This is a genomic window from Mycolicibacter heraklionensis (genome assembly GCF_001021505.1).
GTDB classification, from domain to species: Bacteria; Actinomycetota; Actinomycetes; order Mycobacteriales; family Mycobacteriaceae; genus Mycobacterium; species Mycobacterium heraklionense.
In genome coordinates, this window is record NZ_LDPO01000026.1 from 1 (window position 1) to 57,166 (window position 57,166).

Annotated in this window: 51 protein-coding genes (1 of these 51 cut by a window edge); 29 read left to right on the forward strand and 22 right to left on the reverse strand. The window is 68.4% G+C overall.

The annotated features are described in order from the left end of the window. Positions 1 to 204: 204 nt before the first annotated feature. Genes alr through tsaD form a run of 5 tightly spaced genes read left to right on the forward strand, consistent with a single transcriptional unit; the run spans position 205 to position 5,013 of the window. The gene (gene alr / locus ABW16_RS21085) at positions 205 to 1,359 is read left to right on the forward strand and encodes an alanine racemase (RefSeq protein ID WP_082134261.1); all 1,155 of its coding nucleotides are present in this window, start codon (positions 205 to 207) and stop codon (positions 1,357 to 1,359) included. After that, positions 1,349 to 2,455 (forward strand): alpha/beta fold hydrolase, encoded by a 1,107-nt coding sequence (locus ABW16_RS21090; RefSeq protein ID WP_047321154.1) that lies wholly within the window; start codon positions 1,349 to 1,351, stop codon positions 2,453 to 2,455. Before alr ends, ABW16_RS21090 begins: the two co-directional genes overlap by 11 nt. Then, positions 2,448 to 2,909 (forward strand): tRNA (adenosine(37)-N6)-threonylcarbamoyltransferase complex ATPase subunit type 1 TsaE, encoded by a 462-nt coding sequence (tsaE, locus tag ABW16_RS21095; RefSeq protein WP_047321155.1) that lies wholly within the window; start codon positions 2,448 to 2,450, stop codon positions 2,907 to 2,909. The genes ABW16_RS21090 and tsaE overlap by 8 nt, the downstream gene beginning before the upstream one ends. After that, positions 2,906 to 3,982, forward strand: a complete 1,077-nt coding sequence (locus ABW16_RS28050) for a bifunctional tRNA (adenosine(37)-N6)-threonylcarbamoyltransferase complex dimerization subunit type 1 TsaB/ribosomal protein alanine acetyltransferase RimI (RefSeq protein ID WP_047321198.1) — start codon at positions 2,906 to 2,908, stop codon at positions 3,980 to 3,982. Before tsaE ends, ABW16_RS28050 begins: the two co-directional genes overlap by 4 nt. Continuing rightward, positions 3,979 to 5,013, forward strand: coding sequence for a tRNA (adenosine(37)-N6)-threonylcarbamoyltransferase complex transferase subunit TsaD (gene tsaD, locus ABW16_RS21105; protein WP_047321156.1), 1,035 nt, complete (start codon positions 3,979 to 3,981; stop codon positions 5,011 to 5,013). The genes ABW16_RS28050 and tsaD overlap by 4 nt, the downstream gene beginning before the upstream one ends. Positions 5,014 to 5,026: 13 nt before the next feature. On the opposite strand, the gene ABW16_RS21110 is transcribed toward tsaD, so the two are convergent. Then, complete coding sequence (locus ABW16_RS21110; protein WP_233424835.1) at positions 5,027 to 5,686, reverse strand: C39 family peptidase; 660 nt, start codon at positions 5,684 to 5,686, stop codon at positions 5,027 to 5,029. 239 nt (positions 5,687 to 5,925) lie between these two features. Here ABW16_RS21110 and groES point away from each other — a divergent pair, with 239 nt between their 5' ends. From groES to ABW16_RS27900, 3 genes are all read left to right on the forward strand, one after another. Next, positions 5,926 to 6,228: a co-chaperone GroES gene (gene groES / locus ABW16_RS21115; protein ID WP_047321158.1), complete on the forward strand. Its 303-nt coding sequence runs from the start codon at positions 5,926 to 5,928 to the stop codon at positions 6,226 to 6,228. Between the two features lie 90 nt (positions 6,229 to 6,318). Further along, positions 6,319 to 7,941, forward strand: a complete 1,623-nt coding sequence (gene groL / locus ABW16_RS21120; protein ID WP_047321159.1) for a chaperonin GroEL — start codon at positions 6,319 to 6,321, stop codon at positions 7,939 to 7,941. Between the two features lie 501 nt (positions 7,942 to 8,442). After that, entirely contained in the window at positions 8,443 to 11,007 is a 2,565-nt protein-coding gene (locus tag ABW16_RS27900) for a hypothetical protein (protein ID WP_157864269.1), read from the forward strand. A gap of 200 nt (positions 11,008 to 11,207) precedes the next feature. Here the strand turns inward: ABW16_RS27900 and ABW16_RS21135 are convergent, their stop codons facing one another. Continuing rightward, complete coding sequence (locus tag ABW16_RS21135; protein WP_047321162.1) at positions 11,208 to 11,609, reverse strand: hypothetical protein; 402 nt, start codon at positions 11,607 to 11,609, stop codon at positions 11,208 to 11,210. 22 nt (positions 11,610 to 11,631) lie between these two features. Beyond that, on the reverse strand, positions 11,632 to 12,162 hold the full coding sequence (locus ABW16_RS21140) for an HXXEE domain-containing protein (RefSeq protein WP_157864270.1): 531 nt from the start codon (positions 12,160 to 12,162) through the stop codon (positions 11,632 to 11,634). A 153-nt stretch (positions 12,163 to 12,315) separates the two neighbouring features. Between ABW16_RS21140 and ABW16_RS21145 the strand changes: the two genes are divergently transcribed. The 3 genes from ABW16_RS21145 (at position 12,316) to ABW16_RS21155 (ending at position 14,167) form a co-directional block, all read left to right on the forward strand. Beyond that, positions 12,316 to 13,416: a ferritin-like domain-containing protein gene (locus ABW16_RS21145; protein WP_047321164.1), complete on the forward strand. Its 1,101-nt coding sequence runs from the start codon at positions 12,316 to 12,318 to the stop codon at positions 13,414 to 13,416. A 160-nt stretch (positions 13,417 to 13,576) separates the two neighbouring features. Beyond that, entirely contained in the window at positions 13,577 to 13,876 is a 300-nt protein-coding gene (locus ABW16_RS21150; RefSeq protein ID WP_047321165.1) for a GlsB/YeaQ/YmgE family stress response membrane protein, read from the forward strand. Between the two features lie 9 nt (positions 13,877 to 13,885). Beyond that, positions 13,886 to 14,167, forward strand: coding sequence for a hypothetical protein (locus ABW16_RS21155; RefSeq protein ID WP_047321199.1), 282 nt, complete (start codon positions 13,886 to 13,888; stop codon positions 14,165 to 14,167). 39 nt (positions 14,168 to 14,206) lie between these two features. Here the strand turns inward: ABW16_RS21155 and ABW16_RS21160 are convergent, their stop codons facing one another. The 4 genes from ABW16_RS21160 to ABW16_RS21175 form a co-directional block, all read right to left on the reverse strand. After that, positions 14,207 to 15,148: a PE-PPE domain-containing protein gene (locus ABW16_RS21160; RefSeq protein WP_047321166.1), complete on the reverse strand. Its 942-nt coding sequence runs from the start codon at positions 15,146 to 15,148 to the stop codon at positions 14,207 to 14,209. Positions 15,149 to 15,362: 214 nt separating this feature from the next. Then, entirely contained in the window at positions 15,363 to 16,358 is a 996-nt protein-coding gene (locus ABW16_RS21165; RefSeq protein ID WP_233424838.1) for a PE-PPE domain-containing protein, read from the reverse strand. A 69-nt stretch (positions 16,359 to 16,427) separates the two neighbouring features. After that, the gene (locus ABW16_RS21170; RefSeq protein WP_047321168.1) at positions 16,428 to 16,739 is read right to left on the reverse strand and encodes a DUF732 domain-containing protein; all 312 of its coding nucleotides are present in this window, start codon (positions 16,737 to 16,739) and stop codon (positions 16,428 to 16,430) included. Between the two features lie 251 nt (positions 16,740 to 16,990). Continuing rightward, a complete protein-coding gene (locus ABW16_RS21175) occupies positions 16,991 to 17,281 on the reverse strand; it encodes a WhiB family transcriptional regulator (protein ID WP_047321169.1) in 291 nt (96 codons plus the stop codon). A 255-nt stretch (positions 17,282 to 17,536) separates the two neighbouring features. Here ABW16_RS21175 and ABW16_RS21180 point away from each other — a divergent pair, with 255 nt between their 5' ends. Continuing rightward, positions 17,537 to 18,325, forward strand: a complete 789-nt coding sequence (locus tag ABW16_RS21180; RefSeq protein WP_047321170.1) for a hypothetical protein — start codon at positions 17,537 to 17,539, stop codon at positions 18,323 to 18,325. Here ABW16_RS21180 and ABW16_RS21185 read toward each other — a convergent pair whose 3' ends face one another. Continuing rightward, positions 18,326 to 18,730, reverse strand: a complete 405-nt coding sequence (locus ABW16_RS21185) for a DUF5319 domain-containing protein (RefSeq protein WP_024440345.1) — start codon at positions 18,728 to 18,730, stop codon at positions 18,326 to 18,328. It lies immediately after the preceding gene. A 189-nt stretch (positions 18,731 to 18,919) separates the two neighbouring features. Between ABW16_RS21185 and guaB the strand changes: the two genes are divergently transcribed. Genes guaB through ABW16_RS21200 form a run of 3 tightly spaced genes read left to right on the forward strand, consistent with a single transcriptional unit; the run spans position 18,920 to position 23,460 of the window. Further along, the gene (gene guaB / locus ABW16_RS21190) at positions 18,920 to 20,452 is read left to right on the forward strand and encodes an IMP dehydrogenase (protein WP_047321171.1); all 1,533 of its coding nucleotides are present in this window, start codon (positions 18,920 to 18,922) and stop codon (positions 20,450 to 20,452) included. A gap of 56 nt (positions 20,453 to 20,508) precedes the next feature. Next, entirely contained in the window at positions 20,509 to 21,657 is a 1,149-nt protein-coding gene (locus tag ABW16_RS21195; protein WP_047321172.1) for a GuaB3 family IMP dehydrogenase-related protein, read from the forward strand. Positions 21,658 to 21,717: 60 nt separating this feature from the next. Further along, complete coding sequence (locus tag ABW16_RS21200; RefSeq protein ID WP_047321173.1) at positions 21,718 to 23,460, forward strand: GMC oxidoreductase; 1,743 nt, start codon at positions 21,718 to 21,720, stop codon at positions 23,458 to 23,460. Positions 23,461 to 23,474: 14 nt separating this feature from the next. Here the strand turns inward: ABW16_RS21200 and ABW16_RS21205 are convergent, their stop codons facing one another. Further along, entirely contained in the window at positions 23,475 to 24,368 is an 894-nt protein-coding gene (locus ABW16_RS21205) for a TauD/TfdA dioxygenase family protein (protein ID WP_047321174.1), read from the reverse strand. 64 nt (positions 24,369 to 24,432) lie between these two features. On the opposite strand from ABW16_RS21205, the gene ABW16_RS21210 reads away from it, so the two are divergent. Next, positions 24,433 to 25,002, forward strand: a complete 570-nt coding sequence (locus ABW16_RS21210; RefSeq protein ID WP_047321175.1) for a TetR/AcrR family transcriptional regulator — start codon at positions 24,433 to 24,435, stop codon at positions 25,000 to 25,002. Between the two features lie 39 nt (positions 25,003 to 25,041). Here ABW16_RS21210 and ABW16_RS21215 read toward each other — a convergent pair whose 3' ends face one another. Further along, positions 25,042 to 27,402 carry a glycoside hydrolase family 65 protein gene (locus ABW16_RS21215; RefSeq protein WP_047321176.1) on the reverse strand — a complete coding sequence of 787 codons (2,361 nt, stop codon included), beginning with the start codon at positions 27,400 to 27,402 and terminating at the stop codon, positions 25,042 to 25,044. Between the two features lie 10 nt (positions 27,403 to 27,412). Continuing rightward, the gene (locus ABW16_RS21220) at positions 27,413 to 28,147 is read right to left on the reverse strand and encodes a beta-phosphoglucomutase family hydrolase (protein WP_047321177.1); all 735 of its coding nucleotides are present in this window, start codon (positions 28,145 to 28,147) and stop codon (positions 27,413 to 27,415) included. An 89-nt stretch (positions 28,148 to 28,236) separates the two neighbouring features. On the opposite strand from ABW16_RS21220, the gene guaA reads away from it, so the two are divergent. Together guaA and ABW16_RS21230 are read left to right on the forward strand one after the other, a co-directional pair. Beyond that, on the forward strand, positions 28,237 to 29,790 hold the full coding sequence (guaA, locus tag ABW16_RS21225) for a glutamine-hydrolyzing GMP synthase (protein WP_047321178.1): 1,554 nt from the start codon (positions 28,237 to 28,239) through the stop codon (positions 29,788 to 29,790). A 5-nt stretch (positions 29,791 to 29,795) separates the two neighbouring features. Further along, positions 29,796 to 30,710, forward strand: coding sequence for a phytanoyl-CoA dioxygenase family protein (locus ABW16_RS21230; RefSeq protein WP_047321179.1), 915 nt, complete (start codon positions 29,796 to 29,798; stop codon positions 30,708 to 30,710). 14 nt (positions 30,711 to 30,724) lie between these two features. Here ABW16_RS21230 and ABW16_RS21235 read toward each other — a convergent pair whose 3' ends face one another. Further along, positions 30,725 to 31,327: a TetR/AcrR family transcriptional regulator gene (locus ABW16_RS21235; protein ID WP_047321180.1), complete on the reverse strand. Its 603-nt coding sequence runs from the start codon at positions 31,325 to 31,327 to the stop codon at positions 30,725 to 30,727. Next, complete coding sequence (locus tag ABW16_RS21240; protein WP_047321181.1) at positions 31,305 to 32,159, reverse strand: oxygenase MpaB family protein; 855 nt, start codon at positions 32,157 to 32,159, stop codon at positions 31,305 to 31,307. The genes ABW16_RS21235 and ABW16_RS21240 overlap by 23 nt, the downstream gene beginning before the upstream one ends. Positions 32,160 to 32,354: 195 nt before the next feature. On the opposite strand from ABW16_RS21240, the gene ABW16_RS21245 reads away from it, so the two are divergent. Continuing rightward, positions 32,355 to 33,059: a hypothetical protein gene (locus tag ABW16_RS21245; protein ID WP_047321200.1), complete on the forward strand. Its 705-nt coding sequence runs from the start codon at positions 32,355 to 32,357 to the stop codon at positions 33,057 to 33,059. Between the two features lie 11 nt (positions 33,060 to 33,070). Beyond that, entirely contained in the window at positions 33,071 to 34,666 is a 1,596-nt protein-coding gene (locus ABW16_RS21250) for a DNA polymerase Y family protein (protein WP_082134263.1), read from the forward strand. Between the two features lie 9 nt (positions 34,667 to 34,675). Here the strand turns inward: ABW16_RS21250 and ABW16_RS21255 are convergent, their stop codons facing one another. From ABW16_RS21255 to ABW16_RS21270, 4 genes are read right to left on the reverse strand one after another with little or no spacing between them, the layout of a single operon-like run. Next, positions 34,676 to 35,686, reverse strand: coding sequence for a nucleoside hydrolase (locus ABW16_RS21255; protein WP_047321183.1), 1,011 nt, complete (start codon positions 35,684 to 35,686; stop codon positions 34,676 to 34,678). A 10-nt stretch (positions 35,687 to 35,696) separates the two neighbouring features. Beyond that, positions 35,697 to 37,736 carry an SDR family oxidoreductase gene (locus ABW16_RS21260; RefSeq protein ID WP_047321184.1) on the reverse strand — a complete coding sequence of 680 codons (2,040 nt, stop codon included), beginning with the start codon at positions 37,734 to 37,736 and terminating at the stop codon, positions 35,697 to 35,699. 31 nt (positions 37,737 to 37,767) lie between these two features. Beyond that, a complete protein-coding gene (locus ABW16_RS21265; protein WP_047321185.1) occupies positions 37,768 to 38,433 on the reverse strand; it encodes a TMEM175 family protein in 666 nt (221 codons plus the stop codon). A 12-nt stretch (positions 38,434 to 38,445) separates the two neighbouring features. Beyond that, positions 38,446 to 39,153, reverse strand: a complete 708-nt coding sequence (locus ABW16_RS21270) for a histidine phosphatase family protein (protein ID WP_047321186.1) — start codon at positions 39,151 to 39,153, stop codon at positions 38,446 to 38,448. An 89-nt stretch (positions 39,154 to 39,242) separates the two neighbouring features. On the opposite strand from ABW16_RS21270, the gene ABW16_RS21275 reads away from it, so the two are divergent. After that, positions 39,243 to 40,112, forward strand: coding sequence for a MaoC/PaaZ C-terminal domain-containing protein (locus tag ABW16_RS21275; protein ID WP_047321187.1), 870 nt, complete (start codon positions 39,243 to 39,245; stop codon positions 40,110 to 40,112). A 174-nt stretch (positions 40,113 to 40,286) separates the two neighbouring features. On the opposite strand, the gene otsB is transcribed toward ABW16_RS21275, so the two are convergent. After that, a complete protein-coding gene (otsB, locus tag ABW16_RS21280; protein ID WP_047321201.1) occupies positions 40,287 to 41,420 on the reverse strand; it encodes a trehalose-phosphatase in 1,134 nt (377 codons plus the stop codon). A 98-nt stretch (positions 41,421 to 41,518) separates the two neighbouring features. On the opposite strand from otsB, the gene ABW16_RS21285 reads away from it, so the two are divergent. Further along, a complete protein-coding gene (locus ABW16_RS21285; protein ID WP_047321188.1) occupies positions 41,519 to 42,382 on the forward strand; it encodes a universal stress protein in 864 nt (287 codons plus the stop codon). A gap of 9 nt (positions 42,383 to 42,391) precedes the next feature. Here the strand turns inward: ABW16_RS21285 and ABW16_RS21290 are convergent, their stop codons facing one another. Both ABW16_RS21290 and ABW16_RS21295 read right to left on the reverse strand, forming a co-directional pair. Then, complete coding sequence (locus ABW16_RS21290; protein ID WP_047321189.1) at positions 42,392 to 45,304, reverse strand: MMPL/RND family transporter; 2,913 nt, start codon at positions 45,302 to 45,304, stop codon at positions 42,392 to 42,394. Next, entirely contained in the window at positions 45,301 to 45,732 is a 432-nt protein-coding gene (locus tag ABW16_RS21295; protein ID WP_047321190.1) for an MmpS family transport accessory protein, read from the reverse strand. Before ABW16_RS21295 ends, ABW16_RS21290 begins: the two co-directional genes overlap by 4 nt. 113 nt (positions 45,733 to 45,845) lie before the next feature. Here ABW16_RS21295 and ABW16_RS21300 point away from each other — a divergent pair, with 113 nt between their 5' ends. Both ABW16_RS21300 and ABW16_RS21305 read left to right on the forward strand, forming a co-directional pair. After that, on the forward strand, positions 45,846 to 49,169 hold the full coding sequence (locus ABW16_RS21300; RefSeq protein WP_047321191.1) for an error-prone DNA polymerase: 3,324 nt from the start codon (positions 45,846 to 45,848) through the stop codon (positions 49,167 to 49,169). Positions 49,170 to 49,190: 21 nt separating this feature from the next. Further along, positions 49,191 to 49,838 (forward strand): nitroreductase family protein, encoded by a 648-nt coding sequence (locus ABW16_RS21305; RefSeq protein WP_047321192.1) that lies wholly within the window; start codon positions 49,191 to 49,193, stop codon positions 49,836 to 49,838. Positions 49,839 to 49,993: 155 nt separating this feature from the next. Here ABW16_RS21305 and ABW16_RS21310 read toward each other — a convergent pair whose 3' ends face one another. Continuing rightward, positions 49,994 to 50,467 carry a tRNA (cytidine(34)-2'-O)-methyltransferase gene (locus ABW16_RS21310; RefSeq protein ID WP_047321193.1) on the reverse strand — a complete coding sequence of 158 codons (474 nt, stop codon included), beginning with the start codon at positions 50,465 to 50,467 and terminating at the stop codon, positions 49,994 to 49,996. A 418-nt stretch (positions 50,468 to 50,885) separates the two neighbouring features. Between ABW16_RS21310 and ABW16_RS21315 the strand changes: the two genes are divergently transcribed. The 5 genes from ABW16_RS21315 to ABW16_RS21335 are packed head-to-tail and all read left to right on the forward strand — an operon-like array spanning position 50,886 to position 55,785. Beyond that, entirely contained in the window at positions 50,886 to 53,765 is a 2,880-nt protein-coding gene (locus ABW16_RS21315) for an ATP-binding protein (protein ID WP_052957032.1), read from the forward strand. Beyond that, a complete protein-coding gene (locus tag ABW16_RS21320) occupies positions 53,762 to 54,205 on the forward strand; it encodes a roadblock/LC7 domain-containing protein (RefSeq protein WP_047321195.1) in 444 nt (147 codons plus the stop codon). The genes ABW16_RS21315 and ABW16_RS21320 overlap by 4 nt, the downstream gene beginning before the upstream one ends. 17 nt (positions 54,206 to 54,222) lie before the next feature. Then, positions 54,223 to 54,639, forward strand: coding sequence for a DUF742 domain-containing protein (locus ABW16_RS21325; protein ID WP_082134266.1), 417 nt, complete (start codon positions 54,223 to 54,225; stop codon positions 54,637 to 54,639). Continuing rightward, complete coding sequence (locus ABW16_RS21330) at positions 54,617 to 55,219, forward strand: GTP-binding protein (RefSeq protein ID WP_047321196.1); 603 nt, start codon at positions 54,617 to 54,619, stop codon at positions 55,217 to 55,219. Before ABW16_RS21325 ends, ABW16_RS21330 begins: the two co-directional genes overlap by 23 nt. Then, positions 55,216 to 55,785, forward strand: a complete 570-nt coding sequence (locus tag ABW16_RS21335) for a pentapeptide repeat-containing protein (RefSeq protein WP_047321197.1) — start codon at positions 55,216 to 55,218, stop codon at positions 55,783 to 55,785. Before ABW16_RS21330 ends, ABW16_RS21335 begins: the two co-directional genes overlap by 4 nt. Positions 55,786 to 55,795: 10 nt before the next feature. On the opposite strand, the gene ABW16_RS21340 is transcribed toward ABW16_RS21335, so the two are convergent. Next, positions 55,796 to 57,166, reverse strand: part of the annotated coding region (locus ABW16_RS21340) for an ATP-binding cassette domain-containing protein (protein WP_047321203.1) (this coding region is incomplete at its 5' end). Its footprint extends 746 nt past the window's final position; 1,371 of its 2,117 annotated nt are in view.

Here is a 57,166-nt window from a genome sequence, read left to right on the forward strand (position 1 = left end):
CGTCGCCCGAACAGCCCCAGCCGACTCAACGTCTAGATGAACACCCGAACCCCGAAACCCCGTTTCGTGACCCATGCAGCACCGACCCCTTCCTGGTCAGGTGTTGCAGCGATCACTTGAGTCTGAGGCGTTACGGCCGATCAGACCGCACACTCGGCGCTCCGGCGGGCCGGTTTGGAGGGTTCTGGGACAATCGAGGCTGACATGACTGCCGTATCCCGAACGTCCGGTCTGCTCGCGCAAGCGCTGGTGGACCTGGACGCCATTGCCCACAACGTGCGGGTGCTGGCCGATCACGCCGGCGCCGCCGGGGTGATGGCTGTGGTCAAGGCCGACGGCTACGGCCACGGCGCAGTTCAGGTGGCCCGCGCCGCGCTGGCCGCCGGCGCGGCCGAACTCGGGGTCGCCACCGTCGACGAGGCGCTGACGTTGCGCGCGGCCGGCATCACCGCGCCGGTGCTGGCGTGGCTGCACGGGCCGCACACCGACTTCGCTCCGGCCCTGGCTGCCGACGTACAGATCGCCGTCTCCTCGGTGCCGCAGCTGGGCGAGCTGCTCGAGGCGGTGGCGCGTACCGGGCGGACCGCCACCGTCACGGTCAAGGCCGACACCGGTATGAACCGCAACGGGGTGGGCGCCGCCGACTTCCCGGCACTGGTGACCGCGCTGCGGCGAGCCGTCGCCGACGACGCGATCCGGGTGCGCGGCCTGATGTCGCATCTGGCTTGCGCCGATGAGACTGCTAGCCCGGTCAACGACATTCAGGCCCAACGCTTTTCCGGACTGCTGAGCGTGGCCCGCGAGCAGGGCCTGGAGTTCCCGGTCGCCCACCTGGCCAACTCGGCTGCCGCGATGACCCGCCCCGATCTGGCCTACGACATGGTTCGGCCCGGAATAGCCATGTACGGCCTGAGCCCCATCCCGGAGCGCGGCGATATGGGCCTGATTCCGGCGATGACGCTGAAATCGCTTGTGGTGCTGGTTCGTCCGATCAAAGCCGGGGAGGCGGTCTCCTACGGGCACACCTGGGTCGCCCCGGTCGACACCACCGTGGCGCTGGTGCCGATGGGCTACGCCGACGGGGTGTTCCGACCGCTGAGCGGACGGTTCGAGGTGTTGATCAACGGGCGGCGTCGGCCCAGCGTCGGGCGGGTGTGTATGGACCAGTTCGTCGTCGACCTGGGACCTGGCCCGGTCGACGTCACCGAGGGTGACGAGGTCATCCTGTTCGGGTCCGGAGCAGACGGCGAACCGCTGGCCCAGGACTGGGCCGACGCGCTGGGGACCATTCACTACGAGGTGGTCAACAGCCCGCGCGGGCGGGTCGCCAGGACGTATCGGGGCGCCGATGGCCGGTAATCGGCGCGGGTCCCGGCGGGCCGGTGGCTGGCTGGCGGGGATGGCCGGTCTGGCCGCCGTCGGCACCATCGCCGGAAGCACCATCGCCCGGTCGGTGACACGACGCACTACCGCCGAAGACGCTTACGCCGACGAGGATTTCGAGATCCTCGCAAACGACCACAGCTCGGTCGTGGTCACCGACGACGGGGTCGAACTGGCGGTGCGCGACACCGGTCCGCGCAACGCACCGTTGACGGTGGTGTTCGCGCACGGATTCTGTCTGCGGATGGGGTCCTTCCACTTTCAGCGGGCGCGGCTGGCAGCCGAGTGGGGCGATCAGGTCCGCATGGTCTTCTACGACCAGCGCGGCCACGGCGATTCCAGTGTCGCCCCACCGGGCACCTACACCGTGCCGCGACTCGGCCAGGATCTGGAGGCGGTGCTGCGGGCCACCGTCCCGCGCGGCCCGGTGGTGCTGGTCGGGCATTCGATGGGCGGCATGACGGTGCTGGCACACGCGCGACAGTTTCCCCAGCGCTACGGCAGCCGGATCGTCGGCGCAGCGTTGATAGCGTCTGCCGCCAAAGGGGTTTCCCGGTCCCCGCTGGGCCAGATCCTGCGTAACCCGGCGCTGGAAGCCGTGCAGTTCAGTGTGCGCTACGCACCGAAACTGGTGCACCGCGGCCGCGGGGCGGCCCGCGGGGTGATCGCACCGATCCTGCGCGCCGCTTCCTACGGCACCGACAAGATCAGTCCGAGCGTGGTGGCGTACTCCGAGGAGATGATGCACGCCACCCCGGTCGCGACCATGGTGGGCTTCCTGCACGCCCTGGAGGTGCACGACGAGAGTGCCGCGCTGGCGACGCTGGCCAAGATCCCGACCCTGGTCGCCTGCGGCGACCAGGACCTGCTCACCCCGCCGGGGTACTCGCGGGCGATGGCGGCCACGCTGTGGGATTGTGAGCTGGTGATCGTGCCCGGGGCCGGGCATCTGGTGCAGCTGGAGGAACCCGATGTCATCGACGAGGCACTGGTGCGACTGGTGGAGCGTGCCGCGCCGCGCCGTGCCATGCTGACTCACCGGTTACGCCGAAGGGCCGGGCGCAGTGGCTGATCCGCAGGAGGCGACCCTGGCCACCGCCGAGGACACTGTCGCGCTGGGAACTCGGCTGGGCGAGCAGCTGCGGGCCGGCGACGTGGTGGTGCTGTCCGGCCCGCTGGGTGCCGGAAAAACCGTGCTGGCCAAGGGGATCGCCGCCGCCCTCGACGTCGACGGCCCGGTCACCTCGCCAACGTTCGTGCTGGCCCGCGAGCACCGGGCCCGCCGGCCGAACAGCCCGGCGATGATTCACGTCGACCTTTACCGGCTGCTCGACGAGACGGGCCTGGACCTGCCGGCCGAGCTGGACTCACTCGACCTCGACACCGAACTCGACGACGCCGTCGTCGTGGTGGAGTGGGGTGAAGGACTGGCCGAGCGGCTCTCCGAACGGCACTTGGACATCCGGCTGGACCGCGCAGCGGACTCCGAGACGCGCACCGCGACCTGGCGGTGGCACACGCCGTGACCGGAGCGATTCTGACCATCGACACCGCCACCCCCGCCGTCACCGCGGGCGTGGTGGCCGCCGATCGGCACACCGTGTTGGCCGAGCGGGTCACCCCTGACGCTCGCGCGCACGCCGAACGGCTGACCCCCAATGTGCTGGGCGCACTGGCCGACGCCGGCCTGACCATGGCCGACCTGTCAGCGGTCGTAGTGGGTTGCGGCCCGGGACCGTTCACCGGCCTGCGGGTCGGGATGGCCAGCGCCGCCGCCTACGGCCACGCCCTGGGCATACCGGTGTACGGGGTGTGCAGCCTGGATGCGATCGGGGTGCGCACCACGGGGCCGGTCCTGGTGGTCACCGATGCGCGCCGTCGGGAGGTCTACTGGGCGCGCTATCGCGACGGCGCTCGGGTAGCCGGCCCGGCGGTGTGTGCCCCGGCCGGTGTCGATCCCGCCGATGCCGTCGCGGTGGCCGGCTCGCCGGCACACGCCGGGCTGTTCGACCTGCCGGTTCTCGACGCCACCTACCCGACCCCTGCGGGACTGGTTGCCGCGGTGCGGGATTGGAACGAAGCGCCGGAATCGCTGGTGCCGCTGTATCTGCGCCGCCCCGACGCCAAACCCCCGGCGACGGCCGCTGCACCGGCGACGCTGGGTGCGCTGGTGGACAGCGACGCGGAGCGCTGCGCCGAATTGGAAGCCCAACTGTTCGGCGGCGACGACCCGTGGCCGGCCGAGGCGTTCAGCCGGGCGATCGGAGCCCGCGACCACCACTACGTCGCCGCCCGGATCGGCGACGCCGTGGTGGGCTACGGCGGAATCGCGCGGCTTGGACGCACCCCGCCGTTCGAGTACGAGGTGCACACCATCGGGGTGGACAAGGCGCATCAGGGGCGTGGCATTGGGCGGCAGCTGCTCACCGACCTGCTGGAGTACGCCGACGGCGGCGTGGTGCACCTGGAGGTCCGCACGGACAACGCTGCGGCGATCGCGCTCTACCGCGACGTCGGCTTTGTCGAGACCGGACTTCGCAAGCGCTACTACCGCAACGGCGCCGACGCCTACACCATGCGGCGGGGAGCTGTCTCATGACCATCGTCCTGGCGATCGAATCCTCTTGTGACGAAACGGGTGTCGGCATCACCCGGCTGGAAGCCGACGGCACCCTGACGCTGCTGGCCGACGAGGTGGCCTCCAGCGTGGAGGAGCACACCCGCTTCGGCGGGGTGGTGCCCGAGATCGCGTCGCGAGCACATCTGGAGGCGTTGGGCCCGACCATGCGCCGGGCGCTGGCGGCAGCGGGGGTGGACAAGCCCGACGCAGTGGCGGCCACCATCGGGCCGGGTTTGGCCGGTGCGCTGTTGGTGGGGGCGGCCGCAGCCAAGGCCTACGCGGCGGCCTGGGGAGTGCCGTTCTACGCGGTCAACCACCTGGGCGGGCACCTGGCCGCGGACGTCTACGCCCATGGCCCGCTGCCCGAGTGTGTGGGCCTGCTGGTCTCCGGCGGCCACACCCATCTGCTGTATGTGCGGTCGCTGGGGGAGCCGATCGTCGAGCTGGGCAGCACCGTCGACGACGCCGCGGGGGAGGCCTACGACAAGGTGGCCCGGCTGCTCGGGCTGGGCTACCCGGGCGGGCGGGCGCTGGACGAGCTGGCCCGCACCTGCGGCCGGAAGGCCGCGGAGATCCCAGTGTTCCCGCGCGGCATGACCGGCCCGCGCGATGCCCCGTACACGTTCAGCTTCTCCGGGCTCAAGACGGCCGTCGCCCGCTATGTGGAGCGCAACCCCGACTTCGTCGCCGCGGATGTGGCGGCCGGTTTCCAGGAGTCGGTCGCCGACGTCTTGACGGCCAAAGCGGTGCGTGCGGCCACGGATCTCGGGGTCGGCACCCTGCTGATCGCCGGCGGGGTGGCGGCCAACTCCCGGTTGCGCGAACTCGCCGAACAACGCTGTGCAGCAGCGGGGTTGACGCTGCGCATCCCGCCGTTGCGGCTGTGCACCGACAACGGGGCGATGATCGCGTCGTTCGCGGCACACCTGATCGCCGCCGGGGCGGCGCCGTCACCGCTGGACGTAGCCACCAACCCGGGCCTGCCGGTGGTGCAAGGCCAAGTGGGCTGACCGAGACTCGCCGCTAAATTTTGGGCTCCCACGGCAGCGTGCGGTACCCGGTCGCCTGGGTGACGATCAGCAGGTTGTCGCCGGTCGCCCAGGCCTGGGTGAAGGTGGTCATCGGGATCTGCTCGTCACGGCCGGTGGGGGTGCCGCTGTCGTTGAGGTGCACCACATTGTTCGCCGTGTCGACGCCGGTGACGACGACGGCGTGGTCGGCCTGGCTGCGCTGGCCCTGTCCGGCCGGGTAGTTCCAGATGGTCTCGGCGTTGAGCCCGGCGATCACCTTGTGGCCGGCCGCCAGATCCTGCTCCAGGGCCGTCATGGTGTTGCCGGAGGTCAGCTCCGAGGTGACACCGTAGTTGCTCAGCAGCACCACCATGTCCTGCGGCGACGTGCCGTCGAATTCGTAGACGCTGCCCTGGTGGTCGCTGCTCGGGGTGAACAGGCCGCGCAACTCGATGCCGATCTGCAGCGGTTCATGGCCGGTGAGCTGACCGACCACGTCGGCGACCGCCATCAGCCCACAGTCCTCCTGGTGTTGATAGCGCCAGTAGGGCGCGGCGGCACCCGGGTCGCCGTACATCCGGCCGTTGGGGTCGGCGTGAACCGGCCCGGCAACGCCGATGGCGACGGCGGTGATCAGGGCGGCTGCCCCGGCGGAGCGCATGGTGGTCAACATGTGCGCCATTGTCGGTTCGCTTCCTGGATGCAGACTGGGAAATAATCCCGGCACCGGGGTCACCTTGAGTGCTAGCACTCTCATGTATAGAGTGCTAGGTGGCAGTCGCTCGAATTCTCGCTCGGCACCCGCGACGACGACGCGAGGGCTCGCACGAATGCCGAACACCTTAAGTAAGTACGTTCCGATGGGCTCGGCAAGCGCCGGGTCGCATCCAGACAATGTGGAGGGCTCCAATCGTGGCGAGCGTGAACATCAAGCCACTCGAGGACAAGATCCTCGTTCAGGCCAACGAGGCCGAGACCACGACCGCTTCCGGTCTGGTCATTCCGGACACTGCCAAGGAGAAGCCGCAAGAAGGCACCGTCGTCGCTGTCGGCCCCGGCCGGTGGGACGAGGATGGCGACAAGCGGATCCCGCTGGACGTCAAGGAAGGCGACGTCGTCATCTACAGCAAGTACGGCGGCACCGAGATCAAGTACGGCGGCGAGGAGTACCTCATCCTGTCCGCGCGCGACGTGCTGGCGATCGTCGGCAAGTAGCCACAAGCAACCACCGTGCCCGCCCCGGAGATCCCCGTAATACGGGTGATGTCCGGGGCGGCACGCGTAGAGAAAAGGGCTTAAACAGCTATGAGCAAGCAGATTGAGTTCAACGAGGCCGCGCGCCGGGCGATGGAAGCCGGCGTGAACAAGCTCGCCGACGCAGTCCGGGTGACACTGGGCCCGCGCGGCCGCACGGTGGTGCTGGCCAAGTCCTTCGGCGGCCCGACGGTGACCATGGACGGCGTCACCGTGGCGCGCGACGTGGACCTGGAGGACCCGTTCGAGAACCTCGGCGCACAGCTGGTGAAGTCGGTGGCCACCAAGACCAACGACGTGGCCGGCGACGGCACCACCACCGCCACCGTGCTGGCCCAGGCCATCATCTCCGGCGGACTGCGCAACGTCGCGGCCGGCGCCAACCCGATCGCACTTGGTGCCGGTATCGCCAAGGCAGCCGACGCGGTGTCGCAAGCGCTGCTGGCCGCGGCCACCCCGGTCTCGGGCAAGGAATCGATCGCGCAGGTGGCCACCGTGTCCTCGCGCGACGAGGAGATCGGCGAGCTGGTCGGCGAGGCGATGACCAAGGTCGGCAGCGACGGCGTGGTCAGCGTGGAGGAGTCCTCGACCCTGTCCACCGAGCTGGAGATCACCGACGGTGTCGGCTTCGACAAGGGTTTCCTGTCGGCGTACTTCGTCACCGACTTCGACTCGCAGGAAGCCGTCCTCGAAGACGCCCTGATCCTGCTGCACCGCGACAAGATCAGCTCGCTGCCGGACCTGCTGCCGCTGCTGGAGAAGGTCGTCGAGGCAAACAAGCCGCTGCTGATCATCGCCGAGGACGTCGAAGGTGAGCCGCTGTCGACCCTGGTGGTCAACGCAATCCGCAAGACGCTCAAGGCCGTCGCGGTCAAGGCGCCCTACTTCGGCGACCGGCGCAAGGCGTTCCTGGAGGACCTCGCGGTCGTCACCGGCGCCCAGGTGATCAACCCCGACGTCGGCCTGACGCTGCGCGACGCCGGTCTGGACGTGCTGGGCACGGCACGCCGGGTGGTGGTCAGCAAGGACGACACCGTGATCGTCGACGGTGCCGGGACCGCCGAGGCCATCGCCGGCCGGGTCAAGCAGCTGCGCGCCGAGATCGAGGCGACCGACTCCGACTGGGACCGCGAAAAGCTCGAGGAGCGGCTGGCCAAGCTGGCCGGCGGCGTGGCCGTGATCAAGGTCGGCGCGGCCACCGAGACCGCACTCAAGGAGCGCAAGCACCGGGTCGAAGACGCGGTGGCGGCGGCCAAGGCTGCGGTCGAGGAGGGCATCGTCACCGGCGGCGGCGCGGCGCTGGTGCAGGCCCGCGCGGCGCTGTCGGAGCTGCGGTCCTCGCTGACCGGCGACGAGAAGCAGGGCGTGGAGGTGTTCGCCGCTGCGCTGAGTGCGCCGCTGTACTGGATCGCCACCAACGCCGGCGTGGACGGTGCCGTGGTGACCAGCAAGGTCGCCGAGTTGCCGGCCGGGCAGGGCTTCAACGCCGCGACGCTGTCCTACGGCGACCTGGCTGCCGACGGCGTCATCGACCCGGTCAAGGTGACCCGCTCCGCGGTGCTCAACGCCGCGTCGGTGGCGCGGATGGTGCTGACCACCGAGACGGCGGTTGTCGAGAAGCCCGTCGAGGTCGACGCGCACGCTGGCCATGGGCATCACGGGCACGCCCACTAGATAGTTCGCACGCAACACCCTCGGTCCGCTTTGGGCCGGGGGTGTTGCGCTTTCGGGCCACCGCCATGACACGCCAGCGCAACATCTGGTCATGGTTGGCCATTCCATTACGCCCACAACAGACCACGGGCTTGCATTACCTGACGATGCGGCAATGACGTCGAGGACGCCATCCGCTCCAACTCAGCCCTCTGTTCTAAGGTTGCCGACAACGCCGCAGCCACCATCATCAAAGCCGACAACCAAATAGCCAGACTATTTGACCGACACACCAGTAGGGCGGTGAATAAGTTTACCGCCATTGTTCTGGGGACTGCTGTCCGCTATGTTGTGCCTGCGTCTGACTCGGTTCCACTGCCGAGTCGCAGCCGACGGAATGGGGGCAGCCTGATGACCGCTGCGTACAAGAACAATGGAGCACGTCAAGTGTTTGCTAGCGGCGTGGCAACCGCAGGGGCGCTGAGTGCTCTGTTCGCTTTCGGGATGGCCCCGGGGTCAGGTATGCCCACTGCCCGTGCGGACTTCGGTTTCGACGAGGCGATCGATTACGTTCTGGCGTCACTGGGTGTGCAGACGACTCAGTATGGGGACTGGGCGGATCTGGCTGGCCCCCTCGGTCTCACCGTAGGAGTCGCTGAATCTGATGTGATGGCCGGTCTTGGTGCTGCCGCAGATCTGGGCAGCTTTTACGACCAGGTCCACCAGATCGGTGAGGGCCTCATTCCGATCTTCAGCTTCGTCAACCCGTTGTTCGCCTTTGACAATCATTGCGGCCTGATCTGCAACGGCGTGGACGCCAGTGTCAATGTCGACGGCACAATCACGCAGGCCGGCGACGGCGGTTGGCTCTTCGGTGATGGCGGCGACGGCATCTATGGCTCCGACGGCGGTGCCGCCGGTCTGTTCGGCGATGGCGGTGACGGTGGCGCGGGGATCGCCGCCACGATTGGCCTCGGCGGCGAGATCGATGGCTCAGCTGTTGACGGAGGCACTGGGGGTGCCGGTGGTGCCTTGTTTGGTAACGGCGGTGCTGGCGGTGACGGCGGGGCAGGTCTCACTGGTGCAGATGGTGCCACCGGCGTTACCGGAGGAGATGGCGCCGCTGGTGGTAATGGGGGCAACGGAGGTATCGGCGGTTCCCTCTTCGGTAACGGTGGTGCAGGTGGCCACGGCGGACGCGGTGGCGATGGCGGTGCTGGTGGTGCAGGTTCCACTGGCGCTGTCGGTATTGCTGGCGTCAACAACGGCGCGGGAGGCGATGGTGGCGCAGCGGGCAACGGCGGCAGCGGCGGCGCAGGAGGCCGGGGCGGCAGCGGCGGCGCAGCTGTAAACGGGGTCGCTGGGGTCAACGGCGATGGCGGCACCGGCGGAAACGGTGGCAACGCTGGCGCGCCGGGCAGCGGCGGCGATGGTGCAGCAGGCATATGGGGGTTGGCCGGAAGTAACGGATTGTTGGGGGCTGGCGGTGATGGCGGCAACGCGGGCGCGGCCAGCGCCGTCAACGGTCACGGTGGTGCAGGCGGAGCAGCCGGCCATGGAGGGACCGGCGGAGCGACTGGCGCCGCGGGCACGGATGGCGACGCTGCTGGCGACGTAGCAGTTCACGGTGGCAATGGCGGTGCAGGTGCAGCTGGAAATGCGCTCAATCCTTACGGCGGCAACGGCGGATCTGGCGGTAGCGCTGCGGGCTACGCGGCACAAGACGTCACCGGAGGTAACGGCGGTGCCGGTGGCGCGGGCTGGGCCGACACCAGTGGGAATTCGCCTTCTTCAGGTTCAGCTGGCCCGTCCGGTCCTACCGGATTTAGCTCGGGCGGAGGCGGGGGCAACGGAGGTGCAGGTGGAAACGCCACAATCTTGAACATTTCGTCCGCGTCAACGGCGACAGCCGGCAACGGCGGCGACGGTGGGGCTGGAGCCGGCTACGGGTACGGAGGGGCCGGCGGCAATGGCGGCAACGCGTTCACCAACGGAACCGGGCAAGTCGTCGCTGGCCGAGGCGGATCAGGCGGAAACGCTACCGGCGATGGCGACAGTGCCAATGGCGCCTCGTGGTTCAACCAGGGCAGCGGAGGGGCCGGCGGAGCCGGCGGTCAAGCGATCATCGATAACGGCACTAATGTTCATACCGCTATTGGTGGGGAGGGTGGATCTGGCGGCCAGGGCACAACAGGCGTCGGTGGATCCGGCGGAATGGGCGGGTCCGCAGTGATCAGCAGCAGCGCCTCCACAGCCGATGCAATCGGAGGATCCGGCGGAGTCGGCGGTGGTGCCTTAACCGGCGGAGGTAGCACCGGCGGTTCAGGCGGGCTAGCCGTCAATTACGGATCCGGAGATGCAACTGGCGGCATCGCCGGCGCAGCGGGCGTTGGCCTCAGCTCCGGCGCATCTGGCGGCAACGGTGGTGCTGCAATCAACTTCGGCACCGGAAACGCTATTGGCGGCGATGGTGCAAATGGAACCGCGGGTGGCAGCCCGGATAGCTATGGGGGGTCAGGCGGTTATGGCGGCAGCGCGGCGATCCAAAACAGCTCTTCAGGGGCTAGCGCCGTAGGCGGCAATGGAGGAGCCGGCGCTACCGGATCCACGGGTGGCAGCGGTGGTGTGGGTGGCAACGCGTACACCGAAGGAACGGGACACGTCATTGCCGGTAACGGAGGGGACGGCGCTGCCGGCACTGGGACTAGCGGATCGACCCCTTCTGGCGGCACACGATACTTCTATGGAGGATCCGGTGGGGCGGGCGGTTCCGCGGCGATCGCAAACACCGCCAACACTAATTCGGCCGTAGGCGGTACCGGCGGTGACGGCGCAAACGGTAGCTTCGGCGGCGCTGGAGGCGCCGGAGGAAACGCCACAGTCAATGGATCAGGGATGGCTACTGGCGGCAACGGCGGCGACGGCGGTGACAGCAGTGCGATCAATGCGAGCGGGGGAAATGGCGGCAATGGAGGGAATGCCATCGCTCCTCATGTCGGTAGCGCGATGGGCGGTGACGGTGGGAGCGGCGGTAAGGGCGCATACCCTGGCGCTCCGGGGCAACACGGAAGCGCGAGTTCTGAGTAGCTCTCGCGCCAATTGCGGCACTTCTAGCGAGCACACAGCGACCTTTATCCGGCCAACCCGAGAGGCGTCTCGCTGATCTGGCCAGCGAAGGGGCTAGCCGATTAACGTGCTCGGCGACCATCTCGGCCACTGAATCGTAGTTGTGGCTCCGGCCCCGCGCGCCCACCGATGACGACACCGCGAGGCCGGCGGGCGGTGCCTCAGAGTCCGACGATAACAATGATCACCCCGACCACGATCGACACGGCGAGGGACACCAAGAGGAAGCCGACGATCCCTTCTTTGTCCGCTGATGTCGCATGGTCACCCGCCGCGATCGGGGCGAATTTCCGGCCGGCGCCCCAGGCCGCCGCGAGCAGTGTCGCCAGCCAGTTCGCGTAGGCGGCGTAGACGATCAGTGCGACTGCCGTAACTCCCCACGCGTTGGGCAGATGGATGTGTGGCCACAGTAGGCCCAACAGCGCCAGGAACATTCCGTTGAGCGTCGCCTCCAGATGGCTCGACAGCGCCATGCGCGGGTTCTTGCACACCGGAATGGCGAGCCCGGTGAGCAGGCCGAGCAGGAACAGGACCAATCCGAGCTTGAACAGCACTGTCTGCATGTCAGAAGCGTAGGAGTCCGGGTCAGACGGCGAAGTGAAACAGCCCGTACCAAACGACAAAGGCGAACAGCGCCAGACCGCCCAGTAGGGCCAGGGTGAACTGGCGGCCGGTGAGGACCTTCTCCTTGACGGTGACGGTCCCGACCACCAGGCAGATCGGGTAGTAGAGCAGCATGGCGGTGACGACGCCGGGCGAATACCGATCGAGGGCTGGCGTCATCGCCAGATGAAAGAGTGCGTCCCAGAACAGGTTTGCGCTGGCGAAGGCGACCAGTGCAGCGCTGCGGGCCAGGGTCTGCTTGCGGTAGTTCGCATAGACGAGCGTCACCAGGATCGCCATGAAGGCGACGTTGTTGGCGGCGAAGGCGGCATCGTCGAAGCGGCCGTGGACGTCCTGGGTGACCCAGGCGGGAAATCCGCCGAGGTATTCCTCGACGATGTGCAGGAGGTAGGCGGCCGGCATCAGCCAGATGACGCTCCGGAAGCGCGGCAGCGGCAGGTTCGCGCTGGGTCCGGCCGCCGCAGGCTGTCGTTGCGTGTCGTTGCCGTCCATGCCGCCGATCATCGCTCACTGCGGGGCCCACAGTGGCGGTTCGAGCGGGACCGCGGCGGATTCCCGCCCGGCATGCTTGACGCGCCGCCGCGCGCGGCGCAGTGTGATACACGTCATGAGACCACTGGTCACACCCGGTAAAGGCGGCAGCGCATGACCACAAGGGACAAGTACACCGAAGTGCCCACGCCCTACTCGTGGGAGGTCGCCAGCGCCGGCGACGCGCGCTTCACGTGGGAGTACGACGACGGGCGGGCCCGGCTGCTGTCGCTGTACCAGAAGGGCAAGGACAAACAGTGGGACGCCCAGTCACGCATTGACTGGTCCCAAGACGTGGACCCGATGAACCCGATCGGTCTGCCCGACGAGTTCCATCCACTGTTCGGCAGTCCGATGTGGGAGTCCGCGGACGACGCACGCCGGGCCGAGATGCGCCAGCACTCCCAGGCCTGGCAGTTCTCCCAGTTCCTGCACGGTGAGCAGGGCGCGATGGTGTGCGCGGCCAAGATCGTCGAAGTCGTCCCGGATCTGGACGCGAAGTTCTACGCGGCCACCCAGACCATGGACGAGGCCCGGCACGTCGAGACATTCTCGCGGTTCCTGCAGGAGAAGATCGGCATCGTCTACCCGATCAACAAGAACCTGACCGCACTGCTGGACGACACCCTGCGTGACTCGCGCTGGGACATGCCCTATCTGGGCATGCAGGTCCTCATCGAGGGGCTGGCACTGGCGGCATTCGGGGTGCAGCGCGATCTGGCAGCACCGGACTCACTGGCCAAGAAGGTACTGGCCTACGTGATGCAGGACGAGGCCCGCCATGTTGCCTTCGGTCGAATCTCGTTGAAGGACTACTACTCTGAGCTCACTGACTCTGAGCGGGACGAGCGCGAAGAGTTCGTCGTGGACGCCTGTTACCTGATGCGCGACCGATTCCGCGGCGAGGAGGTCTTCGAGACCCTCGGCATGAACGTCAAAGAGTGCGCGGAATGGGTCGACTCGTCACCGCTGATGATCCAGTTCCGTTCGCACCTGTTCAGTCGCATCGTGCCGATCGTCAAGGACATCGGGTTGTGGGGTCCCAAGGTGCAGAAGGCGTTCCGGGACATGGGTGTGCTCGACATGGGCGGCTTCGACATCGAGGCGTTGATGAAGGCCGACGAGGATCAGGCCGAGTCACTGGACAGGGCGCACGCCGAGATGGCCGCGCGGGCCGTCGAGGTCAACGAAGTGATCACGGCGGGCGCGAGTTAGCAGCGTCAGGGGAAGGCTAATGCATTGCATTGGTTATCAATTCATTTTCCGGTCCAATGGCGAATAGAAGCGATGGGTGATTAGCCACCGCGCAGAACGGGTATGAATCCTCCGCGGCGTCGGCCTCGACGGCGCTAAGGGTGTTGAAAAGGAGATCACCATGGACGCAGTGGCGGCCACCGAATTCCTGGCTCGTTCCACAACGTTGACCAGTGTCGGGTGGATCGGCTATATCGTGATCGGTGCGATTGCCGGCTGGATCGCGGGTATCGCCATGAAGACCAAATATGGCCTGCTCGCCGACGTGGTCGTGGGTGTCGTTGGAGCGTTGATCGGCGGGTTCCTGCTCAGCTTCGTCGTCGACACGGCCAGCGGCGGCTGGTGGTTTACCTTGTTCACCGCAATTTTGGGTGCGATCATCCTGCTCTGGCTGCTGCGCCTGTTCGGTCGCGAGGCGTAAGGAGTGACGATGATGAAAAACGTTGCGTTCGTCGCCGTTGCGCTGGGGGTGCTGATTTCCAGCGGTTGCTCGGCCTCGCAAGTGATCAACACCGGCGGCGACACGAAGTGCAAGGACTTCGTCGACCAGGACGAGAAGAAGCAGGACGACGAAATCACCAAGATGCTCAAAGACCAAAGCGGTGCAGAACCGTCGAACCTGGAGATCTCGGCGACTCGGCTGTCGGTATCGACCTACTGCAAGACGCTGGGAAAGCCGGAGAGCAAGATATCTGAGGCGCCGCACGGCTAACGGCACGGCGCAGTTCGAGCCGGATAAGACCGGCTGAGCTCAGTACGAGTTGGTGAACAGCAGCACCAGCGAGTCCCACAAGCTCTGGAACGGATCACTGTTGGCGACCCCGTGCTCGAGCAGCGCGCTGAGCCAGGCATCGAAGCCGTTGATGTCATCGTCGTTGATGTTCACGTAGGTCAGCATGCCATCGACCGTGGTGGTGGCGTCGGCGATCTGCTCCGGGGTCAGTCCCAGGTACTCCACGTGCGGGCCGAAGATGTTCAGCAGCGCGCCCCACAGGCCGTTCGCGGCGTAGGAGTCCACGAAGTTGGCCACCGGGTCGGTGGGCAGGCTGTAAATGGTGGTGGGGTACAGGTCATTCGGCGTAGAGCTGCCGATGCTCGCGTCCATACCCGTAAAACTGAGCACAAAATCCGTGAACTGGGTGCCTAGCGTCGCATCCATGGCCGATTCCAGATGCTGCCAGACACCGTCGGGGGCGGAGGGGTCGCCAATGAATACGAAATGCAGTGCATCGGTGGGGATCCCGTACGCCGCGAGTTGGGCCATGGCTATCGACTCGGCGGTGGCGCTCTGTGAATATCCGAAGATCGTCAGCGGGTGGTCGGCGTCGAAAGCGCCGGGGTTGGCGTTGAATTCGTTCTCCACGGCGAGGACGACGGCTGTTGCGTCGGCGAGGCTGCTCTGCTGGAACAGCTCGGGTGTGGTCAGCACCTGCAGTGGGGCGCTGCACGGGTCGGTGTCGTCCATGTGGCAGACCATCGAGTCGGTGGAACCACCGTTGAAGCCCAGCGCGTTCAGATAAAGATCTTCGGCGGACCGTGCGTACTCCGGCGACGGCGTCGGCTGGCCGGTCCCGCCGAGGATCAGCGCGGTTTGGCTGCCCGCCAGCGGACCGGTGGTGGCCAGCAGTGCCGCCTCGGCGAGCAGAGACCCGGCGGGTTGGATGATCGCTGCGCCGGACGCAGCGAGGATCATGCTGACTGCGGCCAGTCGCCCGCCAGCCTTAGACCCACTGCCCCTGGGCAGTATTACCTGAGCCATGAGAACCCCCCGGTTGTGTATGGCACATGAATATCACATTCTCATTTTTGAAGTCTAGAGTTCTCGTGGCCGCCGACGGCCGCCCCCCGGAGTGGCGCTGCCGCGCACAAAGTGTTGGAGAAAACCGTCGACGCCACCGTGGGGGCGGTCAGAAGAAGTCGTTGAAAAACAGTTGTAGAGAGTCGAATACGCTCTCGAACAATCCGCTGTTGGCGACCCCGCCGCAGAAAACCGCATTGATCCAGGCGTCGAAGCCGTTGATGTCGCTGGCGGAGATGTCGACGTAGGTCAGGCTGCCGTCGACCGTGATGGTGGCGTCGGCGACCTGCTCCGGTGTCAACCCCAGATACCAGGCGTGCGGTCCCACGACGTCCAGCAGCGCTCCCCACAAGCCCTCGGAGGCGTAGACGCCGGCGAAGTTGGAGACCGGGTCGCCGGGCAGGCCGTAGATGGTGGCCGCATACAGATCATTCGGCGTCTCGACGCCCAGGACGTCGGTCATACCGAACAGGTTGAACAGATAGGCCGTCAGGCTTGGGCCGAGCAGCGCCTCCACTGCCGCTTCCAGGTGTTGCCAGATCCCGGTCGGGGTGGAGGGGTCGCCGATGAACACGAAGTGCAGCGCGTCGCTGGGAATGCCGGCCTCGGCCAGCCGGGTCATTGCGATCGACTCTGCGGTGGCGCTCTGCGAGTAGCCAAAGATCGTCAGCGGGTGCTCGGCATCGAAAGCACCTGGGTTGGCGTTGAATTGGTTCTCGACGGCCAGAACGATGGCCGACGCGGCCGTGAGACTACTGGGACCCTGCTGGATCAGTTCGGGCGTCGTCAGCACTTGCAGTGGGGCGCTGCACGGGTCGGTGCCGTCCATGTAGCAGACCATCGAGCCGGTGGAACCGCCGTTGAAACCCAATGGGTTCAGAAACAGGTTCTCGGCGGAGCGTGCGAATTCGGGCGACGGTGTCGGTTGGGTGGTTCCGCCGAGGATGAGCGCCGTTTGACTGCCCGCCAGCGGTCCGGTGGCAGACAGCAGGGTCGCTGCGGCGTGAACCGGTTGGCTGGTCGCCACACCGGCCGCGGCCGCCATCAGGCCGACGACGGCGACGTGAGCAACTGCGTTTTTGCCGGCCCTACCCTGCGATGTCATCGCATGTACGTATCACACGCTGACGCCGTGTTCGACGGTTTTGCGAGCGTTGATGGGCGCCGGGACTACTCAGAGCGTGTCGGGGCACAGGTGATGCTGCGCGGCGTTGATCAGCATGCGTCCCGTTTCGACGTCGTTCGGATTCACCTGGGCCAGCGTCTGTTCGGGCTTCTCGCCCAGCCGCAGCCGATTACAGGCCATCCAGCCGTTGGCCACCACCACGCCGTCGGGCAGCTGCTGGTCTCCCAGCGTCAGACCCGGAAACCCATGGGAACGCAGTTCATTGAGGAATCCCTCGTCGTCGGCGCTCGCGATGGGTGCGCCGATGAACCCCACGGCGAACCCTGCTGCGACGGTTCCGAATAGCAGGTGCTTTTTCACAGTGCTCTCCTTGCCCTTCTTGCCCGCGCAGCTCCGCGGGACTGCCGAAAGAGCAGCGTAATGGCGCAAGCGGCCTGTGATCGCCAGAACCGAGCGGTCCGAGCTCAACTCAGCGGCGACAACGCTGCTCTACGCAGGATCTCGTCACCGGGGGAGGCGCCGTAGTGGGCGAACAGCCCCCGGGAAACCGGGGGCTGCTCAGGTACCCACTGGGCCGCGGATGTGACGCCGCCGGCCCGGTCGGGAAGCAATCAGCCGCTGGGGCGCAGGTTGCAGCGCAGCGCGGCGTGCCGCTCGGCTTCGGACATGCCGCCCCAGATGCCATAGGGCTCACCTACCGCGAGCGCGTGCGTCCGGCACTGTTCCAGCACCGGGCAGGCGCGGCACCACTTCTTGGCGTTCTGTTCGCGCTGTGCTCGGGCGCGGCCGCGCTCTCCGTCGGGCGGGAAGAACACCGACGAGTCGACCCCCCGACACGCTCCTCGGAGCTGCCAATCCCATACGTCCGCGTTGCGGCCGGGCAACTGCTCAACCTGTGGCATGGGAACCCCTCTCAAGACGCTGTTCGGCCGATCTTGGGAATACGGCCTGCCGAGCGGTGTCTGGGTGGTGCGCGTAAAACAGCGCCGGCTGTAATTCCGGCGCCGAGGGGACGGTAACTAAACGATCTGAAGTAAAACCAACGTGATGGTTAAGAAAGGCTGGCCTAAACGGGTGGACATTCCGTGAGAGTGGATGTTATTCCGCATTCTGTGAAGTGGTTATGGCGCGGCGATACCGCGTAACGTCGCGCAGCGATGATTGAGGACCCCAAAGCAGCCCTGGCGGCTGCCGCGTTCGGGGATGAACCCGGCCGCTGGCCCCTGCCCGAAGCCACCACGCCCCGGCAGCGGTGGCTGCGCGCCGTCGCGGCCGGCGGGCAGGGGCGCTACGCCAGCGCTGCGACTGATCTGGCGGTGCTGGTGCGCGAGGTGCCGACCGGCCCGCTGGCCTCCCTGGCATACAGCACCCGGGGTTCGTTCCTGCGCCAACTCGGCGGGCACGACGCGGCTCGCGGCTTCGACGGGCGGGCGCTGGCGCTGGCCGGCGACGAGTTCGAAGCCCATGCCGATGCACTGGTCGGGTTGGCCGCCGACGCCCTGGGAGTCGGGCGTTTCGCGGCGTCGGCGGCACTGCTGGCCCGGGCCGAGCCCGAGCCGTCCGCCGCACCGCCGCGCCTGGCGGTCCGCCGGCACTGGGTGACCGCAGAATTGGCGATGGTCACCGGCGACGGAGCCACCGCGGTGCGCCATGCCGAGCAGGCGTGCGAGCTCGCGAGCGACGTCATGGTGCGCCACCGGGTGAAAAGTCAGGTGGTGCTGGCCGGCGCGCTGTGCTGCGCGGGGAACGTCGATCGAGCGCGCAACGTCGCCGAGGCCGCACTACAGGACACCGGCCGGTTGGGGCTGATCCCGCTGCGATGGGCACTGGCGTGCATGTTGGCCGATGTCGGCAGCACTACGCGGACGGCTGAAGAGCTACGCGGTCTGCGTGACGAGGCCGCCGAGCTGGTGCGCCACCGCGGCGGCAACTGGCATAGGCCCTGATCAGCGGTAGCCGTCGGCTTCCGAGGTCGCCCCGTTGAGCGACGCGTCGGCGTAGCCGCGGCAGTAATCCCACGTCACGTAGCTGTCCGGCTCCGGGTCATAGGCCGGCTCGTGCGGGCGGACGGTGCCGTCGATGAGCAGCTGCAGCAGGTTGGCGCGCAGCATGTCCCAGTCGTGGTAATGGTCCTGCTGGCAGTCGTCGCAGCACACCACCAGGCCGCGAATTCCCCGGTGTGCCAGTAAGGCTTCGTAGACCGCCAGGTCGGCGAGGTCGGCCTCGACTGCGGTCCGCTCCTGCGGGTCCAGTGGCTGGCCAGGTTCGACGGCGTCCAGCGCGGCGGACGGGTCATGCGGATCGTCGGCAAACGGGTCGGGTGGCAAACCGGGTGGCAGGTGGTCACGCACGCCCATCAGGGTACGCAGTCGCCATGACAGAACGCCAGCGGTAGGCCGCGGGACCTCGCCCGGCGACTAAGGTGGTGGCGGGCGAAAGCTTCCGCGCGCCGCGATTAGGATGGACTTCTCACCCCGGCTGCGTAGTGGAGGCTCCCGATGTCCGTTGGTGACGCCAACCCTTTGACGGTGTCCTATGCCATGGGTCCGCAAGACGATGCGGTGTACGCCGGTGGTGCGTTCGGCGGGCAGTCTCCCAAGATCGCGATGCTGGGGCTGACCTTCGACGATGTCCTGCTGCTTCCGGCAGCGTCCGACGTGGTGCCGGCCACCGCCGACACCGCGAGTCGGCTCACCCGCAACATCGCGCTCAAGGTGCCGTTGGTCAGTTCCGCGATGGACACCGTCACCGAGGCCCGAATGGCGATCGCGATGGCCCGCGCCGGCGGTATGGGCGTGCTGCACCGCAATCTGCCCGTCACCGAGCAGGCCGGCCAGGTGGAGACCGTCAAGCGATCCGAGGCCGGGATGGTCACCGACCCGGTCACCTGTACGCCGGAGAACACCCTCGCCGAGGTGGATGCGCTGTGCGCCCGCTTCCGGATCTCCGGGCTGCCGGTCGTCGACAAGAACGGCTCCCTGGTCGGGATCATCACCAACCGGGACATGCGTTTCGAGGTCGACCAGAACAAGCCGGTCGCCGAGGTGATGACCAAGGCGCCGCTGATCACCGCGCAGGAGGGTGTCTCCGCCGACGCCGCGCTGGGCCTGCTGCGCCGGCACAAGATCGAGAAGCTGCCGATCGTCGACGGCCACGGCAAGCTGACCGGGCTGATCACCGTCAAGGACTTCGTCAAGACCGAGCAGCACCCGCTGGCCACCAAGGACAGCGACGGCCGGCTGCTGGTCGGCGCTGCCGTCGGCGTCGGTGACGACGCCTGGGTGCGGGCGATGACGCTGGTAGACGCCGGGGTCGACGTGCTGATCGTGGACACCGCGCACGCCCACAACCGGGGAGTGCTGGACATGGTCGGCAAGCTCAAGGCCGAAGTGGGGGAGCGTGTCGACGTGGTCGGCGGCAACGTGGCCACCCGCAGTGGCGCCGCCGCGCTGGTCGAAGCGGGCGCCGACGCGGTGAAGGTCGGGGTGGGTCCCGGCTCGATCTGCACCACCCGGGTGGTCGCCGGGGTGGGCGCCCCGCAGATCACCGCCATCATGGAAGCCGTGGCAGTGTGCCAACCGGCCGGTGTGCCGGTGATCGCCGACGGCGGGCTGCAGTACTCCGGTGACATCGCCAAGGCGCTGGCCGCCGGCGCGTCGACCACCATGCTCGGCTCACTGTTGGCCGGCACCGCCGAGTCGCCCGGCGAGCTGATCTTCGTCAACGGCAAGCAGTTCAAGAGCTACCGCGGGATGGGTTCGCTGGGCGCCATGCAGGGCCGCGGTGGAGCCAAGTCCTACTCCAAGGACCGCTACTTCCAGGACGACGCGCTCTCCGAGGACAAGCTGGTGCCCGAGGGCATCGAGGGCCGGGTGCCGTTCCGGGGCCCGTTGAGCACGGTCATCCACCAGCTCACCGGCGGCCTGCGCGCCGCGATGGGCTACACCGGTTCGGCCACCATCGAGGCGCTGCAGCAGGCGCAGTTCGTGCGGATCACCGCCGCGGGCTTGAAGGAAAGCCACCCGCACGACATCACCATGACCGTCGAAGCGCCCAACTACTACGTGCGTTGAGCAGGCGTTCGTCCCGGCATTCTCGCGCAGCGAAACAGAAACGAGGCTGACCCGTCATGCGTGACATGGTTGAGATCGGCATGGGCCGCACCGCCCGTCGCACCTATGAACTCGACGACATCAACATCGTGCCGTCTCGGCGCACCCGCTCCTCCAAGGACGTGTCCACGGCCTGGCAGCTGGATGCCTACCGGTTCGAGATGCCGGTACTGGCACATCCCACCGACGCACTGGTCTCCCCGGAGTTCGCCATCGAGCTGGGCCGGCTCGGCGGGCTGGGTGTGCTCAACGGCGAAGGGCTGATCGGCCGGCACGCCGACGTCGAGGCCAAGATCGCCCAGGTCACCGAGGCCGCCGCCAAAGAACCCGAGCCGTCGGCGGCGATCCGGCTGCTGCAGCAGTTGCACGCCGCGCCGCTGAACCCCGAGCTGCTCGGTGCCGCGGTGGCGCGCATCAGCGAGGCCGGAGTGACCACCGCGGTGCGGGTGAGCCCGCAGAACGCCGCCGCGCTGACCCCGGCACTGGTGGCTGCCGGTGTCGACCTGCTGGTCATCCAGGGCACCATCATCTCCGCCGAGCGGGTCGCCGTGGACCGCGACGGGGCCGGGGAACCGCTCAACTTGAAGACCTTCATCTCCGAGCTGGACATCCCGGTGGTGGCCGGCGGGGTGATCGACCACCGCACCGCGCTGCACCTGATGCGGACCGGCGCGGCCGGGGTGATCGTCGGCTACGGCTCCACCTCCGGGGTGACCACCTCCGATGAGGTGCTGGGCATCTCGGTGCCGATGGCCACCGCGATCGCCGACGCGGCCGCCGCGCGCCGCGAGTACCTGGACGAGACCGGCGGGCGCTACGTGCACGTGCTGGCCGACGGTGACATCCACACCTCCGGGGATCTGGCCAAGGCGATCGCCTGCGGCGCCGACGCGGTGGTGCTGGGTACGCCGCTGGCGGCCGCCGCCGAGGCGCAGGGCGACGGCTGGTTCTGGCCGTCGGCCGCCGCCCACCCGTCCCTGCCGCGCGGTGCGCTGATGCAGGTCGCCTACGGCGAGCGCCCCGGCCTGGCGCAGGTGCTCGAGGGCCCCTCCGACGACCCGTTCGGCTCGCTGAACCTGGTTGGCGGGCTGCGTCGCTCGATGGCCAAGGCCGGTTACTGCGACCTCAAGGAGTTTCAGAAGGTCGGGCTGACCGTCGGCTCCTGACTCCAGGTAAGGGCAGCCTTTCTAGCAAGTTACTGCTGAGTACGGTCATACTTGCTGGCTATGGAGCCGGACTACGACGTTCTCATCATCGGCTCGGGTTTTGGTGGCAGCGTGAGCGCGCTGCGGCTGACCGAGAAGGGCTATCGCGTAGGCGTTTTGGAAGCGGGACGCCGATACGCCGACGAGGATTTCGCCAAGAACTCCTGGCACCTGCGCGAGTTCCTCTGGGCGCCGAAGCTGGGTTGCTACGGCATCCAGCGCATCCACCTGCTCAACAACGTCATGGTGCTGGCCGGCGCAGGGGTCGGCGGCGGGTCGCTGAACTACGCCAACACGCTCTACGTACCGCCGGAGCCGTTCTTCGCCGACAAACAGTGGGCGCACATCACCGACTGGCGCGCCGAGCTGATGCCGCACTACGACCAGGCCCAGCGGATGCTCGGTGTGGTCAAGAACCCGACATTCACCGACGCGGACCGCATCGTCAAGCAGGTCGCCGATGACATGGGGGTCGGCGACACGTTCGTGGCCACCCCGGTCGGGGTGTTCTTCGGACCGGACGGCGCCAGCGGAGCCAAGACGCCGGGCAAGACCGTCGCCGACCCGTTCTTCGGCGGCGCCGGGCCCAACCGCACCGGCTGCATCGAATGCGGTGAGTGCATGACCGGCTGTCGCTGGGGCGCCAAGAACACCCTGGTGAAGAACTACCTGTATCTGGCGGAATCGTCTGGCGCGCAGGTGCATCCGATGACCACCGTGACCGCGTTCGAGCAGGGCGGCGACGGGCTGTGGCAGGTGACGACGGTGCGCACCGGCTTGCGGGCGCGCCGGCACCGCAAGACTTTCACCGCCCGGTATCTGATCCTGGCGGCCGGCACCTACAACACCCAGCGGCTGCTGTTCAAGATGCGCGACAAAGGCAAGCTGCCCAAGCTGTCCGACAAACTGGGCGTGCTGACCCGCACCAACTCCGAATCCATCGTGGGTGCGGCGACATTGAACGTCAATCCGGACCTGAACCTGACCCACGGCGTGGCGATCACCTCCTCGATTCACCCCACCGCCGACACCCACGTCGAACCGGTCCGCTACGGCAAGGGCTCCAACGCCATGGGGCTGTTGCAGACCCTGATGACCGATGGCTCCGGCCCGCAGGGAACCGATGTGCCACGTTGGCGCCAACTGCTGGACCAGGCCCGCGAAGACCCCCGCCACATCCTGCGGTTGCTCAACCCGCGGCACTGGAGCGAGCGCACCGTGATCGCCCTGGTCATGCAGCATCTGGACAACTCGATCACCACCTTCACCAAACGCGGCAAGCTGGGCATCCGCCGCTACACCAGCAAGCAGGGTCACGGCGAGCCGAACCCGAGCTGGATCCCGGTCGGCAACGAGGTCACCCGCCGCATCGCCGCCAAGATCGACGGGGTGGCCGGCGGCACCTGGGGCGAGCTGTTCAACATCCCACTCACCGCGCACTTTCTGGGCGGGGCGGCGATCGGTGACAGCCCCGAGCACGGCGTCATCGACCCCTACCAGCGGGTGTACGGCTACCCGACTCTGGCGGTGATGGACGGCGCGGCGGTGTCGGCCAACCTCGGCGTCAACCCGTCACTGTCGATCACTGCGCAGGCCGAGCGCGCGGCGTCGCTGTGGCCCAACAAGGGCGAAGCCGATCTGCGGCCGGCCCAGGGCGAGGCCTACCGGCGCCTCGACCCGATCGCCCCGCGCGACCCGGCGGTGCCCAGCGGCGCATTCGGCGCGCTGCGCTGGCCGGACAAGCGCACCGACGCGGTCGGCTGAGTCCGCAGCGGGTGTCAGCCGGCGAGCGTTTGCAGCGGAATGCCGCTGATCACCCGGCTGGGGTTTCCGTGCACGTCGACGGGGACGTCGCCGGCCAGCGTGACTCGGTGCATCACCCGGTGCTGGTCGTCGTAGTCGGCAACAGCGCGGTGCTGGGTGGCGCGGTTGTCCCAGACAGCGACGTCGCCGGGTTCCCAGCTCCGTCGAACGGTATTCTCCGGCAAGGTGATCCGCTGCTGCAGTAGATCCAGCAGTACGCGTGACTCGTGGTCGTCGAGGCCGACGAAGCCGCGCACGAAATCACCCGCCACCAGTGTGCGTTCCCCGGTCTCCGGGTGCACCCGTACTACCGGGTGCTCGGTGCGCAGGTCGGGCATCTGGAACCGCACCGCCATGGCGCGGACCTCGTCGGGAACCGCGACGGCGCCGCCCAGGGCGTAGTCGAAACGGTTGCTGTGCAGCGCTCGCAGGTTCTCGGTGAGCCGCTTCAGCGGTTCGGGCAGTGCGTCGTAGGCGGCCGCCGTGGACGCCCAGAGGGTGGACCCGCCGTAGCTGGGCAGGGTGACCGCCCGCAGGATCGACGCCGCCGGATAGTCGGGTACGAACGTGACGTCGGTGTGCCAGCGGTTGGCCTTGGCGTACTCGGAGTCGATCGGGGTGATGAGCGGCGCGTCGTCGCGGTGCAGCGTCGGGTGGGCGACCGGGTTGCCCAGCAGCGTGGCGAACGCGTGCTGGGAGTCGTCGTCGAGGTGGTGCTGGCCCTGGAAGAACAGCACCTTGTGGCGCAGCAGCGCCTGGTGGATTTCGTCGACCATGGCCTGGTCGAGGTCACCGCCGAGGCGCACGCCGTCGACGCGGGCGCCGATGCGGCTGCCGAGCCGGGTGATGGAGAGCGGGGGAACGGTCATCGGGTTGTCCTTTCAGATCATCCGTAGTCAAGTGACTACACGATGTGTGCGCTAGTGTAGTCACATGACTACAGACTCGGCAACCGAGCGGCGGGCCGCGACCCCGGTCGGCAGGGAAGAGGTGTCTGCGGCGATCCTGGCGGCCGCCGCCGAGCTGTTCGCCGAACGCGGACCAGCCGCCACGTCGATCCGGGACATCGCTGCGCGGGCCAAGGTCAACCACGGCTTGGTGTTCCGCCATTTCGGCGCCAAGGATCGGCTGGTGGGTGCCGTGCTCGACCACCTCGGCGGCGAGCTCACCGTGCTGCTGGAGGCCGGGGCCCCCGCCGATCAGGTGGAACCGGTGGCCGACCGGCAGCTGCGGGTGATGGCCCGCGCACTGCTCGACGGCTATCCGGTGGGGCAGTTACAGAGCCGGTTTCCCGCGATCGAGCGGCTGCTGGACCAGCAGCGCTCCCGTCACGACGAGCCGACCGCCCGGCTGGCCGTCGCGAACGCCGTTGCGCTGCAACTCGGATGGTGGCTGTTCGAGCCGTTCCTGCGCTCGGCGGCCGGTCTGGAGAAGCTGACCGGCGAGGAGCTGCGTGCGGAGGTGGCCGCACAGCTGGAGCGGATCAGCGGGCCGCCAAGCTGACGGCGCCCTGCGCTGGTCGGCGAAGATGCGCTGAGGCTCCTAGCGCGCGACATCCCGGCGGTGCTTCGGTTCGCGGCCGGGCGGCTGCGTCGGGGTGGGCAGCAGCGGTTCACGCCGGCGGGCCGGCAGCGTCGTCGGCGACTGTGTGCTCAGTTCGATTTCCTCCCCGGCATGGTTGATCGTCAGCCGACCGTCGGGGCCGTCGCGCAGCGTGTAGGTGACCTCTTTGTGGTTGGCGTCTACCGTCACCCGAAAACCCCGCCAGCGCAACCGGAACCGTAGCCGTGAGATCCCGTCCGGCAGCGCGGGATCCAGTGACAGCACGCCGGCGTCGTCACGCAGGCCGCCGAACCCGGCCACCAGGGAGAGCCAGGTCCCGGCCAGCGCCGCCATATGCAGGCCGTCGCGGGTGTTGTCGTGCAGATCGCGCAGGTCGACGAACGCCGTCTCATAGGTGTAGTCGTGGGCCAACTCCAAGTGCCCCACCTCGGCGCACATCACCGCCTGGGTGCACGCCGACAGCGACGAGTCCCGCACCGTGCGCCGCTCGTAGTAGTCGACGTTGCGCGCCTTCTGCTCGTCGGTGAACGCATGGCTGCGCCACTGCATGGCCAGCAGCAGATCGGCCTGCTTGACCACCTGAGCCGGATACAGCCGCACATAGGGTTCGTTGAGCAGCAGCGGGTAGGTGTTGCGGGTGTCGAAGTCCCATTCCGCGGCCGTGGTGAAACCGTCGCACTGCGGATGCACCCCGAGTTCCTCGTCGTAGGGGATGTGCGCCGCGTCGGCCGCATGTCGCCAGCCGGCCATCTCCTCGGTGGTGACCCCCAGCTCGTGGGCGGCATCGGGGTGGCGGGCACATGCCTCGGCGGCGGTATGCAGATTGTGGGCGGCCATCAGGTTGGTGAAGACGTTGTCCCGGACGATCGCGGTGTATTCGTCGGGGCCGGTGACCCCGTACAGGTGCCACACCCCGTGCCGGTCGTGGTGTCCCAGCGACCGCCAGAGCCGCGCGGTCTCGATCAGCACCGCCAGCCCGCACTCCTGCTCCACGGTGGTGTCGCCGGTGACCACCCGGTACTGCTCGAACGCCGCCGCGATATCGGCGTTGATGTGCCAGGCCGCGGTGCCCGCCGGCCAGTACCCGGAGCACTCCTGGCCGCGGATCGTCCGCCAGGGGAAGGCCGCCCCGGACAGCCCCAGCTCGGTGGCACGCCCGCGCGCGAGATCGAGCGTGGTGGCCCGCCAGCGCAGCGCGTCGGCCGCGGCGTGCGGAGCGGTGTAGATCAGCACCGGCAGGATGAAACTCTCGCTGTCCCAGAAGGTATGGCCGTCATAACCGGTGCCGGTCAGACCCTTGCTGGGGATCGCGCGGCGTTCGGCGCGGGCACTGGCCTGCAGTAGGTGGAACAGTGCGAAGCGGACCGCCTGCTGGCAGTCCGGGTCGCCGTGGACCTCGACGTCGGCACCGTCCCAGAACTCGTCGAGGTAGGCCCGTTGGGCCTCCAGCAGCCCCTGCCAGCCGCTGTAGCGGGCGCCGGTCAGCGCAGCGATGGCCTGGTCGCGCAGCGCGGGCCGCGACCGTTCGCTGGACCACCCGTAGGCCAGGTACTTGACGATCCGCAGCTTTTGCCCGGGACGCAGGCCGCACACCACGGTGGTCGCCGCCACGTCCGGGATCGTCATGGTGTTGACCTGAACCCGGCCGGGTACGTCGACCTCGTGATCCATGGCCGCGGCCATCATCAGTTGGCTTGCGCGGGTGCGATGCACCAGCACCGCGCCGGTGTTGGTGTTCTCGCGTTCGACGGCCTCCAGCGGGTTCTCCAGGATCGCCGCAACCCGCGGGTCGTCGGAGGTCGGCGGCTGGTCCTCGTTGGCGACCAGCTCGGATTGCACTGTCACACGGACGAATTCGTCGATGGCCTCGACGACGTATTCGATGGCCGCGACACTGCGGAGAGCCAGCGACACCAGCCGGGTCGAGTGCACTTTGACCTGTTTTCCCGCCGGTGAGCGCCAGTGCACGCGGCGGGTCAGGGTGCCTGCCCGCATGTCGAGGATGCGCTCGTGGTCGATCAACTCGCCGTAGCGGACGTCCAACGGTTCGTCGTCGACCACCAGCCGGATGATCTTGCCGTTGGTCACGTCGACGACGGTCTGCCCGGCCTGCGGGTAGCCGAATCCGGACTCGGCATGCGGCAGCGGACGCACCTCGTAGAACGAGTTCAGGTAGGTGCCGGGCAGACCGTACGGTTCGCCCTCGTCGAGGTTGCCGCGCAGGCCGATGTGTCCGTTGGACAGCGCGAACAGGGACTCGGTCTGCCCGAGCAGATCCAGGTCGAGGTGGGTTTCGCGAATCTGCCACGGTTCGATCGGAAAGTAATCGTCTGCGATCATTGGCCCGCTTTCACAACAGTTCCTCCAGATCGGTGACGACGACGTCGGCGCCGTGGCTCAGCAGGTCATCGCGCTGGCCCACCCGGTCGACGCCCACCACGAAGCCGAACCCGCCGGCTCGACCGGCCGCCACGCCTGCGAGCGCATCCTCGAACACTGCGGCCGCGGCGGGGGCGACACCGAGCAGCTGCGCCGCCCGCAGGAACGAATCCGGTGCGGGCTTGCCCGCGATGTGTTCGGTGCGCAGCGTCACGCCGTCGACTCGCTCGCCGATGAACTTGTCCAGACCGGTGCGCGCCAGGACTTCACCGGCGTTGGCGCTGGCCGACACCACCGCGGTGGCCAGGCCGGCGCCGGTGACCGCCGCCAGGTAGCGCCGGGACCCCTCGAACACCTCCACCCCGTCGGCCTGCAGTGTCACCTGGAACGCCTGGTTCTTGCGGTTGCCCAGACCGTGCACGGTTTCGGCGTCGGGCGGGTCGTCGTCGGCACCGTCGGGCAGCGTGATGCCGCGGCTGGCCAGAAATGAGCGCACCCCGTCGTCGCGTTTCCGGCCGTCGACGAAGCGCCGGTAATCGTCTTCCGGGTCGAACGGCACGAACGGTTCGCCGGTGAGTTCGGCGCGCGCCGACAGGTAGGCATCGAACATGGCCTTCCAGGCGCGAGTGTGCACGCTTGCGGTGTCAGTGAGCACTCCGTCGAGGTCGAACAGGCAGGCACGCACCGTTTCGGGCAGACCCAGCACATGTTCTCCTTCTTCTGGGGCGGTGTGCCTCTACTTCACCATGCCCGCCGTTGGTCCGGCCGACTTTTGCCGCCACTAGACTCTTTGCGGTGTCGTCACCATCGTCTCGCCCCGTCTTGGTCATCGACTTCGGCGCGCAGTACGCCCAATTGATCGCCCGCCGGGTCCGCGAGGCACGGGTGTTCTCCGAGGTGGTCCCGCACACCGCGACCGTCGAAGAGATCAAAGCCCGTGATCCACTGGCGATCGTGCTGTCCGGCGGGCCGGCCAGCGTCTACGCCGAGGGCGCCCCGCGGCTCGATCCGGCGCTGTTCGACCTCGACATTCCGGTGTTCGGCATCTGCTACGGCTTCCAGGCCATGGCCGCCGCGCTCGGCGGCACCGTCGAGCACACCGGGACCAGTGAGTACGGCCGCACCGAACTGACGGTGACCGGCGGAGAACTCCACTCGGGCCTGCCGGGCACCCAGCCGGTGTGGATGAGCCACGGCGACGCCGTGACCGTTGCGCCGGACGGGTTCACCGTGGTGGCCGGCACCGCGGGTGCCCCGGTGGCCGCGTTCGAGAACCGCGCCCGCCGGCTGGCCGGGGTGCAGTACCACCCCGAGGTGATCCACACCCCCTACGGGCAGCGGGTGCTCAGCCGGTTCCTGCATGAGTTCGCCGGCATCGACGCCGCCTGGACGCCCGCCAGCATCGCCGAGGCGCTGATCGAGCAGGTGCGCGAACAGATCGGCGACGGCCACGCCATCTGCGGACTGTCCGGCGGCGTGGACTCCGCGGTGGCCGCGGCGCTGGTGCAGCGCGCCATCGGTGACCGGCTGACGTGTGTGTTCGTCGACCATGGGCTGCTGCGCGCCGGGGAACGCGAGCAGGTGCAGAACGACTTCGTCTCCGCCACCGGCGCGAAGCTGGTCACTGTAGACGCCGAAGCGGTCTTCCTCGACGCGCTGTCGGGGGTGTCCGATCCCGAGGGCAAACGAAAGATCATCGGGCGCCAGTTCATCCGGGCTTTCGAGGGTGCGGTGCGAGACACCTTGGGAGACCACGATGTCGAGTTCCTGGTGCAGGGCACGCTGTATCCGGACGTGGTGGAATCCGGTGGGGGCGCCGGCACCGCGAACATCAAGAGTCACCACAACGTCGGCGGGTTGCCCGACGACCTGAAGTTCAGCCTCGTCGAACCGCTGCGGCTGCTGTTCAAAGACGAGGTGCGCGCGGTCGGGCGCGAGTTGGGACTGCCGGAGGAGATCGTTGCCCGCCAACCGTTCCCGGGCCCCGGGCTGGGCATCCGGATCGTCGGCGAGGTCACCGGCCCGCGGCTGGCGACGCTGCGTCAGGCCGACGCGATAGCCCGCGAGGAGTTGACCGCAGCCGGTCTGGACCACCAGATCTGGCAGTGCCCGGTGGTGCTGCTGGCCGATGTCCGGTCGGTGGGTGTGCAGGGCGACGGCCGCACCTACGGCCATCCGGTCGTGCTGCGGCCGGTGTCCAGTGAGGACGCCATGACCGCCGACTGGACCCGGGTGCCCTACGAAGTGCTGGAGCGGATCTCAACTCGGATAACCAATGAGGTTCCCGAGGTCAACCGCGTAGTGTTGGATGTCACCAGCAAACCACCCGGCACTATTGAGTGGGAGTAGTCACGATGATCGCTGCGCTTTCGGCGGCCGACGTTGCGCGTCGCGAATTCTGGGCGCAACTGTGCCCGGGGATGTCGATAGAAGCCGGGGGCGCCCGCCCATCGGCGGCGGTCGGCGAGCTCGATACCCAGCTGGCCAACTTGAAGCGCGAGGGCTACGTCCAGGTCCCCGACGCCTTCCCGGAAGCGGTCGTCGCCCCCATTCGCACGGGTGTGTCGACGCTGTACCAACGAGGAATCCCGCTGGCTTTCGCCTTCGTCTACGACGAGTTGTGGCTGGCTTTCCAGGGACTTTCGGAGTTCCTCGCCAGCGTGATGGGTGAGGGCTATCGGGCGTTGCCCGACTTCTGGGTCTGGCACGTCAACCCCAGCGACAACTCCATCGGCTGGGGACCACATCGGGACAAGTTGATCAACACCCTCGACGGCGACAACTCGCCCCGGACACTGACCGTGTGGCTCCCGTTCACCGATGCCACCACGCTCAACGGATGCATGTACATGCTGCCCGCCCATCTCGATGATCGTTTTGTTCAGCGGCGATGGGACGGGCCGGACAACGCGATCGTCCACAATCTGCAGGACATTCGGGCGCTGCCCGCCACGGCCGGCACCATGTTCGCCTGGAACCAGGCAGTGCTGCATTGGGGTGGGCGCGGCAGCCGCCTGGGAGCCGCGCCGCGGATCAGCGCCGCTTTCGAGTTTCAGCGCTCCGACTGCGCCCCGTTCAACAGCCCGTTGCTGGATCCGGGCCGTACGCCGACGTTCACCGAGCGGCTCGGGCTGATCGGCAAACAGGTGCTGCAATATCGCCACATGTATCCGCTGTCCGCTGAGATCGAGGCTATCGCCACTGTGCTCGCGGAGCGGTACATGCCTGAGGTGGCCGCCTCGATGGGGGTTGCCGCCGCGGCGCTCTGACGGGCGTGCTGTCCCTACACCGGCATGCTGCGCAGCGCCGCGGGAAGACTGGGCAGGAAATGCACGGTCGCGAACGTGCGGATGTCTTCGACGGAATCCAGCGGGTCGCGCGACGGCAATAACAGTGCCATCGCCGCGTATCGCAGGATGGTGTCGGCCAATTCGGTGACCACCTGCGGGCCGATGCGCTCGGCGAACCCGGCCGGGAAGATCACCTGCAGGGCTTCGGACATCCGGTCCACGATCGCACCGTAGTGCTGTCGGGAGAGCTCCAGCGCCAGCGCCGGCTCATCGGTGATCATCCGGTTGAGCACTCGATGCCGGCGGAACTGCATGATCGCGGAGGTGAATGCCTCGACATAGTAGTTCGACTGGGCGCCAGAGTTTTTCAGCTCGGCGGCGATATCGGCGTAGAGCGCGGCGTTCTCCCGGTCGATGACCGCGGCGACCAGCTCGTCGCGGCCGGCGAACCGGCGGTAGATGGTGGTGCGGCTGACTCCGGCGCGGCGAGCGACGTCGTCGAGCGCGACCCGCCGGAAGCCGTGCTGCTCGAACTCGACGACCGCGGCATCGAGGATGGCGGTGGTCGCCGGGTCAGACCCGGGTGTAGCCGGCATAGGCGAATTTGTTGTAGCGCAGTCGCATCGGCAAATGATCCCACGCCCAGTTGACCGGCCGTGACCGGCAGACCGCGGCGAACCGCTGATAGCGCCGTTCCTGTCGATCACTCCATGGCAGACCCAGTTGGGCGCGGGTGCTCGGCGGCATGCCGCCGGTGGTGAGAAACGCCGCGAGCGGATTGAAGACTGTCGCGATCGCCCGCCACAGCGTCGGCGGCACCCCCTTGGGGCAGGGGAAGCCCTTGGTGACATAGCCGACGCCGTACTTGGCGGTCGGGTGGTCGACGAGAACCTTGTCCAGCATCCGATTCCAGTAGCGCTCGAACTCGGCGTAGTCGGCCGGCATCGCCCGGTCGCTGACACCGTAGCGGCGATACCAGGTCTTCGATTCGAGGTAGATCCGCTCCTTCTCGGCGGGGGTCAGCCGCTTGACGAAGGTGTCGGCGAAGTACAGCACCTGCTCGACGAAGGTGGCGTGCGCCCAGAAGTAGGTCTCGGGATCCAGGGCGTGGTACCGGTTTCCGTCCGGCATCGTGCCCTTGATGTTGACGTGGAAGTCGCGCACCTGTTGGCCGGGGTTGTCGGACTCGGCGCCGTAGACGGTCATGAAGATCGGCGGCAGCGAACGTTTGACGCGGGCGGCGGTGTCGGTGAAGAACACCGAGTGGTCCAGCACGCCCTGGCCGAGCTCGGCGAGCATGTTCTGCAGCACGGCGGGCCGCGGCCCGATCAAGAACATCCGGTTGTCGCCGAAGTAGCGCCATACCAGGGACTGCGGTCCCAACGGGAGCACATCGGTAGCCGCGTCGGTCTCCACGGACTGGGTCATGCGGAACAGTGTTACATATTTTGAACTGTGTACCAACCCTTCGGTCTGGCGGCCTTTGGCGCGGTGCTGATGGGGCGCGCGAGGCCGTTGTTGCGCCGCCGGGAGATCCGGCTTGACGGTTGTCGGTGGGGGAGTGTTCACTCGGGGTCAATCGAACATAGTTTCGAACATATGCGAGTTTTTCCGGAGGCGATCATGACGGCGGCGGTGGACTTGGGGCAACGTCATAACTCCGGAGGAAATCGCGCCGACCAGCTGGAACAGCTGCGTCGGCAGATGGCGGCAGTGTCGGGCAAGGTGGGTGCGGGCCGGCGGGGGTCCGCACCGTCGGCCGCGGCGGCCCCGGTTTTCGAGGCAGCGCTGCCGGTCCCGTCGCTGCTGGCCGGGGTGTTGCCCGCCGGACTGCCGCGCGGCACGGTGGCGGTGCTCTCGGGGGCCCGCTCACTGATGCTGAACATGGTGGCCACGGTGACGGCGGCCGGCGGCAACACGGCCATCGTCGGTCAACCGGACCTCGGGCTGCTGGCCGCCTCCGAGATGGGCGCCGACCTGAGCCGGCTCGCGGTGATCCCCGACCCCGGCAACGACCCGGTGGAGGTGGCCACGGTGCTGATGGACGGCATGGACCTGGTGGTGCTCGGCCTGGGCGGCCGATCGGTGCCGCCGGCGCGCACCCGGGTGGTGCTGGCCCGCGCCCGCCACCGTGGCTGCGCCCTGCTGGTCTCCGGCGGCACCTGGCAGGGCACGGCGCTGCAGCTGGACGCCCGGGTGAGCGGCTACGAGACCATAGGCGACAAGATGACGGGCTGCGGCGCCATCTCCGGCTTTGGGCGGATCGGCGCGGTGCGGCTCGAGGTGCGGGCCGCCGGACGCGCGGCCGGGCGAACCAGAGCCGGGTAGCGAGCCTTCTCATGGCCGACCCTCGAGTACTGGCGCTCTGGTGCATGGACTGGCCCGCGGTCGCCGCGGCGGCCGCGGCGGGATTGCCGGCCACCGCGCCGGTTGCGGTCACCCTGGCCAACCGGGTGATCGCCTGTTCTGCGGGCGCCCGTGCGGCGGGGGTGCGGCGCGGGCTGCGGCGCCGAGAAGCGGCGGCCCGCTGCCCGGCACTGCATGTGGTGGCCGCCGACACCGATCGCGACGCCCGGCTGTTCGAGCCGGTCCTGGCTGCGGTCGACGACCTGATACCGGCCGCCGAGGTGTTGCGGCCCGGACTGCTGGTGGTGTCGGTGCGCGGTGCGGTGCGGGCCTTCGGCTCCGAGGAGCAAGCCGCCGAACGTCTCGTCGACGCAGTGGCCGCGGCCGATGTCGAATGCCAGGTCGGGATCGCCGGCGGGCTCTCCACCGCGGTGCTCGCCGCACGTGCCGGCGCCGTGGTGCCACCCGGGGGAGACGCCCGATTCCTGTCCGGGCTGTCGATCCGGCAGCTGGCCGCCGAGCCCAGCCTGTCCGGACCCGGACGTGACGGCCTGATCGACCTGTTGTGGCGCTTGGGTATTCGGACCATCGGGCAATTCGCTGCGCTACCACGCCCGGATGTCACCTCGCGGTTCGGTCCCGACGCGCTCACCGCGCACCGGTTCGCCCGCGCCGAGCCGGAACGTGGGCCGTCCGGGCGGGAGCCCACGCCGGATCTCGATGCCGAGCTGCACTGCGATCCGCCGATCGACCGGGTCGACGCCGCGGCGTTCGCCGGCCGCTCGCTGGCCGGTGTGCTGCACCGCACGCTGATGGCCGCCGGGGTCGGGTGCACCCGGCTGGCCATTCACGCCGTCACCGAAACCGGGGAAGAGCTGACCCGGGTGTGGCGGTGCGCCGAGCCGTTGACCGAGGACGCCACCGCGGATCGGGTGCGCTGGCAGCTCGACGGCTGGCTGAACAGCCGCGTAGCCGGAGACCGGCCCACCGGCCCGGTGACGCTGTTGCGGCTGGAGCCGGTGGAGGTGCTCTCGGCGACCGAGGCGCTGCAGCTACCGCTGTGGGGCGGTCTGGGCGAGGAAGACCGGTTGCGTGCCCGCCGCGCCCTGGTACGGGTGCAGGGCCTGCTCGGCCCCGAAGCGGTGCGGGTGCCGGTGCTCTCCGGCGGCCGCGGCCCCGCGGAGCGCATCACCCTGACCCCGCTGGGGGATGAGCCGGTGCCGATGGCTGACCCGCGCCAGCCGTGGCCCGGCCGGCTCCCCGAACCCTCGCCGGCGGTACTACTCGACGACCCGGTGGAACTGCTTGACGCCGAACGCAATCCGATCCGGGTGACCGGCCGTGGACTCTTCTCCGCCGACCCGGCGTGGCTGGTCGCCCGGGGCCGCGACGACCGGCTGCGCTGGTGGGCCGGGCCCTGGTCGGTCGACGAACGCTGGTGGGACCCGCAGCGGGAGGGGCCGGGATCGGGGCGCACCGCCCGGGTTCAGGCGCTGCTGGAGGACTCGCCGGGGAGCGCAGCGCCCGGCCAGGCGCTGTTGCTGTGCTATCGGCTGCGGCGGTGGTATCTGGAGGGGGTGTACGAGTGAACCGGGCTATCAGCCCAGCCGGCCGGCGAATGCGCCGACCCGCTGCACGAACCGGTCGAAGAACACCGCCGGGTCGACTCCGACGCCGATCAGCGCGTTGGGATGGCGCGCGTCCCAGTCGGGGATCGTCCGCCCGCGCGCCGCCCCGGGCGCGAGCTCGACCCTGAGTGCAGCCGGGCGGGTCGTCACCAGTTCGGGTTCCAGTGCGACCGCCGCGGCCAGCGGGTCGTGCAGATACGCCAGGTAGCCGTGGCCCCGCGCCTCGTGTGCCTCGAAATAGAACCGCAGCGCGTCGTTCAGCATCCGGACCACCGGGTTCATGCGGCGGTTCCAGCTTCGCCTCTCCTTCGTCGAGCCTCGCTGAACCACCGGGTTGTCAGCCGGCGCGGCCAGCCGCGCCAGGATCGCCGGCGTGATCGCGATATGTCGGGTCAGATCCAGACCGCACACGATCGGGAGCCGTTGCGGCGCAACCGCTCCCCACGCCGTGAACACCTCAGCGGCTGCCTCCGGGTCGAATCCGATGTTGAACTCGGCCCAGCCGGACCGCTCGCCTTCGAAGGCGCCGCCCATGATCACCAGCCGACGCACCAGCGTGGGCAGTGCGGGTTCGGCTCGCAGCGTCAATGCCAGGTTGGTCAGCGGGCCGGTGGCCAACCCGATCAGCTGCCCCGGATGTTCCCGCGCGGCGGCGACCCAGGCCGCGGCGGCGTCGTATCCGGTGAGCTGCCCGGTGCCGGGCGGCAATTCGGCATATCCCAGTCCCTGGGGCCCGTGCAGAGTCTCCGCGGTGTGGACCGGGCCGTTCAGCGGCGCGTCGGCGCCCTGGGACACCGGGACTCCGGATGCCCCGCACAGCTCCAACAGGGCCAGGTTGTTGCGGCAGACCTGCTGCACCGCAACGTTTCCGCCGGTTGCCGCGATCCCGACAAGTTCGGCCTCCGGGCTGGACAGCAGGTACACCAGCGCGACCGCGTCGTCGACGCCGGTGTCGAAGTCGGCGAAGACGGGCGGCGTCACGGGCGCAGGTTCACCAGTACACGCCCGGAACCAACCGCACCGCCCGCTTGACCGGGCGGGGCACCCGCACCCGGGTGATCGCCCGTACCGGCCGCTTCGGGCGGCGCCGAGCCGGTCGCGCCGCAACGGGCGCAACGGCTGCAACGGTGTCACTGGGCGCCACACCGCGCGCCGCGGGCGAGTCGGGGTAGCCCAGGTAGACCTGGTGCAGAACCCGGCGCGCCAGCCCGGGGGTGATGTAGTTGCCGGTCTCGGCCAGGGTGCCCAGCGGGGTGTCGATCCGGTCCGGCTTCTCTACCAGGCCACGCACCACCATGGCCGCCGCGTGCTCGGCGCTGATCGCCCCGACCGGCAGATGCTTTCGCGACGGCGCGATCATCGGAGTGGCCACCAGCGGCATATGGATGGTGGTGAACGTGATGTGGTCCGACAGCGTCTCGGTCGACACCACGTCGGCGAACGCGTCCAGCGCCGCCTTGGTGGGCACGTACGCGCTGTAGCGGGGGCTGTTGGCCAGCACCCCTTCGCTGGAGACGTTGACGACGTGGCCGAATCGCCGTTCCCGCCAGTGCGGTAGCAAGGCCAGCACCATCCGCACCGCACCGAAGTAGTTGACCGCCATCGTGCGTTCGTAGTCGTGTAGCCGGTCGGTGGAGTTGGTCACCGAGCGGCGGATCGACCGGCCGGCGTTGTTCACCAGGTAGTCGACGTGCTCGAACCGGCCCAGGATGTCCTTGACGGTGTGCTCCACCGACGCCGAGTCGGTGACGTCACAAGTGAACGCATACGCCTGCCCACCGGCGGCTCGGATCTCGGCCACCAGCTCGTCGAGCGCCGAGCCACTGCGGGCCAGCGCGAAGACCGTGCCGCCGCGCTCGGCCACGGCGACCGCCGAGGCCCGGCCGATGCCGCTGGAGGCCCCGGTGATGATGACGTGCCGCCCGACCAGCGGCCCGGCCGGATCGTCGCGGCGGGCCCGGTCGGGATCCAGGTGCGCCGCCCAGTACCGCCACAGTCTCGGCGCGTAGTCGGCGAACTCGGGTAGCCGAACGCCCGTGCCCTGCAGCGCCGCGCGGGTGGCGTCGGCGACGAACGTCGGCCGCAGGTTCACCAGGTCGAGCACCTCGGCGGGTAGACCCAGCTGGGTGGCCATCATGTTGCGCCACACCCGGGCTCGTCCGCGGACATTGAGCACCGGCGCCGCCACGGAACCGGGCAGCGTGGCGCGCAGCGGCGGAAGCCCGGCTTCGCGAGCGACGGCCCGGTAGATGTCGGGCAGCCCGATGGATCGCGGTGCGGTGAGGTGGAAGGTGCGCCCGTCGTACCCCTCGGCGTGCATCAGCTCGATCAGCGCATCGGCGACGTAGTCGACCGGAACGACGTTGGTGCGTCCGGTGTGGGGCAGCGCCATCGGGGTGAGCCGGGGCAGGGCCGCCAGCTTGGCCAGCAGCGGAAAGAAGTAGTACGGCCCGTCGACCTTGTCCATCTCGCCGGTGCGGGAATCGCCCACCACCACCGCCGGGCGGTACACCCGGTAGCGCAGTCCCGGTGTCGAGCGCACCAGCGCTTCGGCCTCGAACTTGGTCTGGTGATAGGGGGTCGGCAGCTCCTGGCCGATGTCGAAGTCGTCTTCGGTGAACTCGCCGGCGTAGTTGCCGGCCACCGCGATCGACGACACGTGCGACAAGGTGGCGTCGAGTCGCTTTGCCAGTCCGATCACCGCGCGAGTGCCCTCGACGTTGGCCGCCTGCTGCTCGGCCGCGCCGGCGGTGATGTCGTAGATGGCCGCGCAGTGCAGCACATGGTCGATGTCGCCGAGTTCGGCGAGCACCGTGTCGTTCAGCCCGAGATTCTCCGCTGTCAGGTCGCCGACCAGCGGTTTGACCCGTTCGCCCCACGCCTGGCCGTGCGGAGAGGCGAGGGCTTCGAAGCGGCCCAGCGAGGCGCGGCGCACCAGCACCCACACCTGCGCATCCGGCCTGGTCTCCAGCAGACGCGACACCGCCCGCCGCCCAATAAACCCGGTACCGCCGGTAACGACATAACGCATGCGGTCATGGTGGTCGCTCGGGTCGGCTACGTCAATGGTGAGTTGAGTCTCGCCGTCCGATGCCCGGGATGTTGATCGCGTAGAAGGCCGGCATCACGACGAAAACCGCCAGCGCGACCATCGGCGACCACACCACGCCGATCACGCCCGCCACCAGATAGGCGACGATCCCGGTCAGCGACCGAAACCGTTGGGCGGCGAACACGCGCGGATCCGCCTGGTCGGCGACCAGCTGCTCGGGGCATCGGCTGACCTGGTCGAACAGCAGCAGCCAACTCGCGCACATGGCCGCCAGAATGCCGGCGTACAGGGCCACCGCGGTACGCGCGTCGGGGGTGTCGGCGCCGTCGATGAACGCGCGGGAGAGCACCGCGGTCGGAAACGGGATGAGCGCCGTGGTGAACAGCAGCGCGATGTTGGCCAGGTGTACACCCTTGTCGACCTGTTTGATCGCGGTGAACGCCTGGTGGTGGTTGAGCCAGATCACCGCGACGTAGCCGAACGACGCGACGTAGCCGAGATAAGCCGGCCACTGCCGGATCAGCGCATCCAGCAGCTGTCCGGGGGCGTGCTCGGGTGCTTTGAGGTCGAGCACCAGCAGGGTCACCGCGATCGCGAAGACACCGTCGCTGAACGCCTCCACTCGTCCCGTGTCGGTCAAGCCGGCCGGAGCATCGGAGCCGTCAGACGTGCTCATCGGCGCCTGGCGTCAGAACGCGCGAATCCCGTCCCAGTCCACCAGTTTCCAGCCGGTGGCCGGGTTGCCGGTGATCACCACCTTGCCGAGGTTGGGCAGCGGATGGTCGGTCAACAGCTCGTCACGGGGATTCTTGACGTTCATCAGCGTCCAGGTCATGATCGACGCCCCGTGCGCGAACGCCACCGGGTTGGCGTCGCCGGCGTCGTAGATCTGCTGGACCGCGGCGCCGAACTCGTCGTTGAACTGGTTGCCGTCGATCGAGCCGGGGATGGCCGTGGTCCGCTCACCGTGAATCCAGGCCAGCGGAGCCAGCAGATACGCCGCGTCCACCATGGACCCGGGCTTGTCGCCGAACCAGCCGGCGCTGATCTCCCGCAGGCCGGGCAGCACCTGCACCTGACGGCCGAGTTCGCGCGCCAGCGGGGCGGCGGTCTGCTGGGCGCGCAGCATCGAGGAGGCGTAGACGCCGTCGTAGTGGTTGCGCGAGAGCTGATTTGCGATCTCCTGGGCTTGAACGCGGCCCTTGTCGGTCAGCCCAGGGCCGGGCACCGAGGTGTCGATGATCCCGGCGGCGTTGCTTTCCGATTCGGCGTGCCGGATCAGTGTCAGGGTGATGTTGCGCGGGTGCGGCGTCCCCGAACAGCCGCCGAGCACCAGGACTGCGGCCAGCGCCGCCGCCAACATTGCGAATACGGTTCCCCAAGTGCGCTTCCCCATGGCGACAGCCTGCCGTGTTGATGGCGCCGGCGGGGCCGGTTCTGCTGAAATGGTGGGGCCAATCCGTCCGAGGTGAATGAGGAGAATTCGTGGCACTGGACCCGACAGCCATCGGCGTTACCACCGACCCCGTGCGGTTCGAATGGACCGATCGCGAGACCATGCTCTATGCGCTCGGAGTCGGCGCCGGAACAGCGGACCTGGCGTTCACCACCGAGAACAGCCACGACATTCCCCAGCAGGTGCTGCCCACCTACGCCGTCATCTGCTGCATGGGCTTCGCGGCCGTCGGCAAGATCGGCACGTTCAATCCGGCGCTGCTGCTGCACGGCTCCCAAGAGGTGCGCCTCTTCGCGCCGCTGCCGCCCGCCGGAAGCCTGCAGGTGGTGGCCGAGGTGGCCGACATCCAGGACAAGGGCGAGGGTAAGAACGCTGTCGTGATGCTGCGGGCGCGCGGCACCGATTCGAAGACCTCCGAGCCCGTCGTCGAGACGCTGACCACCCTGGTCATCCGCAAGGCCGGCGGCTTCGGCGGGGAACCCGGGCAACGGGCGGTCGCGCCGCAGATCCCGGACGCGCAACCGGATTCACGCATCTCGTATGTGACCCGGGAGGACCAGGCGCTGCTGTATCGGCTCTCCGGTGACCGCAACCCGCTGCACAGCGACCCGTGGTTCGCCACCACACTGGCCGGCTTCCCCAAGCCGATCCTGCACGGGCTGTGCACCTACGGTTTCGCCGGTCGTGCGCTGGTCGCCGAACTCGGCGGCGGCGACGCCAGCCGGGTCAGCGCCATCTCGGCACGGTTCACCGACCCGGTGTTCCCGGGGGAGACGCTGACCACCTGGATCTGGCGGACCGAGCCGGGCAAGGCGGTGTTCCGCACCGAGGCCGCCGGTCCCGACGGCGCCAACCCGCGAGTGGTGCTCGACGACGGTGCGGCGGAGTACCGGGACTAAAGGCTTGCGCGCCGGGTGCCCCCGGCTTGGCTGTTCTGGCCAGGTAGGCACCGTTCGCGAAGGTGCGCAGTTGTACGTCAAACCGCGGCGTGTCGCGTGCAGACGCGCACGCTCGGCTGGTGAGGGTGAGGGTGAGGGTGAGGGTGAGGGTGAGAATGAGAATGAGGGTGAGGGTCAGCCGGCGGCCAGGCGCTCGGCCAACCGCGCGGTGAACTCGGCCGCCTGCGCCGGGCTGTCCAGGGCGTAACGGGCGGCGGTAGCGCGGTCGCCGTCGTCGTTGTGCCGCACGATGATTCCGATGCCGCCCAGTTCAGCGACCGCGTCGAACGCGTCCTCGTCGGTGATGTCGTCGCCGAGGAACAGCGGGGTCCTCACCCCCGTCATCCGATCCAGCAGCCAGCGCAGCGTGCGGCCCTTGTCCCAGTCGATTTCGGGGCGCAGCTCGATCACCTCGCGCCCGGTCGTGACCCGCAGCCCGCGGCGCCGACCGGTATCACGCACCGCCGCCAGCACCTCGCCGACCCGATCCCGGGCGACGTTGCGGTAGTGCACGGCGACGGCGAAGCGCTTGTGTTCCACCATGATTCCCGGGATCGCACCAAGCTGCTCGGTCAGTGAACCGGCCGCGGCGGCCAGCACCAGCACCGCATCGACCGCGGCGTCGTTCTGGTGGTGGGCGCCGTCCGGCCCGATCAGCTCGAAGCCGTGGCTGCCCGCATACCAGATCCCGTCCAGCCCCACCCGGGCCCGCACGTCGGCCAGGTCCCGGCCGGACAGCACCGCGACCGGGCATTGGGCGGCCAACGCGGCCAACGCATCCACCGCGCCGGCCACCGGCCGGGCCGCGTCGGGATCGTCGACGATGTCCGAGAGGGTCCCGTCGAAATCGAAGAACACCGCCGGGTGATCGAGATCGCGCAACTTCGCAGCGGTCATCGCATCCGGCAGGGCCGACATCGGCCGATCTCCGGTACGCACCTGCACCGCGCTCGGATCGTCCACCGCCACGTCACCGCCGTCGCACGCCACGCCGATCACCAGGGCGAATCCGGCACTGCGAGCGGCGGTTACACCCGATTCGGAGTCGGTGAGCACTACGCAGCGGCCCGGCCGCACCGCCAACCCGGCGGCGGCGGAAACCAGTTCGTCGCCGGAACCGTCGGAGCTGTTGGAGGCCGCCGCAGCCACCCGCACGCCGGCTTGTTGCAGCCGCTCGGTCAGGGCCTTGGCCAGTGCTTCAGTGTCGGCATTACCGTCGAGGCGCAACAGCACCGCGTCATGCCGGCGCGGGTCGATCGTGACCGACATGCCAACCATGTCCACCACGGTGCCACAGCCTCGTTCGGATTAGCGTGGTAGGGGTCCAGAGAGGTCGTCGAGCGCAAAGAGAAAGGTAGGGAGCCCCGATGTCGTCCACTCCCGGAATCCTGGTCGGTGTCGACGGATCGCCGTCGTCGGTGGCGGCAGTCGATTGGGCGGCGCGGGACGCCGCGCTGCACAACCTGCCGCTGAACCTGGTCCACGTGCTCGCTTCCCCGGTGGTGATGACCTTCCCCGAGACACCGATGCCGCCCGGCTACACCGAGTGGCAGCGTGACCAGGGCGAACGCCACCTGCGCGAGGCCGTTGGGATCGCCGAGGCAGCCGGGGCGACGCAGGTCGCCGCCGAGACCGTCGTAGGCTCCACGGTCCCGATACTGGTGGACATGAGCCGCGAGGCCGGCCGCCTGGTGGTCGGGTCCCGCGGGCACGGGCGGATGCGCCGCCTGTTGCTCGGCTCGGTCAGCTCGTCGCTGGTGCGGCACGCGCACTGCCCGGTCGTGGTCATCCACGAGGACCATCGGCGCCCCGACACCGCACCGGTGGTGGTCGGCATCGACGGGTCCCCGGTGTCGGAGGCCGCAACGGCGCTGGCATTCGAAGAGGCCTCGCTGCGCGGGGTGGAACTGATCGCCGTGTATGCCTGGCACGACACCGGCCTGCTGGACTTCCCCGGCATCGACACGGCGGCGATGGCGTCCGAAGGCGAGTTGGCCCTGGCCGAGCGGTTGGCGGGTTGGCGGGAGCGTTACCCCGACGTCACGGTGCGCCGGGTGGTGGTCGATGACCGGCCCGCCGACCAACTCGTCGACCAGTCCCAGGAGGCTCAGCTGGTGGTGGTGGGCAGCCACGGCCGCGGCGGCTTCGCCGGCATGCTGCTGGGTTCGGTCAGCCAGGCGGTGGTGCAGTCGGCGCATGCGCCGGTCGTCGTCGTCCGCCCGGCGCCATAACGGCCGGCGTCAGCTGACCGACACCGGGTCGGTCGTCGGCCGCGGCGCGAGCTGCTGCGCCACCGGAGTCGGCCGCAACGGCACCCGCTGCGGCCACCAGAACCAGCGGCCCAGCAGCGCGGCGATCGACGGCGTCATGAACGAGCGGATCACCAGGGTGTCGATGAGCAGACCCAGGCCGATGGTGGAACCGACCTGACCGATCACCCGTAGGTCGGAGACCAGCATCGACATCATGGTGAACGCGAACACCAGGCCCGCCGAGGTGACCACGGAGCCACTGCCGCCCATGGCGCGGATGATGCCGGTGTTGATTCCGCCGGGGAGTTCTTCCTTCATCCGGGAGACCAGCAGCAGGTTGTAGTCCGAGCCGACCGCCAACAGGATGATCACCGACATCGCCAGCACCATCCAGTGCAGGTCCAGGCCGATGATGTGCTGCCAGATCAGCACCGAGATCCCGAACGACGTGCCCAGTGAGAGCAGCACCGTGCCGACGATCACCGCCGAGGCCACCACGGCCCGGGTGATCAGCAGCATGATGATGAAGATCAGGCACAGCGAGGCGATACCGGCGATGATCAGGTCGTAGGCCGACCCGTCCTTCATGTCTTTGAACATGGCCGCGGTGCCGCCGAGATAGACCTTGGAGCCCTCCAGCGGGGTGCCCTTGAGCGCCTCGTGCACGGCGTGCTTGATCGGCGCGATGTGGCTGACACCCTCCGGCGACATCGGGTCGCCCTCGTGGCTGATGATGAACCGCACCGCGTGCCCGTCGGGGGACAGGAACATCTTCATGCCGCGCTTGAAGTCGGGGTTGTCGAACGCCTCGGGCGGCAGGTAGAACGAGTCGTCGTTCTTGGACTCGTCGAACGCCTTGCCCATGGCGTTCTGGCCTTCCATCATCTTCTCCATCTGAAGCTGCAGGCCCTCCATGGTGGACTGCATCTTCAGCTGGGTGACCCGCATGTTCGACATGGTCTCGATCATCGGCGGCATGATCTCGAGCATCCGCGGGATCAGCCGGTCGAGGTTGTCGATGTCAGGCAGGACCTTTTCGAAATCCTCGGTCATCTGGTCGAGGCCGTCCATCACGTCGAAGATCGACCGGATCGACCAGCAGATCGGGATGTCGAAGCAGTGCGGCTCCCAGTAGAAGTAGCTGCGCATCGGGCGCCACATATCGTCGAAGTCGGCGATCGAGTCGCGCATCTTCTGGATGTCGTCGAGCATGCCGTGCATCTTCACGTCCATGCTGTGGGTGGTCACCGACATCTCGCGGGTGACTTCGAGCATCTGCTTCATGCTCTCGATCGAGACCGCCATGTCGTCGCCCATCTTGAGCATGTTCTTCATGCTGTCGAGCTGGTACTTCATGTTCAGCTGCTGGGTGGTGCCCTGCATGCTGATCGCGAACGGGATCGTGGTGTGCTCGATCGGAGTGCCCAGCGGCCGGGTGATGGTCTGCACCCGCCCGATGCCCGACACCTCGAACACGCGCTTGGCGATCCGGTTGATCACCAGGAAGTCGGCCGGGTTGCGCAGGTCGTGGTCGGTCTCGATCATCAGCAGTTCCGGACTCATCCGGGCCTGGGAGAAGTGCCGGTCCGCGGCGGCGTAGCCGATGTTGGCCGGCACATAGTTGGGCAGGTACTGCCGGTCGTTGTAGTTGGTCCGGTACCCCGGCAGGGTGAGCAGCCCGACCAGGCAGACCGCCGTGGTGGCCACCAGCACCGGCCCCGGCCAGCGCACGATCAACGCGCCGATCCGCCGCCAAGTGCGGATCCGCATCGCCCGCTTGGGTTCCAGCATGCCGAAGCGACTGGCCACCGCCACCACCGCGGAGCCGAAGGTGAGCGCCGCGAGGACCACGACCAGCATGCCGATCGCCAGCGGGACGCCCAGCGACCGGAAGTAGGGCAGCCGGGTGAAGTGCAGGCAGAAGGTCGCGCCGGCGATGGTCAGCCCCGAGCCCAGGATCACGTGCGCGGTGCCGTGATACATGGTGTGGAAAGCCGATTCCTTGTCCTCGCCGAGAGCTCGCGCCTCCTGGTAGCGGCCCAGCAGGAAGATCGCATAGTCCGTCGAGGCGGCGATGGCCAGTGTCACCAGCAGGTTCACCGCGAACGTCGATAGACCGATGATGTTGTGGTAGGCGAGCACGGCCACGACGCCGCGGGCAGCGCTCAGCTCAAAGACCACCATGCCCAGCACCAACAGCACCGTGCCGATCGACCGGTAGATGGACAGCAGCATCGTGATGATCACCACGAACGTCAGCGCGGTGATGATCTTCAGGCTTTTGTCGCCGGCGATGTGCTGATCGGCGTTGAGGGCGGCCCCGCCGGTGACGTAGGCGTGCACCCCTTCGGGTGCCGGGGTGTCGGCGATGATCTGCTGGACGGCCTCGACCGACTCATTGGCCAGGGTCTCGCCCATATTGCCGGCCAGATACACCTGAACATAGGCGGCCTTGCCGTCCGGGCTCTGCGAGCCCGCCGCGGTCAGCGGGTCGCTCCAGAAGTCCTGGATGTGCTCGACGTGGGTGTGGTCGGCCTCCATCTTGGTGACCAACTCGTCGTAATACTTGTGCGCGTCGTCGCCCAGCGGCTGGTCGCCTTCGAGGACCACCATCGCCGAGCTGTCCGACTTGAACTCGTCGAACACCTTGCCGATGCGCATCATCGCGATCATCGACGGAGCGTCCTTGGGGGCCATCGACACCGAGCGCATCTTCCCGACTTCGTCGAGCTGCGGCACGATGACGTTCACCAGCACGGTGATCGCCAGCCAGGCCAGGATGATCGGCACCGCCAGGCGGCGGATCCACGCCGGGATACCGCCACGCTTGGGCGGCTGCTGCGCGGCCGGCAGCGTGTCGGTCGTGGCTTCGGGGTTGGGGTCGCTGGTGTGGTTACTCATGCGGATTTCACAATGCAGAAGGTCTGGGCGCTCACCGGGCTGCTGGAGATTCGTTCGTCTTTGACCTCGCCGTCGATGGTGACCCGGCAGCCGATGGTGGCGCCGTCACCCTGGGCGACGATGTTGGGGCTCACCGCCGGGTTGGTGGTCGACAGGGTCAGCGACCAGGGCAGGCTGGCGCCGTCGATCCGCTGCGGCGTGGCGTCGAGGTCCAGGTAGTTGATGTCGGCGTAGGTGCCGTCCGGGCTGAAGATGTCATAGACCACGACCTTGGGGTGAAACGGCTTGGTGTCCTCGAAGGGGACGGTTCCATTGCCGCTGTCGTCGGCTCCGAAGTAGCCGCGGACTCGCTGCACAGTGAACCCCCCCACCGCGACGACTACGACGATGAGCAGGGGTAACCACGCGCGTCTGACAACGCCGAACATGAAAGCAGTGGCCCTTTCGCATCGTGCCGGAACTGACACAGATTAGTGCATCAAAGTTCTTTTTCACACCCAGCCCAGACTTTTTCGCACGTATGTTCGATATCTTGAAAGGCGTGGGCTGGGGTAGTGGGCCGCCGAGCTGGGCGGAAATGGAACGAGTTCTAGATGGTAAGCCTCGTCACACCGGGATTGCGGCCGGTGTGTCGGCGGATCGCGGCCCGTTGGCCTCGCAGTTCGAGCCGCTCCGGCCGGCTGGGCGAACAGTGTCTTTTCCGCCCTACGCCGAGTTGCACGCGCACTCGGCGTACAGCTTTCTGGACGGTGCCAGCAACCCGCAGGAGCTGGTCGCCGAGGCTGCCCGGCTGGGCCTGCGGGCGATCGCGCTGACCGATCACAACGGTTTGTACGGGGTGGTGCGGTTCGCCGAGGCGGCCGCCGAGCTGGCCGCCGCGGGCCTGGAGATAGGCACCGTGTTCGGCGCCGAGTTATCGCTGGGGCCCCTCCTTTCCAAGGCCCGTACCGATGACCCGGACCCGCCCGGCCCGCACCTGCTGGTGCTGGCCCGCGGCCCGGAGGGCTACCGGCGGTTGTCGCGGCAGATCGCCGCCGCGCACTTGGCCGGCGAAAAGGGCAGGCCGCGTTTCGATCTGGATGCGCTGACCGAGGCCGCGGGCGGGCACTGGCACATCCTGACCGGCTGTCGTAAGGGCCACGTCCGCCAGGCGCTGACCACCGGCGGCCCGGATGCGGCCGCCGCCGCGCTGGCCGACCTGGTGGACCGGTTCGGGGCGGCGCGGGTCAGCGTGGAGCTGACCCGGCACTCCGATCCGTGCGATGACGAGCGCAACGCGGCGCTGGCCGCCCTGGCGCCCCGGTTCGGGGTGGGGCTGGTGGCCACCACCGGCGCGCATTTCGCCCGGCCGGAGCAGGGCCGGCTGGCAATGGCGATGGGGGCGATCCGGGCCCGGCAGTCTTTGGATGCCGCCGCCGGCCGGCTGGCTCCGCTGGGCGGCTCGCATCTGCGGTCCGGTGCGGAGATGGCCCGGTTGTTCGCGCAGTATCCCGAGACGGTCCCGGCCGCGGCCGAACTCGGTGAGCAGTGCGCCTTCGCACTGCGGCTCATCGCCCCGCAGCTGCCGCCCTTCCAGGTGCCGGCCGGGCATACCGAGGACAGCTGGCTGCGCCGGTTGACCCTGGCCGGCGCCGCGGAACGTTACGGGCCGCCGGACCGAGGGCCGTTGGCCCGCAAAGCCTACGCGCAGATCGAGCATGAACTGAATGTCATTGCCACGTTGGGGTTTCCGGGCTATTTCCTGGTGGTGCACGACATCACCCGGTTCTGCCGGCGCAGTGACATCCTGTGCCAGGGCCGGGGATCGGCGGCCAACTCCGCGGTCTGCTATGCCCTCGGTGTCACCGCGGTGGATCCGGTCGGCAATGGGCTGCTGTTCGAGCGGTTCCTGTCGTCGGAACGCGACGAGCCCCCCGACATCGACATCGACATCGAGTCGGACCGGCGCGAAGAGGTCATCCAGTATGTCTACGAGCGCTACGGGCGGGACTACACCGCCCAGGTCGCCAACGTCATCACCTACCGGGGCCGCAGCGCGGTGCGCGACATGGCCCGGGCGCTGGGTTATTCACCGGGGCAGCAGGACGCTTGGAGCAAACAGGTCGGCCGGTGGCACGGGGTGGCGGAATCCTCCGACACCGAAGGCATTCCCGAAGCGGTGATCGACTTGGCGACCCAGATCGCCGACCTGCCTCGGCACCTGGGGATCCACTCCGGCGGCATGGTGATCTGTGACCGCCCGATCGCCGATGTGTGCCCGGTGGAGTGGGCACGCATGGCGGGGCGCAGCGTGCTGCAGTGGGACAAAGACGACTGTGCGGCAATCGGTCTGGTGAAGTTCGACCTGCTCGGGCTGGGCATGCTCTCGGCGCTGCACTACATGAAAGATCTGGTGGCGCAGCATAAGGGTGTCGAGGTGGACTTCGCCCGAATCGATCTGTCCGAGCCCGCGGTGTACGAGATGCTGACGAGGGCGGATTCCGTCGGGGTGTTTCAGGTGGAGTCGCGCGCCCAGATGGCCACCCTGCCGCGGCTGAAGCCGCGGGTGTTCTACGACCTGGTGGTGGAGGTTGCGCTGATCCGCCCGGGACCGATCCAGGGCGGCTCGGTGCACCCCTACATCCAGCGGCGCAATGACCACAACGACCCGGACCGGGTCGACTACGAGCACCCGTCGATGAAACCTGCGCTGCGCAAGACGTTGGGGGTGCCGCTGTTTCAGGAACAGCTGATGCAACTCGCCGTCGACTGTGCGGGGTTCTCACCGGCCGAAGCCGACCAGCTGCGCCGTGCCATGGGTTCCAAACGGTCCACCGAGCGGATGCGGCAGCTGCGCACCCGGTTCTACGACGGCATGGCCGAGTGTCACGGCATCACCGGTGCGGTGGCCGACCGGATCTACGAAAAGCTGGAAGCCTTCGCCAATTACGGCTTTCCCGAGAGTCACGCGATGAGCTTCGCGTCGCTGGTGTTCTACTCTGCCTGGTTCAAGCTGCACCACCCGGCGGCATTCTGCGCCGGGCTGCTGCGGGCGCAGCCGATGGGTTTTTACTCGCCGCAGTCACTGGTGGCCGATGCCCGCCGGCACGGAGTCCTCGTGCACGGTCCGGACGTCAACGCCAGCCTGGCGCACGCCACGCTGGCCGAAGCCGGAACGCAGGTCCGGATCGGACTGGGCGTCGTCCGTGGTGTCGGTGTCGATCTTGCCGAGCGGCTGGTGGCCGACCGCGAAGCTCATGGCCCGTTCGCTTCGCTGCTGGATCTGACTGCCCGGGTTCAGCTTTCAGCGGCGCAGGCCGAGGCGCTGGCGACTGCCGGCGCGTTCGACTGCTTCGGCATGTCGCGCCGCGAGGCGCTGTGGACGGCCGCGGCAGCGGCGGGGCAGCGGCCGGACCGGCTGCCCGGGGTGGGGGTGGCCGGATATGATGGGCGCACTCCAGCACTGCCCGGGATGAGCGCGATCGAGCTGGCCGCCGCCAATGTGTGGGCCACCGGGGTGTCCCCAGACAGCTATCCGACGCAGTTCCTGCGCGCCGATCTCGATGCGCTCGGGGTGATCCCCGCCGACCAGCTGCTGAGCGTGCCCGACGGCACCCGGGTGCTCATCGCCGGGGCGGTGACGCACCGGCAACGGCCGTCGACCGCCCGCGGGGTCACGTTCGTCAACCTCGAGGACGAGACCGGGATGGTCAACGTGCTGTGTACCCCGGGGGTGTGGACGAGGCATCGACGGCTGGCGCAGACCGCGACGGCACTGCTGATCCGCGGGCGGGTGCAGAACGCCAGCGGGGCGGTCACCGTGCTGGCCGATCGGCTGGGCTCCCTTGAGTTGACCGTGAGTTCGCGCTCCCGGGATTTCCGGTAGCCGCGACGGTAACCTCCACCCATGAACCTCAACTTGTCCGCCGACGAAGTCTTGACCACCACGCGATCGGTCCGCAAACGCCTCGATCTCGACAAGCCGGTTCCCCGCGAGGTGCTGATGGAGTGCCTGGAGATCGCCCTGCAAGCCCCCACCGGATCCAATGCTCAGGGCTGGCAGTGGATGTTCGTCACCGACCCGGTCAAGAAGCAGGCGCTCGCCGACATCTACCGCGCCAACGCCCTGCCGTATCTGAACCGGATGAGGCCGGACTACGGCGACGGTGACGTGCGCAGCGAGCGGATGGAGTTCATCAGCGGCTCGGCCAGATATCTGGCCGAGAACCTGCAGGACGTACCGGTGCTGATGATCCCCTGCCTGGAAGGCAAGCCGGAGACCGGGTCGCTGGGGTTCGGCGCATCGTTCTGGGCGTCACTGTTCCCGGCTGCGTGGAGCTACTGCCTGGCGTTGCGCAACCGCGGGCTGGGTTCCTGCTGGACGACGCTGCACCTGTTGGGCGACGGCGAGCAGCAGGCCGCCGAGGTGCTCGGCATCCCCTATGAGGAGTACAGCCAGGGCGGGCTGTTCCCGATCGCCTACACCAAGGGCACCGACTTCAAGCCGGCCAAGCGGCTGCCGGCCGAGCAGGTGGCGCACTTCGACACGTGGTGATCGCAAGCGCGGCGGAGCCGGGCGCTGGGGATGCCGCCCGTGAGTGGGAATTTGACGACGCGACACGCCGCTGTCACGTCGTCAAATTCTCTCTGGGCACTTGTGCAGCGGCGCGATCGCAGCCGGCGGAACGCAGCTCGTGAACAAGCCGGTAGCTATACCCCGTCGGCGAACCCGTGCTGGCGCCACGCCTCATAGACCGCGACGGCGGCGGCGTTCGACAGGTTCAGTGACCGCCGCCCGGCCAGCATTGGGATGCGCACTCGCGCGGTGATATGTGGGTCGGCCAGCGTCACCTCGTCCAAGCCGGTGGGCTCGGGGCCGAACATCAGCACGTCACCGGGCTGATAGCTCACGTCGGTGTAGGGGGTGTGCGCGCCCGCGGTGAACGCGAAGACCCGGGCCCCGCTCAATACGCCCAGCGCCTCCCAGGCCGCCGGCAGCGACGGGTGCACCCGCACCCAGGCCAGATCGTGATAGTCCAAACCGGCCCGCCGCAGCTTCGGTTCGGCGAGGTCGAAACCCAGAGGTTCCACCAGATGAAGTTCCGCACCCGTGGCCGCCACCATCCGGATCGCGTTGCCGGTGTTGGGCGGGATACGGGGCGAATAGAACATCACTTTGAACACAACTGCATCCTCGTATGACGACAAGCCAAGAAGCGACCCACCTCCGGTTGACGCGTATCGGGCGGGCTAGGTGCGCTGATCATTCGACCGGTCCGCTGAGGTGAAGTCAGCCGGTGTCTGGTGTCGCGACCACCAGCGCGCGGCCGCCCTTTGCCGGTGGCCGTCGAGAGCCGGCGCGGGCCAGCCCGTCGGTCTGTTTGCTCGACCGGAGTTCGCGAAGACACGCGAAGGTCTCGGAAAGTGTTCTGTTCAGTAAAAATTCTGGTCATGCCTGCGGCCGACTGTCATACTCGTCCAATTGCTATGCCGTGAAACACACCGCAACCTGCTGTGCGGGTGCGATGTCCGGAGAGAGTCCGATGAATGAGGCGCAGACGGTGAATTTCAGCCGAGCGGTCGGCGAACCGGCCGCTGACCGGTGACGCTCTTTGACCACCCAGACGGGGTGGACCAGGCCCTGGACGAACCAGCCGAGGGCGGCCACAAGCCCGAGGCCGCGGCGGTCAAACGCCCCTCGCGATGGTCGGTGCGCAACTGGCCGGTGCGGTGGAAGGTGCTGGCGATCGCGTTGCTGCCGTTGGCGCTGGCCGGGCTCTTCGGCGGACTGCGGATCTCCAATGCGCTCACCGAGTCCAACCGGCTGCGGTTGGTCGCCGACCGCGCCGAGATGATCCCGGCGATCACCAATTACATGTCGGCGCTGGGCGACGCGCTGGTGGCTGCATCCTCCGACGGTGACGCCGAGGGCGCCCGGAAAAACTTCGAAAACCGCAAGTACGAACTCCAGTCTCGGCTGTCGCACACCGACGTGGCGACCGATGTGCGGTCCGGCGTGGAGACGCTGATCGAGCGCGGCCAGGGGTTGCTGAGCCTGGTCTCGACCACCGGTGTCGGCCTGCGCGAGGAGGTGACCGGCTACGCGCCGATCCTGCTGACCGCCGAGGACGCCATCAACGGGTCGGTGCGGTTGGACAGCGAGCGGATCCGCGCCCAGACCGAGGGCCTGAGTCGTGCGGTCGGCGCCCGGGGCCAGATGATGATGCAAGAGCTGCTGGTCAATCGCGGTGGCGAGCTTCCCGATCCGGAGCTGCGCAGCTCGATGATGACCTTGGCCGGCACCGAGCCGTCGACGCTGTTCGGGATGACCGAGGTGCTCGGCGTGGACTCCCCGGACGCCAAGTCGCTGCAACAGCAGCTGGTGACCCGGATGTCGATCATGTCCGACCCGGAACAGGTGCTGCCCAACAACCCGGTGCTGCGCGACTCGATCCGCACCACCGACCAGATCGCTGCCCGGCTGATCAGCGAGAACACCGGGGCGGTCACCGCGGCGGTGGAAGACCGGGCCGCGGACCGGCGCGCCGCCGCCCTGCGTGACATCGTGCTGGTGCTGGCCGCGATCACCGCCACGCTGCTGGCGGTGTGGTTGGTGGCGCGCTCGTTGGTGCGCCCCCTGCGCACCCTGCGCGACAGCGCGTTGCAGGTCGCCCACATCGACCTCGAACAGGAGATCACCCGGTTGCGTGCCGGCGTACCCGGGTCAGACCGCGACCCCGACCCGCTGCCGGTTTACACCACCGAGGAGGTCGGGCAGGTCGCCCACGCCGTCGACGAACTGCACGCCCAAGCGCTGCTGCTCGCCGGTGACGAGGCACGGCTGCGACGCCTGGTCAACGAGATGTTCGAGACGATGTCACGGCGCAACCGGTCCCTGGTGGACCAGCAGTTGGCCCTCATCGACCGGCTGGAACGCAACGAGGACGACCCGGACCGACTGGAGAGCTTGTTCCGCCTGGACCACCTGGCCGCCCGGATGCGGCGCAACGGCGCGAACCTGCTGGTGCTGGCCGGCGCACGGGCGTCGCAGGAGCGGGGCCGGCCGGTTCCACTGGCGACCCTGATCAGCGCGGCCGCCTCGGAGGTGGAGGGCTACGAACGGGTGCAGACCGTGCTGGTGCCCGACGCCACCGTGATCGGCGCCGCCGCCGCGGACTGCGTGCACCTGCTCGCGGAGTTGATCGACAACGCGCTGCGCTATTCGGCGCCGACGGAGCCGGTGCGGGTGGTGGCCGGTTTCGAGAACGACGGCGGGGTGGTGGTCGAGGTCGTCGACGTCGGATTGGGGATGACCGACGCCGACCTGCGGATGGCCAACATGCGTCTGGCGGCCGGCGGTGAGTTCAGTCCGGAGAACGCCCGCCACATGGGCCTGTTCGTGATCTCCCGGCTGGCGGCCCGCCACGAGATCGAGGTTCGGCTGTTCCCGGCGTCGCAGGGATCGCGCGGTATCACCGCCGAGGTGTATCTGCCGCCGCACCTGCTGACCGTCAGGCCCGTCGAGGAGCCCGCGCCGGTGCCCGCGCCGCCCGTTCAGCCCTACTTCGCTCCCGCCGAGCCGCCGCAGCCCGAACCAGCGCGGTACGAAGCGGAACCGTACGTGCCCGAACCGTACGGACCCGAGCCCTACCAGTCGGATGAGCCCTACGAGGACGCCGAGTTCGCCGAGCCCGGGCCGGTCATCTCGCTGCTGCCGCGACGCAGCCCGGGGTCCAGCGGCATCACCGGTGTGCCCTCCCCGCAACCGGTACCACCCGCGCAGGTACCGAGCGCCGGCGACCGAGTACGCCGCGAGCTGCCGCAACCGTGGTGGGAAACCGAGGAGCAGGGCGCGGGGCAGTCGGGCGCACCGGCTCCGGATCCGCAGCGGGCGCCCGAACCGGCGGCCGAGAAGTTTGTTCCCGCTGACACGTCGGGGTTTTTCGCGGCGCGTGCCCGAGTCGGCCCCGCGGCCCCCGAGCCCGAGACCGACTCGATCTACCAGCGGATGCTCTCGGAGTCGGTGGGCAACGACCCCAACGAGCCCGGCCTGCGCGCCGACCTGGACTGGCAGTCGGTGTGGGACCGCGGCTGGTCGGTAGCCGCCGAAGCGGAGAATGTGCCGGTGGTCGCCCACACCGAACACGGCCTGCCGGTCCGCGAACCCGGCGCCCGGCTGGTGCCCGGCTCAGCCGCGGCAGAGGCGCCGCCGGCGGATGCGGAAGACCCCCAACCCGCCGCGCACCAACCGGGTGACCCAGAACAGCCGGTAACATCCAACGGCGTACCGCCCCAACCCGCCCCCGAGCCACTGGAACGGGACCCCGCGGCGATCCGCTCGTCGATCAGCAGTCACTTCGGCGGGGTGCACGCCGCACGATCGCACGTCCGGGAAAACGGCCTGGAGAAGGGCTCAGAACAAGGCCCGGAAAAGGGCTTAGACAAAGGCTTCGACACCGACCAGGGACAGAACCAGCAATGACTTTCCCAACCGATCCCACCGCAGCGCGCCGTACCGCCGAAAACTCGTTGGACTGGCTGGTCTCCAATTTCGCCCGCGAGGTGCCCGGCGTCTCGCATGCGGTGCTGGTGTCGGTCGACGGTCTGACAGTGGCGGCCAGTGAGCACCTGCCCACGGAGCGGGCCGACCAGTTGGCCGCCGTGGCGTCCGGACTGGCCAGCTTGGCAACCGGGGCGTCGCAGTTGTTCGAAGGCGGCCGGGTACTGCAGTCGGTGGTGGAGATGGAGCACGGCTACCTGCTGCTGATGCGGGTCGGGGACGGCTCGCACCTGGCGACGCTGGCGAGCACATCCTGCGATATCGGCCAGATCGGGTACGAGATGGCGGTTCTGGTGGAACGAGTCGGAGCGGTGGTGCAGTCGTCGCGCCGGTCGGCGCCGTCGCAGGGCGGTCACTCGTGAGGTGCCGGTGAATGGTGATGGACATCCCCGAGAATTGGGCGCGCCCGCGGGCGCCGGAGCTCCCAGATGCCCCAGAGCCCCCGGAAACTGAGGCCAACCTGGTGCGCCCATACACGCTGACCGCCGGTCGAACCCACACCGACGTGCCGTTGCCGCTGGAGGCCCCGGTGCAGACCCTGCGGATGGCGCCGCCCAACCAATGGCCGGTCAACGATCCGCGCGGCCGGATCGTCGAACTGTGTCAGGGAGCGCCGTCGGTCGCCGAGATCTCTGCCCGGCTGAACCTGCCGCTGGGCGTCGCGCGCGTCCTGGTGGGTGATCTGGTCACGTCGGGATACCTTCGGGTGCGTGCCACCCTGACCGAGGCATCCACCCGCGACGAACGCCGAGACCTGATAGGAAGGACCCTTCGTGGCCTACGAGCGCTCGGATAGGCCCTCGGACAGGTCCGCAGCTCCGCGAGACTCGGCCTCGACGAAGATCGTCATCGCCGGCGGATTCGGGGTCGGCAAGACCACGTTTGTCGGTACGGTCTCGGAGATCATGCCGTTGCGCACCGAAGCGCTGGTCACCGATGCCTCCGCCGGTGTCGACGGTCTGGAGGCCACCCCCGACAAGCGGACCACCACGGTGGCGATGGACTTCGGCCGCATCACGCTGGCCGACGACTTGGTGCTGTACCTGTTCGGCACGCCGGGCCAGCGCCGGTTCTGGTTCATGTGGGACGACCTGGTGCGCGGCGCGATCGGCGCGATCATCCTGGTCGACTGCCGCCGGCTACAGGACAGCTTCGCCGCGGTGGACTTCTTCGAGCACCGCAATCTGCCGTTCCTGATCGCGGTCAACGAATTCGACGGCGCGCCACGTTATCCGGTCGCCGCGGTCCGCAAGGCCCTGGCACTGGCCGAACACATCCCGGTGATCACCGTCGACGCGCGTGACCCCCGGTCGGCCCGCGACGCGCTCATCGCGATCAGCGAATACGCGCTGTCCACCCTGGCGCCGCAGGCTTGAGCGCCGCGCACGAGTGGACCGGGCGCGAGTTGGCCGGCCACGACTTCCGCGATGCGGACCTGTCGCGGCTGCGCACCGAGCGGGTGGTGTTCGACGAATGCGACTTCACCGGCGCCGACCTCGGCGAGTCGGTGCACCGGGGATCGGCATTCCGCAATTGTCGCTTCGAGCGGGCCTCGCTGTGGCATTCCGAGTTCGTCCAGTGCAGCATGCTCGGCTCCCAGTTCGTGCAGTGCCGGATGCGGCCGCTGGTGTTCGACGAGGTGGACTTCACCCTGGCCGGGCTCGGCGGCAGTGACCTGCGGGCGGTGGACCTGAGCGGCTGTCGGCTGCGAGAAGCCAACCTGGTGGAGGCAGACCTGCGCAAAGCGGTGCTGCGGGGCGCGGATCTGACCGGCGCCCGGACTATCGGCACCCGGCTGGACGAGGCGGACCTGCGTGGCGCGCGGGTCGACCCCACGCTGTGGACCACCGCGTCGCTGACCGGCGCGCGGATCGACATCGCCCAGGCGCTGAGTTATGCGGCCGCCCACGGGCTGCGCCTGGACAGCGCGCAGGACTCCTGAACGCTGCCGGCTAGCGCTTGAGCCGGATCTTCCACCACACCAGCACGGTGTAGAACAACGACAGCAGCGCCAGCATCCCCATGTCCAGCAGATAGATGCCCTTGGTGTGGTCCCAGATGTGGTCTTTGGGGATCTGCGGCACGTTGACCAGCTTGTTGAAGTCGATCGCGGAGGCGCCCGCGGCGTACCCCCACCGGCCCGGCGTCACCCAGGCCGCCTGCGCCAGCCCGGCGCGCCCGGTCACCGGGATCATGCCGCCGGCCAGCACCAGCTGCGACATGATCGAGACCACCAGCATCGGCATGATCTGCTCGTTGGACTGCGCGAACGACGACAAAGCCAGGCCCAGTACCGCGGAGGCCACACAAGTCCCGGCCACGGCGAGGAACAAGTCGAAATTCGCACTGCCGAACATCACGGCGCCCTGCGTCGGCCCGCCCTTGCCCAGAATCACGATGACGGTGGCGATCGCCCCCTGCACCGTGGCGAACGCGCAGAACACCGTGACCTTGGCCAGCAGATAGGCCACGGTCGACAGGCCCACGGCCTGTTCTCGTCTGAAGATCGGGCGTTCGCCGATCAGATCTCGAATAGTCAGCGCGGTGCCCATGAAGACCGCGCCGATGATGAGCAGCACCATGATGTACTGCGGCTCGGTCGGCGCATCGGGCCCGGGCATCCCGAGACCACCGTTGCCCTTCACCGTCAGCGACAACGCGCCCACGATAAAGGGAAGCACCGCCAGGAAGACCGAATAGCCCCGGTCGGAGACGATCAGCCGGACCTGGCGGCGGGCGATCGTCGACAGCTGTTTGCGCAGGCTTTCCGCCGGCGGGCTGCCCAAGTCGGCCGGCGGCGTCGACGGGACTGCGGCCGGCGCGCCCTGGTGGCCGCCGTCGCGCTCCAGGAACCGTCGGTTGGCTTCGTCCGGGTCGGCGCCGACATTGGCGAAGATGTCGGCGTAGTTGTCGGCCCCCATCGCCGAGAAGACCTCTTTGGGCGGGCCGTTGTAGGCCGTCTTGCCGCCGGGGGCGATCAGCAGGATCTGGTCGCACACGTCGAGGTAGGACACCGAGTGGGTGACCACCAGCACCACGCGGCCGGCGTCGGCCAGCCCGCGCAGCATCAGCATCACCTGGCGGTCCAGGGCCGGGTCCAGTCCCGAGGTCGGCTCGTCGAGCAACAGCAGCGACGGCCCGGTCAACAGCTCCAGGGCCACCGAGGCACGTTTGCGCTGGCCACCGGAGAGCTTGTCCACCCGGGTGTCGGCGTGCTTGGTCAGCTCGAGTTCCTCGAGCACCTGTGCGACGGCCTTGTCCCGGTCGGCTTTGCTGCTGTCCGGCGGCAGTCGCAGTTCGGCGGCGTAACCCAGCGCCTGGTT

Coding starts and splice junctions, on each gene's coding strand:
- guaB (WP_047321171.1), top strand. CDS start 18,920: ATGGGTCCGCAAGACGATGCGGTGTACGCCGGTGGTGCGTTCGGCGGG.
- ABW16_RS21235 (WP_047321180.1), bottom strand. CDS start 31,327: ATGCCGGCTACACCCGGGTCTGACCCGGCGACCACCGCCATCCTCGAT.
- ABW16_RS21145 (WP_047321164.1), top strand. CDS start 12,316: ATGACCACAAGGGACAAGTACACCGAAGTGCCCACGCCCTACTCGTGG.
- ABW16_RS21245 (WP_047321200.1), top strand. CDS start 32,355: ATGACGGCGGCGGTGGACTTGGGGCAACGTCATAACTCCGGAGGAAAT.
- ABW16_RS21250 (WP_082134263.1), top strand. CDS start 33,071: ATGGCCGACCCTCGAGTACTGGCGCTCTGGTGCATGGACTGGCCCGCG.
- ABW16_RS21165 (WP_233424838.1), bottom strand. CDS start 16,358: ATGACATCGCAGGGTAGGGCCGGCAAAAACGCAGTTGCTCACGTCGCC.
- ABW16_RS21260 (WP_047321184.1), bottom strand. CDS start 37,736: ATGCGTTATGTCGTTACCGGCGGTACCGGGTTTATTGGGCGGCGGGCG.
- ABW16_RS21140 (WP_157864270.1), bottom strand. CDS start 12,162: ATGGACGGCAACGACACGCAACGACAGCCTGCGGCGGCCGGACCCAGC.
- ABW16_RS21180 (WP_047321170.1), top strand. CDS start 17,537: ATGATTGAGGACCCCAAAGCAGCCCTGGCGGCTGCCGCGTTCGGGGAT.
- ABW16_RS21265 (WP_047321185.1), bottom strand. CDS start 38,433: ATGAGCACGTCTGACGGCTCCGATGCTCCGGCCGGCTTGACCGACACG.
- ABW16_RS21110 (WP_233424835.1), bottom strand. CDS start 5,686: ATGTTGACCACCATGCGCTCCGCCGGGGCAGCCGCCCTGATCACCGCC.
- ABW16_RS21090 (WP_047321154.1), top strand. CDS start 1,349: ATGGCCGGTAATCGGCGCGGGTCCCGGCGGGCCGGTGGCTGGCTGGCG.
- ABW16_RS21215 (WP_047321176.1), bottom strand. CDS start 27,402: ATGATCGCAGACGATTACTTTCCGATCGAACCGTGGCAGATTCGCGAA.
- ABW16_RS21290 (WP_047321189.1), bottom strand. CDS start 45,304: ATGAGTAACCACACCAGCGACCCCAACCCCGAAGCCACGACCGACACG.
- ABW16_RS21270 (WP_047321186.1), bottom strand. CDS start 39,153: ATGGGGAAGCGCACTTGGGGAACCGTATTCGCAATGTTGGCGGCGGCG.
- ABW16_RS21135 (WP_047321162.1), bottom strand. CDS start 11,609: ATGCAGACAGTGCTGTTCAAGCTCGGATTGGTCCTGTTCCTGCTCGGC.
- ABW16_RS27900 (WP_157864269.1), top strand. CDS start 8,443: ATGCCCACTGCCCGTGCGGACTTCGGTTTCGACGAGGCGATCGATTAC.
- ABW16_RS21320 (WP_047321195.1), top strand. CDS start 53,762: ATGACTTTCCCAACCGATCCCACCGCAGCGCGCCGTACCGCCGAAAAC.
- ABW16_RS21155 (WP_047321199.1), top strand. CDS start 13,886: ATGATGAAAAACGTTGCGTTCGTCGCCGTTGCGCTGGGGGTGCTGATT.
- ABW16_RS21210 (WP_047321175.1), top strand. CDS start 24,433: ATGACTACAGACTCGGCAACCGAGCGGCGGGCCGCGACCCCGGTCGGC.
- ABW16_RS21205 (WP_047321174.1), bottom strand. CDS start 24,368: ATGACCGTTCCCCCGCTCTCCATCACCCGGCTCGGCAGCCGCATCGGC.
- ABW16_RS21230 (WP_047321179.1), top strand. CDS start 29,796: ATGATCGCTGCGCTTTCGGCGGCCGACGTTGCGCGTCGCGAATTCTGG.
- ABW16_RS21285 (WP_047321188.1), top strand. CDS start 41,519: ATGTCGTCCACTCCCGGAATCCTGGTCGGTGTCGACGGATCGCCGTCG.
- alr (WP_082134261.1), top strand. CDS start 205: ATGACTGCCGTATCCCGAACGTCCGGTCTGCTCGCGCAAGCGCTGGTG.
- ABW16_RS21195 (WP_047321172.1), top strand. CDS start 20,509: ATGCGTGACATGGTTGAGATCGGCATGGGCCGCACCGCCCGTCGCACC.
- ABW16_RS21240 (WP_047321181.1), bottom strand. CDS start 32,159: ATGACCCAGTCCGTGGAGACCGACGCGGCTACCGATGTGCTCCCGTTG.
- ABW16_RS21295 (WP_047321190.1), bottom strand. CDS start 45,732: ATGTTCGGCGTTGTCAGACGCGCGTGGTTACCCCTGCTCATCGTCGTA.
- tsaD (WP_047321156.1), top strand. CDS start 3,979: ATGACCATCGTCCTGGCGATCGAATCCTCTTGTGACGAAACGGGTGTC.
- groL (WP_047321159.1), top strand. CDS start 6,319: ATGAGCAAGCAGATTGAGTTCAACGAGGCCGCGCGCCGGGCGATGGAA.
- ABW16_RS21305 (WP_047321192.1), top strand. CDS start 49,191: ATGAACCTCAACTTGTCCGCCGACGAAGTCTTGACCACCACGCGATCG.
- ABW16_RS21175 (WP_047321169.1), bottom strand. CDS start 17,281: ATGCCACAGGTTGAGCAGTTGCCCGGCCGCAACGCGGACGTATGGGAT.
- ABW16_RS21325 (WP_082134266.1), top strand. CDS start 54,223: ATGGACATCCCCGAGAATTGGGCGCGCCCGCGGGCGCCGGAGCTCCCA.
- ABW16_RS21200 (WP_047321173.1), top strand. CDS start 21,718: ATGGAGCCGGACTACGACGTTCTCATCATCGGCTCGGGTTTTGGTGGC.
- otsB (WP_047321201.1), bottom strand. CDS start 41,420: ATGTCGGTCACGATCGACCCGCGCCGGCATGACGCGGTGCTGTTGCGC.
- ABW16_RS21160 (WP_047321166.1), bottom strand. CDS start 15,148: ATGATCCTCGCTGCGTCCGGCGCAGCGATCATCCAACCCGCCGGGTCT.
- ABW16_RS21150 (WP_047321165.1), top strand. CDS start 13,577: ATGGACGCAGTGGCGGCCACCGAATTCCTGGCTCGTTCCACAACGTTG.